The 56996-nt window shown below is 64.9% G+C and carries 51 protein-coding genes (1 of these 51 running past the window's edge); 24 read left to right on the top strand and 27 right to left on the bottom strand.

Annotated features, from left to right (window positions below; translation table 11 throughout):
* Positions 1-748 carry the final stretch of a bifunctional proline dehydrogenase/L-glutamate gamma-semialdehyde dehydrogenase PutA gene (gene putA / locus BMW89_RS25115; RefSeq protein WP_092029725.1) on the top strand. Its footprint begins 2252 nt before the window's first position, so only the last 748 of its 3000 coding nucleotides appear in the window; the start codon falls outside the window, past its left edge; the stop codon is at positions 746-748.
* 1 nt (position 749) lies between these two features.
* On the opposite strand, the gene BMW89_RS25110 is transcribed toward putA, so the two are convergent.
* Positions 750-2957 carry a tetratricopeptide repeat protein gene (locus BMW89_RS25110; RefSeq protein ID WP_177196294.1) on the bottom strand — a complete coding sequence of 736 codons (2208 nt, stop codon included), beginning with the start codon at positions 2955-2957 and terminating at the stop codon, positions 750-752.
* A 141-nt stretch (positions 2958-3098) separates the two neighbouring features.
* Between BMW89_RS25110 and BMW89_RS25105 the strand changes: the two genes are divergently transcribed.
* Positions 3099-4304, top strand: coding sequence for a CaiB/BaiF CoA transferase family protein (locus BMW89_RS25105; protein ID WP_092029719.1), 1206 nt, complete (start codon positions 3099-3101; stop codon positions 4302-4304).
* 152 nt (positions 4305-4456) lie between these two features.
* A complete protein-coding gene (locus BMW89_RS25100) occupies positions 4457-5104 on the top strand; it encodes a glutathione S-transferase family protein (protein WP_092029717.1) in 648 nt (215 codons plus the stop codon).
* A 164-nt stretch (positions 5105-5268) separates the two neighbouring features.
* Here BMW89_RS25100 and BMW89_RS38030 read toward each other — a convergent pair whose 3' ends face one another.
* The 3 genes from BMW89_RS38030 to BMW89_RS25090 all read right to left on the bottom strand — a co-directional run bounded on the left by BMW89_RS38030 (position 5269) and on the right by BMW89_RS25090 (position 8075).
* Positions 5269-5433, bottom strand: a complete 165-nt coding sequence (locus tag BMW89_RS38030) for a hypothetical protein (protein ID WP_177196293.1) — start codon at positions 5431-5433, stop codon at positions 5269-5271.
* A gap of 17 nt (positions 5434-5450) precedes the next feature.
* On the bottom strand, positions 5451-6986 hold the full coding sequence (locus tag BMW89_RS25095; protein ID WP_092029714.1) for a hypothetical protein: 1536 nt from the start codon (positions 6984-6986) through the stop codon (positions 5451-5453).
* A gap of 93 nt (positions 6987-7079) precedes the next feature.
* A complete protein-coding gene (locus tag BMW89_RS25090) occupies positions 7080-8075 on the bottom strand; it encodes a hypothetical protein (protein WP_177196292.1) in 996 nt (331 codons plus the stop codon).
* A 281-nt stretch (positions 8076-8356) separates the two neighbouring features.
* On the opposite strand from BMW89_RS25090, the gene BMW89_RS25085 reads away from it, so the two are divergent.
* Both BMW89_RS25085 and BMW89_RS25080 read left to right on the top strand, forming a co-directional pair.
* Positions 8357-8728, top strand: coding sequence for a Crp/Fnr family transcriptional regulator (locus BMW89_RS25085; protein WP_092029710.1), 372 nt, complete (start codon positions 8357-8359; stop codon positions 8726-8728).
* Positions 8725-9537: an MBL fold metallo-hydrolase gene (locus BMW89_RS25080; RefSeq protein ID WP_092029707.1), complete on the top strand. Its 813-nt coding sequence runs from the start codon at positions 8725-8727 to the stop codon at positions 9535-9537. The genes BMW89_RS25085 and BMW89_RS25080 overlap by 4 nt, the downstream gene beginning before the upstream one ends.
* A 111-nt stretch (positions 9538-9648) precedes the next feature.
* Here the strand turns inward: BMW89_RS25080 and BMW89_RS25075 are convergent, their stop codons facing one another.
* The 3 genes from BMW89_RS25075 to BMW89_RS25065 form a co-directional block, all read right to left on the bottom strand.
* Entirely contained in the window at positions 9649-10146 is a 498-nt protein-coding gene (locus BMW89_RS25075) for a TPM domain-containing protein (RefSeq protein WP_092029705.1), read from the bottom strand.
* A 2-nt stretch (positions 10147-10148) separates the two neighbouring features.
* Positions 10149-11018: a TPM domain-containing protein gene (locus BMW89_RS25070; RefSeq protein ID WP_177196291.1), complete on the bottom strand. Its 870-nt coding sequence runs from the start codon at positions 11016-11018 to the stop codon at positions 10149-10151.
* 132 nt (positions 11019-11150) lie between these two features.
* On the bottom strand, positions 11151-11759 hold the full coding sequence (locus tag BMW89_RS25065; protein WP_092029701.1) for a LemA family protein: 609 nt from the start codon (positions 11757-11759) through the stop codon (positions 11151-11153).
* 171 nt (positions 11760-11930) lie between these two features.
* On the opposite strand from BMW89_RS25065, the gene BMW89_RS25060 reads away from it, so the two are divergent.
* From BMW89_RS25060 to BMW89_RS25050, 3 genes are read left to right on the top strand one after another with little or no spacing between them, the layout of a single operon-like run.
* A complete protein-coding gene (locus BMW89_RS25060) occupies positions 11931-12785 on the top strand; it encodes an enoyl-CoA hydratase (RefSeq protein WP_092029698.1) in 855 nt (284 codons plus the stop codon).
* A gap of 3 nt (positions 12786-12788) precedes the next feature.
* The gene (locus BMW89_RS25055; protein ID WP_092029696.1) at positions 12789-13928 is read left to right on the top strand and encodes an acyl-CoA dehydrogenase family protein; all 1140 of its coding nucleotides are present in this window, start codon (positions 12789-12791) and stop codon (positions 13926-13928) included.
* 15 nt (positions 13929-13943) lie between these two features.
* Positions 13944-15140 carry an acyl-CoA dehydrogenase family protein gene (locus tag BMW89_RS25050; protein ID WP_092029693.1) on the top strand — a complete coding sequence of 399 codons (1197 nt, stop codon included), beginning with the start codon at positions 13944-13946 and terminating at the stop codon, positions 15138-15140.
* Positions 15141-15309: 169 nt separating this feature from the next.
* Here BMW89_RS25050 and BMW89_RS25045 read toward each other — a convergent pair whose 3' ends face one another.
* The 3 genes from BMW89_RS25045 to BMW89_RS25035 all read right to left on the bottom strand — a co-directional run bounded on the left by BMW89_RS25045 (position 15310) and on the right by BMW89_RS25035 (position 19660).
* Positions 15310-17634 carry a xanthine dehydrogenase family protein molybdopterin-binding subunit gene (locus tag BMW89_RS25045; RefSeq protein WP_092029691.1) on the bottom strand — a complete coding sequence of 775 codons (2325 nt, stop codon included), beginning with the start codon at positions 17632-17634 and terminating at the stop codon, positions 15310-15312.
* A 122-nt stretch (positions 17635-17756) separates the two neighbouring features.
* The gene (locus BMW89_RS25040; protein ID WP_092029791.1) at positions 17757-18632 is read right to left on the bottom strand and encodes a dihydrodipicolinate synthase family protein; all 876 of its coding nucleotides are present in this window, start codon (positions 18630-18632) and stop codon (positions 17757-17759) included.
* A gap of 62 nt (positions 18633-18694) precedes the next feature.
* On the bottom strand, positions 18695-19660 hold the full coding sequence (locus tag BMW89_RS25035; protein WP_092029689.1) for a VOC family protein: 966 nt from the start codon (positions 19658-19660) through the stop codon (positions 18695-18697).
* Positions 19661-19858: 198 nt separating this feature from the next.
* Between BMW89_RS25035 and BMW89_RS25030 the strand changes: the two genes are divergently transcribed.
* Together BMW89_RS25030 and BMW89_RS25025 are read left to right on the top strand one after the other, a co-directional pair.
* Positions 19859-20725, top strand: a complete 867-nt coding sequence (locus BMW89_RS25030; protein ID WP_092029687.1) for a S1C family serine protease — start codon at positions 19859-19861, stop codon at positions 20723-20725.
* On the top strand, positions 20722-21093 hold the full coding sequence (locus BMW89_RS25025; RefSeq protein WP_092029685.1) for a response regulator transcription factor: 372 nt from the start codon (positions 20722-20724) through the stop codon (positions 21091-21093). Before BMW89_RS25030 ends, BMW89_RS25025 begins: the two co-directional genes overlap by 4 nt.
* Positions 21094-21100: 7 nt before the next feature.
* Here BMW89_RS25025 and BMW89_RS25020 read toward each other — a convergent pair whose 3' ends face one another.
* The 4 genes from BMW89_RS25020 to BMW89_RS25005 form a co-directional block, all read right to left on the bottom strand.
* A complete protein-coding gene (locus BMW89_RS25020; RefSeq protein WP_092029683.1) occupies positions 21101-22177 on the bottom strand; it encodes a sensor histidine kinase in 1077 nt (358 codons plus the stop codon).
* The gene (locus tag BMW89_RS25015; RefSeq protein ID WP_092029680.1) at positions 22164-22856 is read right to left on the bottom strand and encodes a response regulator transcription factor; all 693 of its coding nucleotides are present in this window, start codon (positions 22854-22856) and stop codon (positions 22164-22166) included. The genes BMW89_RS25020 and BMW89_RS25015 overlap by 14 nt, the downstream gene beginning before the upstream one ends.
* A gap of 100 nt (positions 22857-22956) precedes the next feature.
* On the bottom strand, positions 22957-23412 hold the full coding sequence (locus BMW89_RS25010; RefSeq protein WP_092029679.1) for a hypothetical protein: 456 nt from the start codon (positions 23410-23412) through the stop codon (positions 22957-22959).
* 179 nt (positions 23413-23591) lie between these two features.
* On the bottom strand, positions 23592-25928 hold the full coding sequence (locus BMW89_RS25005) for a Tex family protein (protein WP_092029678.1): 2337 nt from the start codon (positions 25926-25928) through the stop codon (positions 23592-23594).
* Positions 25929-27102: 1174 nt separating this feature from the next.
* Here BMW89_RS25005 and atzD point away from each other — a divergent pair.
* Together atzD and BMW89_RS24990 are read left to right on the top strand one after the other, a co-directional pair.
* Positions 27103-28224, top strand: a complete 1122-nt coding sequence (gene atzD / locus BMW89_RS24995) for a cyanuric acid amidohydrolase (RefSeq protein ID WP_092029677.1) — start codon at positions 27103-27105, stop codon at positions 28222-28224.
* 109 nt (positions 28225-28333) lie between these two features.
* Positions 28334-29809, top strand: a complete 1476-nt coding sequence (locus tag BMW89_RS24990) for an amidase (RefSeq protein WP_177196290.1) — start codon at positions 28334-28336, stop codon at positions 29807-29809.
* 12 nt (positions 29810-29821) lie between these two features.
* Here BMW89_RS24990 and BMW89_RS24985 read toward each other — a convergent pair whose 3' ends face one another.
* Together BMW89_RS24985 and BMW89_RS38025 are read right to left on the bottom strand one after the other, a co-directional pair.
* Positions 29822-30364, bottom strand: a complete 543-nt coding sequence (locus BMW89_RS24985) for a peptidoglycan-binding domain-containing protein (protein ID WP_143062821.1) — start codon at positions 30362-30364, stop codon at positions 29822-29824.
* Positions 30365-30517: 153 nt separating this feature from the next.
* A complete protein-coding gene (locus BMW89_RS38025) occupies positions 30518-30835 on the bottom strand; it encodes a hypothetical protein (RefSeq protein ID WP_177196289.1) in 318 nt (105 codons plus the stop codon).
* Positions 30836-30984: 149 nt separating this feature from the next.
* Between BMW89_RS38025 and BMW89_RS24975 the strand changes: the two genes are divergently transcribed.
* Together BMW89_RS24975 and BMW89_RS24970 are read left to right on the top strand one after the other, a co-directional pair.
* Entirely contained in the window at positions 30985-31893 is a 909-nt protein-coding gene (locus tag BMW89_RS24975) for a PaaI family thioesterase (protein ID WP_092029674.1), read from the top strand.
* Positions 31894-31960: 67 nt separating this feature from the next.
* A complete protein-coding gene (locus BMW89_RS24970) occupies positions 31961-32326 on the top strand; it encodes a hypothetical protein (RefSeq protein ID WP_177196288.1) in 366 nt (121 codons plus the stop codon).
* Here BMW89_RS24970 and poxB read toward each other — a convergent pair.
* The 3 genes from poxB to BMW89_RS24955 form a co-directional block, all read right to left on the bottom strand.
* Positions 32323-34059, bottom strand: a complete 1737-nt coding sequence (gene poxB / locus BMW89_RS24965; RefSeq protein WP_092029673.1) for a ubiquinone-dependent pyruvate dehydrogenase — start codon at positions 34057-34059, stop codon at positions 32323-32325. The genes BMW89_RS24970 and poxB overlap by 4 nt on opposite strands.
* A gap of 80 nt (positions 34060-34139) precedes the next feature.
* Positions 34140-34772, bottom strand: coding sequence for a 2-dehydro-3-deoxy-6-phosphogalactonate aldolase (locus BMW89_RS24960; protein ID WP_092029672.1), 633 nt, complete (start codon positions 34770-34772; stop codon positions 34140-34142).
* A gap of 13 nt (positions 34773-34785) precedes the next feature.
* A complete protein-coding gene (locus tag BMW89_RS24955; protein WP_092029671.1) occupies positions 34786-35700 on the bottom strand; it encodes a 2-dehydro-3-deoxygalactonokinase in 915 nt (304 codons plus the stop codon).
* Positions 35701-35919: 219 nt separating this feature from the next.
* Here BMW89_RS24955 and BMW89_RS24950 point away from each other — a divergent pair, with 219 nt between their 5' ends.
* Positions 35920-37017, top strand: a complete 1098-nt coding sequence (locus tag BMW89_RS24950; RefSeq protein WP_092029670.1) for an LLM class flavin-dependent oxidoreductase — start codon at positions 35920-35922, stop codon at positions 37015-37017.
* Positions 37018-37076: 59 nt separating this feature from the next.
* Positions 37077-37631 carry a flavin reductase family protein gene (locus tag BMW89_RS24945; RefSeq protein ID WP_092029669.1) on the top strand — a complete coding sequence of 185 codons (555 nt, stop codon included), beginning with the start codon at positions 37077-37079 and terminating at the stop codon, positions 37629-37631.
* Between the two features lie 188 nt (positions 37632-37819).
* Here the strand turns inward: BMW89_RS24945 and BMW89_RS24940 are convergent, their stop codons facing one another.
* From BMW89_RS24940 to BMW89_RS24925, 4 genes are all read right to left on the bottom strand, one after another.
* A complete protein-coding gene (locus BMW89_RS24940) occupies positions 37820-39667 on the bottom strand; it encodes a sigma-54-dependent Fis family transcriptional regulator (protein WP_177196287.1) in 1848 nt (615 codons plus the stop codon).
* Positions 39668-39761: 94 nt separating this feature from the next.
* Positions 39762-43067, bottom strand: a complete 3306-nt coding sequence (locus tag BMW89_RS24935; protein WP_092029667.1) for an acetyl-CoA carboxylase family protein — start codon at positions 43065-43067, stop codon at positions 39762-39764.
* Between the two features lie 126 nt (positions 43068-43193).
* Positions 43194-43862 (bottom strand): aspartate/glutamate racemase family protein, encoded by a 669-nt coding sequence (locus BMW89_RS24930; protein WP_092029666.1) that lies wholly within the window; start codon positions 43860-43862, stop codon positions 43194-43196.
* 1 nt (position 43863) lies between these two features.
* Positions 43864-44634 (bottom strand): GntR family transcriptional regulator, encoded by a 771-nt coding sequence (locus BMW89_RS24925; protein ID WP_092029665.1) that lies wholly within the window; start codon positions 44632-44634, stop codon positions 43864-43866.
* 199 nt (positions 44635-44833) lie between these two features.
* Between BMW89_RS24925 and BMW89_RS24920 the strand changes: the two genes are divergently transcribed.
* From BMW89_RS24920 to BMW89_RS24900, 5 genes are read left to right on the top strand one after another with little or no spacing between them, the layout of a single operon-like run.
* Positions 44834-45955: an ABC transporter ATP-binding protein gene (locus tag BMW89_RS24920; protein ID WP_092029664.1), complete on the top strand. Its 1122-nt coding sequence runs from the start codon at positions 44834-44836 to the stop codon at positions 45953-45955.
* A 1-nt stretch (position 45956) separates the two neighbouring features.
* Positions 45957-47006, top strand: a complete 1050-nt coding sequence (locus BMW89_RS24915; protein WP_092029663.1) for an extracellular solute-binding protein — start codon at positions 45957-45959, stop codon at positions 47004-47006.
* Complete coding sequence (locus BMW89_RS24910) at positions 47007-47864, top strand: ABC transporter permease (protein ID WP_092029662.1); 858 nt, start codon at positions 47007-47009, stop codon at positions 47862-47864.
* The gene (locus BMW89_RS24905; RefSeq protein ID WP_092029661.1) at positions 47854-48663 is read left to right on the top strand and encodes an ABC transporter permease; all 810 of its coding nucleotides are present in this window, start codon (positions 47854-47856) and stop codon (positions 48661-48663) included. Before BMW89_RS24910 ends, BMW89_RS24905 begins: the two co-directional genes overlap by 11 nt.
* Positions 48664-48665: 2 nt before the next feature.
* On the top strand, positions 48666-49577 hold the full coding sequence (locus tag BMW89_RS24900) for a polysaccharide deacetylase family protein (protein ID WP_092029660.1): 912 nt from the start codon (positions 48666-48668) through the stop codon (positions 49575-49577).
* On the opposite strand, the gene BMW89_RS24895 is transcribed toward BMW89_RS24900, so the two are convergent.
* Positions 49574-51256: a methyl-accepting chemotaxis protein gene (locus tag BMW89_RS24895; RefSeq protein ID WP_092029659.1), complete on the bottom strand. Its 1683-nt coding sequence runs from the start codon at positions 51254-51256 to the stop codon at positions 49574-49576. The genes BMW89_RS24900 and BMW89_RS24895 overlap by 4 nt on opposite strands.
* Before the next feature lie 307 nt (positions 51257-51563).
* On the opposite strand from BMW89_RS24895, the gene BMW89_RS24890 reads away from it, so the two are divergent.
* The gene (locus tag BMW89_RS24890) at positions 51564-52064 is read left to right on the top strand and encodes a hypothetical protein (protein WP_092029658.1); all 501 of its coding nucleotides are present in this window, start codon (positions 51564-51566) and stop codon (positions 52062-52064) included.
* 11 nt (positions 52065-52075) lie between these two features.
* The gene (locus tag BMW89_RS24885) at positions 52076-52549 is read left to right on the top strand and encodes a hypothetical protein (protein ID WP_092029657.1); all 474 of its coding nucleotides are present in this window, start codon (positions 52076-52078) and stop codon (positions 52547-52549) included.
* Between the two features lie 300 nt (positions 52550-52849).
* On the opposite strand, the gene BMW89_RS24880 is transcribed toward BMW89_RS24885, so the two are convergent.
* Positions 52850-53170 (bottom strand): lipocalin/fatty acid-binding family protein, encoded by a 321-nt coding sequence (locus BMW89_RS24880; protein WP_092029656.1) that lies wholly within the window; start codon positions 53168-53170, stop codon positions 52850-52852.
* Between the two features lie 123 nt (positions 53171-53293).
* Here BMW89_RS24880 and BMW89_RS24875 point away from each other — a divergent pair, with 123 nt between their 5' ends.
* Complete coding sequence (locus tag BMW89_RS24875; protein ID WP_092029655.1) at positions 53294-53689, top strand: GFA family protein; 396 nt, start codon at positions 53294-53296, stop codon at positions 53687-53689.
* Positions 53690-53704: 15 nt separating this feature from the next.
* Here the strand turns inward: BMW89_RS24875 and BMW89_RS24870 are convergent, their stop codons facing one another.
* Both BMW89_RS24870 and BMW89_RS24865 read right to left on the bottom strand, forming a co-directional pair.
* Positions 53705-54634, bottom strand: coding sequence for a CobW family GTP-binding protein (locus BMW89_RS24870; protein WP_092029654.1), 930 nt, complete (start codon positions 54632-54634; stop codon positions 53705-53707).
* Between the two features lie 3 nt (positions 54635-54637).
* Positions 54638-56242, bottom strand: a complete 1605-nt coding sequence (locus tag BMW89_RS24865) for an amidohydrolase family protein (RefSeq protein ID WP_092029653.1) — start codon at positions 56240-56242, stop codon at positions 54638-54640.
* Positions 56243-56996 lie beyond the last annotated feature (754 nt).

The following is a 56996-nucleotide window of genomic DNA, read 5'->3' as shown; positions in this document are numbered from 1 at the left end:
GATCGTGCCGCTGATCGCGGAGACCGGCGGCATCAATGCCATGATTGCGGATGCGACCGCACTGCCCGAGCAGGTCGCCGACGATGTCGTGACGTCCGCGTTCCGTTCCGCCGGCCAGCGCTGCTCGGCGCTGCGGCTGCTGTTCGTGCAGGAGGATGTCGCCGACCGTATGATCGAGATGATCGCGGGCGCGGCGCGTGAGTTGAAGATCGGCGATCCCTCAGATGTCGCGACCCATGTCGGCCCGGTGATCGACGTCGAGGCCAAGCAGCGCCTCGATGCGCATATCGCGCGGATGAAGGGCGAGGCGCGGCTGCACTTTGCGGGTACCGCGCCGGAGGGCTGCTTCGTCGCGCCGCATATCTTCGAGCTCAGGGATGCCGGCCAGCTCACCGAGGAGGTGTTTGGCCCGATCCTGCATGTGGTGCGCTACCGTGCCGAGAATCTCGAACGCGTGCTGCAAGCGATCGAGCGCACCGGCTACGGCCTCACGCTCGGAATCCACTCCCGCATCGACGACACCGTCGAGGCGATCATCGACCGTGTCCAGATCGGCAACATCTACGTCAACCGCAACATGATCGGCGCCGTGGTCGGCGTGCAGCCGTTCGGCGGTCATGGCCTGTCCGGAACCGGCCCCAAAGCCGGCGGCCCGCATTACCTCGCGCGGTTTGCGACCGAGCAGACCGTGACCATCAACACGGCCGCTGCCGGCGGTAACGCCGCGCTGCTCGCGGGCGGGGAATAGCTCAAAGACAAGTGTCGTCCTTGTCACCGCGCCCGGAACTTCCGCAGGGCGTGCGCTTCGAGAGCTGCTGGATCTTCAGCTTGGACTGGGTCTGGGCCGCGATATCGAACACGTTCGCCGGCTTCATCTGGACCGCGCTGCGATAATCGTCCGCAGCCTTGTCCAGATCGCCCTTGGCCTCGTAGGCGCCCGCGCGCGCGACATAGCGCTCGATCATCGGCTTCTGCGCGATCGCCTTGCCGAGATCGTCCAGCGCCTTGTCGTATTGCTTCATCGAGCTGAAGGCCATCCCGCGCAGGCTGAGCGCATCCGGATCGTTCGGCCGCGCCCCCAGCACCAGATTGAGGTCGGTCATGGCGGCGGCCGCGTCCTTCTTGCCGAGATAGGCGCGCGCGCGTAGCGTCCGCACGAATCCGTCGGAGGCGGCCGTCTTGCCGACGAGCTGATCGAGCGCCACGATCGCGCGATCATATTGTCCTGATAGCAGCATCGCCAATCCCTGGCCGAGCTCGGCGACCTGGTTGTTGGGATTGCGATCGAGCGCGTTCTTGACGTCGACCAGGCCCTCCGCGCTGTTGCCCTTGAGCAGCAGCACCAGCCCGCGCGACGCGCGCGCCGTGTCGTTGACGGGATTGAGCACCAGCGAACGGTCGAAATCGACGACAGCCTTGTCGTTCTGGCTCAGTCCCATATAGGCCTGACCGCGCTCGGAATACGCCAGGTAATCCTTGTCGTTGAGCGAGATCGCGCGGTCGTAATCGGCGATGGCATCCTGGAATTTGCCGGCCAGTCGGCTCGCCATGCCCCGGCAGACATAGGCCCCCGCATTGTTCGGGTTGGCCTTGAGCGCCTGATTGGCGTCGATCATGCCCTGGTCGAGCTGCTTCATGCCGATCGAGGCGACGGAGCGCGAGGCCAGCAATTGCGAGTCGTTCGGCCGCATCCTCAGCAACGCATCGAGGTCGTTGCGCGCATCCGCGAACCTGGCCGTCGACAGCAGTGCGGCCGCGCGCAGCTTGAGGGCGCTCTCGTTACGCGGATTGCCCGACAGGATGGTGTTCAGCCGTGGGATCGCTTCGGCGTACTTCTTCTGCGCCACCAATTGCTGAGCTTCGGCGAGGCCCGGAGGCGGCGCCGGGAATGTTCCTTGCGGTATCGTCGCCATCGGCGCCGTGGCCGGCGGAATCGCAGGTGCCGGAGCTGCCGGTAGAGGCGCTGCGACGGCCTGCTTGGGCGCGACAGGCGCAGGCACAGGCGTCGCCGCGCCCTGCACTTTCGCAAGCTCGGTCTGCATCGCAACCGCAGCCTGCCGCTGCTGCTGGGCCATCTGGTCGTTCGGAGCGATCGACAGCACCTTGTCGAAATCCACGATCGCGCGCGCATAATCGCCCTTGGAGCTGAAGCTCTGCCCTCGTGCGAAATAGCTGCCGCGATCGGGTTGCGGGGCCTGCGCGATCGCGCGCGAAAAGTCCTCGATGGCGTGGTCGAGGTCGCCCTTGCGGCGATAGACCTGGCCGCGCCAGAAAAAGGCGCCGGGCAGGCTCGCATTCAGCGAGATCGCCGTGTTGACGTCGGTCATGGCCGGATCGAGCTGCGAGGTCTCGATGGCGGCCCGCGCGCGCCCGACATAGGCCATGGCATAATCCTGCTTCAGGCCGATCGCCTTGGTGAAATCCGCGGTCGCGTCGGTCCATTGCTTCCGGTCGAGCTTCAGTCCGCCCCGCGCCGCATAGGCGTTCGGACTGTTGGGATCGAGCTCGATCGCCTGGTTCATGTCAGCCAGCCCGCCGTCGAAATTTCCCTTGCGCTGCCGCGCATAGCCGCGCGCCACCAGGGCCGGCACTGATTTCTCATCGAGCTGCACCGCCGCATCCGCATCCGCCAGACCGGCGTCGAGATTGGACCGGCTCATGAACAGGCGCGACCTGCTCACATAGGCGCGCAGCCGTTCATCGGCGGCGCGCGACTGGTCGTTGATGATGGCGGTGCAGGCGGGCTCTATCTTCGCGGGCAGCGGGCCATTGCAGTCTTCGAGGTCACCCGCCCAGGCTGAACCTGGCACACCGCACAAGATTACGAACGCGGCTGCGGCCATCAGGCGGACGAACGGCATCGACATGGCCGGCAGATCCTTCGAAACGAAGATGCGCCGGCCCGGGACGATCCGGCAGGCGGAGAAGCTGTACAACCGGGGCGAGCGGATTGCCATAACCCTCTCACATGCCGGCCCCGGGAAAGCGCCGGCCGGAAGCCGTTGCATCCCGCCAAAACATCGGTCAAATGGTTGTGCCGACAGGGATTATGAAATTCCTGCCAACGGAAACAACAAGAGCGAGGGAGCAACGCCGCGATGGAAAAAGGCATTTTTGCAGGGCTGAAGGTTCTGGATTGCGCGAGCTTCATCGCCGCCCCTGCCGCTGCGACCGTGCTGTCGGATTTCGGCGCCGATGTCGTCAAGATCGAGCCGCCCGGCGCCGGCGATCCCTACCGCAATCTGCCCAACATTCCGGGCTATCCGAGCAGCGAGCACAATTTCGCCTGGCTGCTGGAGGCCCGCAACAAGAAGAGCATCGCGCTCGACCTCGCAAAGCCCGAGGCGCAGGCCGTGCTCTACAAGCTCGTGGCAGAGGCCGACGTCTTCATCACCAACATGCCACCGCCGGTGCGCGCCAAGCTCGGCATCACCTATGACCACCTCGCCCATCTCAACGACCGGCTGATCTACGCCTCCTTCACCGGCTACGGCGAAAAGGGCGAGGAAGCCAACAAGCCCGGCTTCGACAGCAACGCCTATTGGGCGCGCTCCGGCCTGATGGACCTCGTCCGCGCCGATGCCAACACCACGCCGGCCCGCTCGGTCGCCGGCATGGGCGATCATCCCTGCGCCATGGCGTTCTACGGCGCCATCGTCACCGCGCTGTATCAGCGCGAGAAGACCGGCAAGGGCTCGCATGTCGCCTCCAATTTGATGGCGAACGGGGTGTGGGCGGCGAGCGTGCTGGCCCAGGCAAAGCTCTGCGGCGCCAAATTCGCCGAGCGGCGGCCGCGCGAACGCGCGCTCAATGCGGTGGCCAATCACTACCAGTGCAAGGACGGCCGCTGGCTGATCCTGTCGCTGCTCAGCGAAGAGAAGCAGTTTCCGACGCTGGCCAAATGCCTCGGGCGCGAAGACCTCGTCACCGATTCTCGTTTCGCCACCAAGCCCGACCGCCACGCCCGCTCGGTCGAACTAATCAAGATCTTTGACGAGACCTTTGCGACCAAGGATCTCGCCGAATGGCGCAAGCTCCTCGATGGCAACGGCCTCGTGTTCGGCATCGTCGGCATTCTCGATGACATCCCGAACGACAAGCAGATGCTCGACAACGAGGTGCTGGTGCCGTTCGAGAACGACACCATGCTCACCATCTCCAGCCCGATCTGGATCGACGGCGCCAAGAAGGTGCAGCCGCGCAAGCCGCCGGGCGTTGGCGAACACAGTGACGAGATTTTGCGCGGGGCGGGATACGACGAGCAGGCGATCAAGCAGCTGCGGTCGTCGGGGGCGGTGGGCTAAGGCCTCGCTCGCCCCACAAACTCCGTCATTGCGAGCAATGCGAAGCAATCCAGAGTCCCACCGCGGATGCATTACTGGATTGCTTCGCTACGCTCGCAATGACGAGGTGGGACGATCTCGCTATAACCTCACTGCAACATCCGTGAGGTCCCATGCCCAGCTACCGCCTGCACTACTTCCCCGAATCCGGCAACAGCTACAAGCTGGCGCTGATGCTGACGCTTTGCGGCGAGAGGTTCGAGCCGGTCTGGACCGATTTCGGCGGCGGCGTCACCCGCACGGCGGAGTGGCGCAAGGCCGTGAACGAGATGGGCGAGATTCCCGTGCTCGAGGTCGACGGCGTGAAGATGACGCAGACCGCGCCTCTCCTCTTGAGGCTTGCCGAGCAGTACGGCCGTTTCGGCGCCGAGACGGCGGATGAAAAATTCGAGCTGCTGCGCTGGCTGTTCTGGGACAACCACAAGCTCACCGGCTACATGGCGACCTACCGTTTCATGCGTGCCTTCACCGAGAACAATGATCCGCAAGTGCTGAAACATTTCCGCCGGCGGCTGGAGGATTTTCTCGGCATTCTCGATCGCCATCTCCAGCACAATGAATTCGCGATCGGCACGAGGCCGACGGTCGCCGATATCTCGATGATGGCCTATCTGCATTATCCGAGCGACGAGCACGGTTTTGATTTCGCGCAGAGCCATCCCGCCATCCACGCCTGGCTCGGCCGCATGGCCGCGCTGCCCGGCTGGAAGCCGGCGTATGAGCTGCTGCCGGGGAAGAGGATGACGAATTACGCGAAGTGAGGGCGCTCTCTCTTCTCCCTCTCCCCGTTCTTACGGGGAGAGGGTTGGGGTGAGGGGCCTCTCTCCGCGTGCGAGATTCATCGATAGACCTGTACCCCCTCACCCGGATTGCATCTGACGATGCAATCCGACCTCTCCCCGCAAGCGGGGCGAGGTAAGCAAGATCACTTCAGCGCCAGCCAGCCGAGCGTGAACAGAATCCCACCGACGATCACGACCACCGCGACCGCCGAGATGCTGACGCGGATGCTGCCGGTGACCTGTTTGGCTTCCTCATTGCGCGCAATCTCGCGATTGCGCTCCTTGTTGGCGTCGCTGGAGTCCGTCATGGGTCATCCAAATCGGTTTAACGCGTCTTGATGAAGCACATGCCGATGCGGCTCGAGGCCGCGGCAGCCTGACAGGTCAGACCTTTAGCACAGGTCCATGACGTAAAACTCTTGTCCCGCGTTTCCGATCCCGCATTTTGCAGGGAACAATGCGCACCCCAGCCGTCTTCATATTCGGTGCCGGCGAGCTCGCCACTGCCGCGGGTCTGCGGCCGGCTGGCAAATCCGCGTGAGAAATCAGGGCGTTTGCCTGCGGCGAATGCGGTCAGGATGTCGCGGCGGCGGACCTGATCGCCGAAGAAATGCGGCGAGGCCGGCACGATGGTGGAATTCGACGGCTTGTCGGCCAGCCAATCCACGCCCGGGAAATGGAAGCCGCCGATGCCGCGGGTCTGGTGGCAGCCGGCACAGGTGACGTCGTTGAGGCGGCGCTGGAAGCCCGCAACCGAGCGGATGTTCGGCATATCGATGCCGCGCGTAGCCTGCTTCAGCGCGCCGACCACGTCATTATCGGCGAAGACGGGATCGCCCTTCCCTTCCCCCTGCATCATGCCGAACTCCGGCTGCAACGAGGAAGCATCGAGGCCGGCGGGCGTGGGCACCACCGCGGCCTTGGCCAGAAACTTCTCCGGGATCAGCACCGTGCCGCGATCGAACGCGCGAAGATTTTCCGGCGCAAGCAGCCACGCCTTGAAGTCACGCCTGAGATCATTGTCCGCAAGGATCCTGTTACTGTCGATCTGGTTCTCCAGCGTCGATTCCTCGAACGTCTTCGTGGCGGCGTTATACTTGAATACCTTGAGCAGATAGTCGGAACGGAAATCGTGCAGCGCCGATTTCGGCGCGATCGAGATTTGAATGTTGGTCTCGATGCGATCGAGCATCGCGTCGTGAGGGGAGAAGCCACCGCCGATCAGGCCCTGCCAGTCGCCATTGTCGAGCCAGCGCCGCGCGATATCGGCGCAGGTGACCGGTTTGCCGCTCGCATCCGTCTGGCGCGCATCACGCGCCTTCATCACCAGATTGAACGTCATCGGCAGGCGCGTCGCGCTCTTGCTGCCATCGGGCCTGGTCTCGAAACGCGCCAGCCGATAGATCAGCCGGATCTCGCCGCAGGACTCTTCGGACACATAGGCTCGGTCCATGCGATTGACGACGCCGGCGAGCACGAAGCGCGTGTCGCGGGATTTTAGATTGGCCTGATCGAACAGCTGCACGTCAAAGCCTTCGCCGACGCCGATGGTCTCGGTCGGATAGGCCGCCTTCTGCTGCGCAATGTAGCGGTCGAACTCCGCATCGATCGCCGGTGGAATTGGCGCAAGCTGCGGCAGCTGTGAGAACAGCATATCGGTCGTCAGCGGAAAATTCGCGTTCCGCTCCGGCCACAACAGACGCGAGATCGTGAGCGCGTCATTCTGATCGAGCTTGCGCAGGAGATCGGGATCGGTGATGGCGGTGCCGCGCGCCAGCTGTGCGTTCTCCGCGGCCAAAGGCGACACGACGCCGCCGAACAATACGACGACAGCAACGAGAATTCTCAACACGCGGCTCATGCCTTCAGTAACACCGCGCGGCGACACCTATTCAAGCAAAAAGGCGCTTCACATGGTGGTGAAGCGCCTCTTCGGAAGTCGGATATGAGCCGCTCAGCGCGAGTCGATCAAACCCTTGCTGGTGACAACGACCATGCGGCCGTCCTGGCGGCGGATCGCATCGACGCGGCCAATGCCGGGGATGGGGTCGCCGGGATAGACCTCGTAGAGGCCGTCGCGGCCCTCGATCAGCGCACCGCCATTGGCGGCGCTGCGCAGCCTCCAGCCTTCGATCTTCGGCAGGCGGCCGATTTCGGTCTTGGGCGCGGCGGGCGCGGGAGCCGGTGCGGCAGCAGCGGTCGCAACCTGGGTCGGTGCGATCGAGCCGGTGGTCTCCTTCGCGGGCGCGGGGGCTGCCGCGGCCTGCACGGGGGCGGCGGGCGGCGTGGCCCGGAGCTTGTCGACGCTCTCGGACAGCTTTGCGATTTTGGCCATCGGCTCGGCCTGCGCCTTCTCGAGCTTGTCGAGACGGTCGTTGGCGCGGTTGGACTGGCTGAGCCCGGTCTTGGAGGTGTGCTCGACGTTCGCCTTCAGCGCGACCAGATCGGCATCGATCCGGGCGACGGAGGCGTCCAGCGCGCTGGTATCGGCGACCTGTGCCGGCGCGGCAGCCGGGGCGGCAAAGTGCATCATGCCCGCGGTCGCAAGCGCACCGCTGATCGCACCGACGCTCACCGCGATCGCCACCACCGCGGCCATCGCCGACAAGCGGCGCTTGCCGCCGGTCTCGCGCGGCTCCTCCGCCTTCACATGCGGGGCAAACTCCTCGCGATCCCAGGAGCGCTCCGACGGCGCCATGACGATGAGCTTGCCGAGCTTCGGCTCGGGCTTGGTCTCGGCCTTGGTTTCGGCCTTGGTTTCGGCCTTGGTTTCGAGCTTGGGCACCGCAATCGGGGGCGGCTCGACCTTGGGGGCCTCTGCTTTCACCGGCTCAGGTTTGGGCATCGTCTCGTGGTCGGGGGCAATCGAGGGGGCCTCGATGCCGGCGGCCTCGACGGCCTGTGGCGCGGTCGCGGCGGCTTCAACGACGCCAGTATCCTGCTCAGTCATTGGTTCGCTCACGGCTCAAATACTCCAGTCTCGGTTGACTTTTTGGTAACTTTCATTGCTTGCGAAATCCTTACCTCGGGACCCGCTTACCGAAATTTTAGGAACTCGTCCGAGGCCGAATTGGGTCGGGAAAGTGGAACCGGCGTGGCGGCGTGCAACAAATTGTCAGCCGATGCTGCCCTGCGGTAGGCGCCTGCCCGGGCAAACGGGTTGTTTGCCCGTCATGGTTCCCCGGCTAACATGGCCTATCCCGTCAGCCAGAAGGCCTTATTGGGGGTGTCATGACGATCGAGAAATGCATCAACGCGTTTGGTGTCGATGACGTCATCTTCGAGGAGGGCTCGACCGGCCGCGAGCTGTTCGTCGTGCTCGACGGCGAGGTCGAGATCGCCAAGATGAACGGCGCCAGCAAGACCAGCATCATCAAGCTCGGCAAGGGCGAGTTCTTCGGCGAGATGGCCGTGATCGACGGCTCGGCGCGCTCGGCAACCGCGATCGCATCGGCGCCGAACACCAAGGTGATGCGGATCAACCACGCCCGTTTCGTCTATCTCGTCAGCCAGCAGCCGGCGTTCGCGCTGATGGTGATGGACGCGCTTTCCAAGCGGCTGCGCGTATCCAACGCCGTCACCTATGGGGCGGCACAGTCATGAGCGAGCGCAAGCCCACTTCGTTTCCGATCCTGATGAAGAACGACATTTGTTCGCTGATCCAGGCCGCGGACGACGTCTTCCAGCTCCGCTTCGCCAATCGCGCCGCCAACGCCTATCTCGTGCGCGGCTCGGCGCGCACCATCCTGATCGACGTCGGACTGTCGTCCAATTATCCGGCAATGGTCGAGTGCCTGACTTTCGCAGGCTGCCCGCCGGAGAAAATCGACATGGTGGTGCTGAGCCACGAGCATCTCGACCATATCGGCGCCGCCTGGCACTTCAACGAGCGCCGCACCTTCGTCGCCGCCCATCGCCTCGCCGCCAACAAGATCATGCTGCGCGACGATTTCTCGATGCTGCGAAAAATGTTCAACGAGCCGAACGTGCCCGTCAACATCGACATCTGGCTCGAGGAAGGCAATCTGATCGATCTCGGCAATTTCCGTCTCAACGTGATGTACACCCCGGGCCACACCTCGGCCTGCATCACGCTGTTCGAGCAGGACAAGGGCCTGCTGTTCGCCGCCGACACCCTGATGCCCGGCGGCGTGATGGGGGGCGTGTTCGGCTCGGGGAGTATTTCCGATTACATCCAGTCGCTGGAGCGGCTGAAGGGGCTGGACTCGAAAATCCTGCTGTCAGGCCACGGACGGTTGTCGGACACGCCGCAGGAAGACGTCCGCATTGCGATCGCAAGGTCGCATGGCCTGCTGGAGGACACCGCGCAATTGTTCGACGCACTCGATGCGCGCTCGAACTTCGAGCCGATCATGCAGTCCGTAAGGGATTTGAACAAGCTGGATGATTGATTCGTCATTGCGAGGAGCGAAGCGACGAAGCAATCCAGGAATCTTTCCGCGGGGGTAGTCTGGATTGCTTCGCTGCGCTCGCAATGACGGAATTTGTAGGCGCACCTGCGCTTACATCACCACCGGCGCATCCGGCAGCTCGTTCGGGTGCGGGCCGCCCGGCGGAAAATGCTTTGCCAGCTCGCGCGACACCGCCGCGATACCGCCGATCACGCCGCGTTCGAACTGGCCTGAGCCGAACTCCGCCTCCATCGCACGGCAAATGGTCTCCCAACCTGCGGCGCCCACCTTCGCATCGATGCCGCGGTCGGCGATGATCTCGACGTCGCGGTCGGCGAGCAGGAGATAGATCAGGACGCCGTTGTTGTGCGCGGTGTCCCACATCCGCAAATGCGCGAACATGTCGAGCGCGCGCTCGCGGGCTTGCTGATTGCTAAACAGCGGACGGCCGTCGAGCGCGCCTTCGACGACGAAGCGGACCTGGCCGGAATGCGTGGCCTCGCTTTGCCGGATCGCCTGCTCGATGCGGTCAAGCACGCCTTGCGGAAACACGCGCTTTGCGCGCCAATGATGTTGCAGCAGATGCCGACTGATGCGCCCGATGCTCATGACTACCAGCTCCCCGAGGCGCCGCCGCCACCAAAGCTGCCGCCACCGCCGCTAAAACTGCCGCTGTCGCTGGACGAGCCGCTGCTCCAGCCGCCGGACGAGGAGCCGCTCGACCACGAACCGCCGCCCGATCGTCCCGTCGACGCCGGAAACAGATCGGCGATGAAGGCGAGGACAAAGCCGATGGCTCCGGCGAACAAGGCGAGACCGGCCGACCCGATCAACAGCAAAGCCAGGACGGCGATCAGGCCGCCGGTCGCGACCGAGCCCAGCAATCTTCCCAGCAGTGCGCGCAGGAAGCCGCCGATGACGAGGGAGCCGAACAGCGTGACCGGAACGAGCGGGCCAATGTCGTCCAGATTGCCGAAATTCACGCTGCGCGAGGGCACCGGCAGCGGTTCGCCGTCGACGATGCGGATGATCCGGTCAACGCCGGCCGAAATGCCGCCGGCGAAATCGCCGTCCCTGAATTTCGGCGTGATGACCTCGTCGATGATCCGGCGCGAGGTGACGTCGGTGAGCGCGCCTTCGAGGCCGTAGCCGACCTCGATGCGCAAATGATGGTCGTTCTTGGCGACGACAAGGATCGCACCGTCGTCGACCTTCTTGCGCCCGATCTTCCAGGCCTCCGCAACGCGGATCGAGAACTGCTCGATCGTCTCCGGCTGCGTGGTCGGAACGATCAGCACGGCGATCTGGCTGCCCTTGCGCGTCTCGAAGTCACGCAGCTTTTGCGTGAGCGCGGCAATGTCGCCGCTGGCGAGCGTGCCGGTCTGGTCGACCACGCGGCCGGTGAGTTGCGGGACGGCGACGTCGGCAAACGCGGGGAAGGCGAAGAAGAGGGCTACTACGAGCCACACACTCAGTGTCATCGCCCGGCTTGACCGGGCGATCCAGTATTCCAGAGACGCCTGCGAGATGCGGAGAGGCCGCGGCGTACTGGATTCCCCGCTTTCGCGGGGAATGACAGTGGTGGGTGGGACGCGCATGGGGGCCAGACGCACTTACTTCGACGGCGCAGGGGCCGGATTGAAATCGACCTTCGGCGCGGTCGAGATTTCCTTCTCGTTCTCGACCGAGAAATTCGGCTTCTCCTTGTAGCCGAACATCATCGCGGTGAGGTTGCTCGGGAACGAGCGGATGGTGACGTTATACGCCTGCACCGCCTCGATGTAGCGCTTGCGCGCCACCGTGATGCGGTTCTCGGTGCCCTCGAGCTGCGACATCAAATCCTTGAACAGGGCATCCGACTTGAGCTGCGGATAATTCTCGGTGACGACCAGAAGGCGCGACAGCGCACCGGACAGCTCGCCCTGGGCGGCCTGGAACTTCTGGAAGGCCGCGGGATCGTTCAGCACCTCCGGCGTCGCCTGGATGCTGCCGACCTTGGCGCGCGCATTGGTGACCCCAAGCAGCACGTCCTTCTCCTGCTGCGCAAAGCCCTTCACCGAGTTGACGAGGTTGGGCACGAGATCGGCGCGGCGCTGATACTGGTTCACGACCTCGGACCAGTTGGCCTTGATCTGCTCGTCCTCGCCCTGGATCGCGTTGTAGCCGCAATTGGTCAGGCTGAGCGAGGCCAGCGCCGCCAGCACGGTCAGGATCTTGCGCATCAAATTTCTCCCGGTGGAATCGGGCGCAAACTACCAGATTGCACATGCGAGACGCCAGACGTCTCGCACTGGCGGCGCGAAAAGCAGCCGGCTGACGCAAGCCTCTTGCCTATCCCTGGCCGACATAGTCAACTCAAGCAAAATAAGAACGGAAACGCTGAGGGGAACGCGATGTCCTCGTTCGAGACCATCCTCGTGGAACGGCCGGAGCCGACGATTGCCCGGGTCGTGATGAACCGGCCCGAGGCGCGCAACGCACAGAACCTGCAAATGACCTACGATCTCAACGCCGCCTTCGATGAGGCGGTGCAGGACGATGCGGTCAAGGTCATCATCCTCGCCGGCAATGGGCCGCATTTCTCCTCGGGTCATGACCTGCGCCCCGGCGGCAAAAATACCGCGGGCACCGATTTTCCGCCGATTGGAAATTGGGGCGGTTTTGCCGAAGCCAATGCCCACGGCCGCTTCGCGCGCGAGCAGGAAATCTATCTCCAGATCACGCGGCGTTGGCGCAATCTGGCGAAGCCTGTCATCGCCGAGGTGCACGGCAAGTGCATCGCTGGCGGTCTGATGCTGGCCTGGGCCTGCGACCTCATCGTCGCCAGCGACGATGCGCAGTTCTGCGATCCCGTCGTCACCATGGGCGTCTGCGGCGTCGAATGGTTCGTGCATCCCTGGGAGCTCGGGCCGCGCAAGGCCAAGGAATTCTTGTTCACGGCCGACAGCTGGAGTGCGCAAGAGGCGCATCAACTCGGCATGGTCAATCGCGTCGTACCGCGCGCGGAGCTTTCAGCGCGCGTACTGGAGCTGGCGCGCAAAATCGCATCAAAGCCGTCGTTTGCGCTAAAACTGACCAAGGAGGCGGTGAACCGTTCGGTCGACGTGATGGGCCAGCCGGCCGCGATCGATCAGGCCTTTGCGCTGCATCAGCTCTGTCACGCCCACAATCTTCAGGAGTTCGGCATGGTGGTCGATCCATCCGGGCTGCATCCCTCCGTGCGCAAGCCGCCGGCGGCCGCGGAGTAGAACATGGATCTCAATCTCAGTGACGAGCAACGGCTGCTGCGCGAGAGCGCGGAACGCTTCGTGGCCGGAAGCTACGATGCCGACCACCGCCGCAAGATGGCGAAGGATCCGCTCGGTTTCAGTCCGGCGGTGTGGAAACAATTCGCCGAGCTCGGCTGGCTGGCGCTGCCGATCCCGGAGGAATTTGACGGGCTCGGCGGCGGTGCGGTCGAGATCGGCATTTTGATGGAAGCGTTTGGCCGCGGGCTGGTGTCGGAGCCGTATATCGCGACGGTCGTACTGGGTGCTGGGCTGATCGAGAAGTGCGGCAGCACGGCGCAGAAGCAGGCGCGGCTGCCGAAGATCGCGGACGGATCGCTGAAACTCGCACTTGCGCATTCCGAGCGCGCGGCGCGGTTCGATCTCGCCAAGGTCGCGACCACCGCGCATAAGACGGCGCAAGGATGGCGCCTTGCCGGCAGCAAGATCACGGTGCTTGACGGCCATGCCGCCGACGAGATCATCGTCTCCGCACATATTCATGATCATCAGGGGCCGTCGGGACGGATCGGCCTGTTTCTGGTGCCGGTGAAGACGCCGAGCGTTGCGATCAGCGACTATGAACGCCTGGGCGGCGGACGGGCCTGCAACATCGAACTATCAGGCGTGGAGCTGCCGGAGGACGCCATGCTCGGCGACGGCCACGACGCAGTGTCCACGATCGAATGGGCTGTCGACCGCGCTATGGCTGCACTCGGTGCAGAAGCCGTCGGCATCATGCAGACACTGCTCGACACCACGCTTGAGTACACCAAGATCCGAAAACAGTTCGGCCGCCCGCTCTCGGCCAACCAGGTGGTCCGCCACCGCCTCGCCGATATGGCGATGCAGGTCGACGAGTCGCGCTCGATGGCGCTGCGGGCCGCTCTGAAGGCCGACAGCGCGCCGGTCGAACGCGCGCGAGCAGCGTCGGGCGCGAAGGCAAAAATCGGAAAATGCGCGCGCTTCGTCGGCGAACAGTCGATCCAGCTGCATGGCGGCATGGGCGTCACCGAGGAGCTTGAGGTCGGCTCCTATTTCAAGCGGCTCGTCGCCTTCGACACGCTGTTCGGCGGCAGCGCGCATCATTATAGCCGCCACGCCCAGCTTGGCCGGACCACCTGACACCAGGAGCGCATCATGGACCTGTCGTTCAACACTGACGAGCGCGCCTTCCAGGACGAGGTGCGCGGCTTCATTGCCAAGAACCTCACCGAGGAGATGAAGCGCGCCACCGCGCTGACGCCGTCGGTGTTTTCCGATCCTGATATCGGCATGGCGTGGCAACGCACGCTGCACAAGCAGGGCTGGGGCGCTCCGGGCTGGCCCGTCGACCATGGCGGCCCTGACTGGACGCCGGCGCAGCGCTGGATTTTCGAGACCGAAAGCGCGCGGGCCGGCGTACCCAATGTCAACGTGATGGGCGTGAAGATGGTCGGGCCCGTCATCATCGGCTTCGGCTCGCCGGAGCAGCAAAACTTCTATCTGCCGCGAATTCTCTCCGGTGAGGATTATTGGTGCCAGGGCTATTCGGAGCCGGGCTCCGGCTCCGACCTGTCCTCGCTGAAGACGCGCGCGGTGCGCGATGGCGACGACTACATCGTCAACGGCACGAAAATCTGGACCACGCATGCGCACCACGCCAACCGCATGTTCGCATTGGTGCGCACCAGCGACGGGCCGCGGCAGCAGGACGGCATCAGTTTTATGCTGATCGACATGACAACGCCGGGCATCACCACGCGCCCCATCCTCACCATCGGCGGCGACCATGAGGTCAACCAGGTGTTCTTCGACGACGTCCGCGTGCCCGTCGCCAACCGTGTCGGCGAGGAAGGCAAGGGTTGGACCTACGGCAAATATCTGCTCGAGTTCGAGCGCGGCTCCGGCATTGCGTCAGCGAAGCTGCGCGAGGGATTGAAGGCGATCGCGGAGCTCGCCGAGTCGGACCTGACAGGGCGCGCCATCGACAGTCCCGATATCGCGACACGCATCTCGGAGGTCGAGGTCGATATCGACGCGCTTGAAATGACCGAGCTGCGCGTGCTCTCGGCATTGCAGACCGGGCAGAACCCCGGTGCGGTGTCGTCGATCCTGAAGCTGCGCAACAGCGAGATTCGGCAGGCCGTGACGCGGCTCGGCGTCGACGTGATCGGCCACGACGCCCTCGCGGTCGAGCCGATGCGCCCGCTGTACAAGCTCAACCACGAGCCGGCGACGCCTGAGGACATGCTGACAATGGTGCCGGAATATCTCAACGGGCGAGCGTACACGATCTTCGGCGGCACGTCGGAAATCCAGCGCGATATTATTGCGAAGATGATGCTGGGAATTTGAGCCCGAGCCGGTGCGGCACGCTCGGTGTCGTCCCCGCGAAGGCGGGGACCCATAACCACATGCGGACGTGGTCACGGGGACTCGGAGTTGCCAGCTCGCGCCACAACCACTCCCTGTGGCTATGGGTCCCGGGCTCGCGCTGCGCGCGCCCCGGGACGACAGCGGAGTATTACGCGCCCACCTTCGCGTCCTTGATCGCCTTCCAGATCTTCTGCGGCGTCAGCGGCGTATTCAACTGGGTGATGCCGAGCTCGGCGAGCGCATCCATCACGCCGTTGGTGACGCAGGGCGGGCCGCCGATGGCGCCGGATTCGCCGCAGCCCTTGGCGCCGAGCGGATTGGTGCGGCAGGGTGCGGAATCATCCAGCGTCACCACGATCGGCGGCACGTCGTCCGCGCGCGGGATGCAATAGTCCTGGTAGCTCGCGGTGAGGAGCTGACCGTCGGCATCATAGGAAACGCCTTCGTACAGCGCCTGACCGATGCCTTGAGCGACGCCGCCATGGATCTGGCCGGTCACCAGCATCGGGTTCACGGCGACGCCGACGTCGTCGACGGTGGTGTAGCGCACGACCTTGGAGACACCGGTCTCCGGATCGATCTCGACCTCGCAGATATGCGTGCCGTTCGGCCAGCTCGGACCGTCGACCTCGCCTTCCGAATCGACGCTGAGCTTGGCGCCGCCTTCCTTCTCGGCGATGTCGAACAGGCTAATGCGGCGGTCGGTGCCGACCACGGTCAGCATGCCGCCCTGATATTCGATGTCCTCGACCGAGGTCTCCAGCACGTTCGCCGCCTTCTCGCGCGCCTTCTGGATCAGGTCATTCGACGAGACCGCGACCGCCGTGCCGCCGACGAACAGCGACCGCGAGCCGACGCTGCCAAAGCCCATGGCGAGATCGGTGTCGCCTTGCACGACGTCGATCTTGTCCATGGCAATGCCGAGCGTGTCGGAGATCATCTGGGTATAGGTAGTCTGAAGTCCCTGCCCCATCGCCATGGTGCCGGAATGCAGCACGACGCGGCCCTGCGAGGTCGCGTGCAGGCTGACCTTCTCGGTGTGGGCGCGGCCGCCGGTCCATTCGATATAGGAGGTGAGCCCCCGTCCGTAGAGCAGACCCTTCTTCTTCGCAGCCTTCTTGCGCGCGGCAAAGCCGTCCCAATCGGCAAGCTTCACTGCGCGATCGAGTATGTGCGCGAACGCGCCGGAATCATAAACCTGCCCCGCGGCGTTGGTGTAGGGCAGCTGCGTCGGCTTGATATAGTTGGCTTTGCGGATCGCGCGTGGGTCCATACCGATTTTTCGCGCGGCGGCGTCGAACAGGCGCTCGACGATGAAGACGGCCTCGGGACGACCCGCGCCGCGATAGGCGCCGACCGGCGCGGTGTGGGTCATCACCGACTGCACCTCGAAATGCACCAGCGGCAGATCGTAGACGCCGGTCTGCACGAACGGCCCGAGCACGAGCGGGATGATGTTCGCAGCACCCGAGGAGTAGGCGCCGGTGCAGCCGATCGACTTGACGCGATAAGCGAGAACCTTGCCCTTCTCGTCCAGCGCGAACGAGGCTGTCGAGGTGAGGTCGCGGCCATGGGTGCCGCCGACGAATTCGTCGGTGCGGTCGCCGCGCCAGCGGATCTTCTTGTTCAGCTTGGTTGCCGCGTAAGCGACGATGCCGTCTTCCGGATAGAGATTGGTCTTCTGGCCAAAGCCGCCGCCGATATCGCCGACCAGCACGCGGACGCTGTCCTTGGGACGCTTGAGCACGGCTTCGGCCAGCACGTCGCGGGTCGAGGCCGGCGTCTGTGTCTGCACGTGCAGCAGGAGACGCCCGGTCTTCTTGTCGATCTCGGCAATGGTCGAGCGCGGCTCCATCGCGGACGGCACGAGGCGCTGGCTGATGATGTCGAGCTCGACCGTGTGTGCGGCTGTGGCAAAGGCTTCGTCCACCTTGGCCGCATCGCCGTAAGCCATCGCGCCGACGATGTTGTCGGGCGCCTCCGGCCACACCACGGGCGCGCCGGGTTTTACCGCCTCGACCGGATCGACCACCGCGGGCTGCACGTCGTATTCGACCACAATCGCCTCGGCCGCGCTCTGGGCCTCTGCACGCGAGGACGCCACCACCGCGGCCACCGCCTCGCCGGTGTAACGCACGATCTCATGGGCGAGCAGGCGGCGGGGCGGCACCGTCATCGGCTTGCCGTCGGGGCGCTTGAAGATGCTCAGTGTCGGGATGGTGCCGACATCGTCCTTGACGAGGTCGGCGCCGGTATAGATCGCAGTGACGCCGGGCATGCCGGCCGCTGCGTTGGTATCGATCGACACGATCTTCGCGTGGGCGTGCGGCGAGCGCAGCACATGCAACCACAGCGCGCCGTCCTCCGGCTTGTCGTCGATGAATTGCCCCTTCCCGGTGAGCAGCCGCTGGTCTTCCAAACGCTTGACGGGCTGGCCCGCTCCGAAACGCAAATTGCCGGGAAGAATGTTCATTCCGCTAGGTCCCTTAAGTCAAAACTGCGGGGTGCCTTTTAGCGGATCGACCGGAGGCATACCAGCCGCGGTTTTGGGCGGGATATCCGCGATTTCGGCATGCGGACGCCCCGGGATGGCAGCTACGCCAGCGCCTTTAGCGCCGCTTCCACGACCTTGCGCGCATCGGCCGTCAGCGGCGCCTGCGGCGGGACGGGGTCGCCGACATCGTAGCCCTGGAGGCTGAGCCCCGCCTTGATGCAGGCCGCGAGATTGAAGCGGGCGAAGGCTTCGTTGATCCGCCACAGCCTGCGCTGGAGCACCACGGCCTCGTCCCAGCGGCCGGCCTTGCAGAGGTCATAGAGCGCGACGCTCTGGCGCGGAATGATGCAGGCGGGCCCCGCCATCCAGCCTTGGCCGCCAATCAGCATGACCGCGGCCGGGATATGGGCGGAGGCCGAGAACACGCGCAAGGCATCGCCGCAGCGGTTCATGATCGAGAGCAGCCGGCCGGTGTTGGTCGAGGCGTCCTTGATGTAGCCGATGCGCGGGTGCTCGGCGAGGCGTGCGATCACGTCCAGCGTCAAATCGGAACGCTGGAATTGCGGATTGGTGTAGATGACGACGGGAATGTCCACGGCATCCGCAATGGCGCGGAAATAGGATTCAACCTGGGCATCCGCGAGCGGGAAATAGGCCTCCAGGATCGCCAGAATGCCGTTGGCGCCGAGCTTCTGATAGGCCTTCGCCTGTGCGACTGCGTCCGCCGTCGAGGTGGAGGCGACGCCGGCCACCACGGGCACGCGGCCCTTCGCAGCCTCAATCGTGGTCCGCACGATCGCGCTGCGCTGCGCGGCATTGAGATAGGCGAATTCGCCGGTCGAGCCCAGCGGCGTCAGCCCGTGGACGCCGGCGCCGATCAGATCGTCGCAGAGTTTTGCGAACACGTTGGTGCGGACCGCACCATCGGCATCGACGGGCGAGACGAGGTAGGGGAAGACGCCGTGGAAGTCGGTCATGTCGCGCGGGTCCCGGAAAATGAGCTGCACTCTCCGGTTATTACCAATGCGCGCGCCTTGGATCAAACCTTGAGCAGCCGCACCCGCGTTCCCCAGGGATCGATCGCCTCCACGCCATCCGCAAGCGCTGTGACTTGCGTGCCGCCCTTGCGCAGGCGCTCCTCCTGGGCGGCGAGAATGTCCTGCTTCTCCGTCACCAGCGAGAACCAGGCAAGGCCCGTGGTCGAATCGTCGCGCTGACCGGCGCCCTGACTCTGCCAGACATTCATGCCGAGATGATGATGGTAGCGGCCAGACGACAGGAACGCAGCGCCGTTGCGGCTGCGGGTTGGGTCGAGGCCGACCGTGCCGTGATAGAAGCGCTCGGCTTCCGTGAGATCACCGACGCGCAGATGCATGTGGCCGATGCGCATTCCGTCCGGCGCCCTGGCATAATCGGCGACGCGCGTATTGGTCAGCGACAGCAGATCGGGGATGTTGAGCTCGTCGCTCGCCATCTTCACGCTGCCCTCGCTCCACTGCCATTGCGAGGGAGCGCGGTCGGCATAGACCTCGATGCCGTTGCCTTCGGGGTCATCGAGGTAAACAGATTCGCTGACGAGGTGATCGGCAAAGCCCGACAGCTGCACGCGATGCGAAGCGGCATGCACCAGCCAGCGCGCGAGATCCTTGCGGGTCGGCATCAGGAAGGCGGTGTGGTAGAGGCCTGCGGCATTGCGCGGCTCGATCACGGCATCAAGGCGCGCCTCGAGCACGAGCAGCGTGATGCCGGCCGTGCCGAGCTTTGCAGCTGTCGCCGAACGCTCCATCACGGCGAGTCCGATCACGTCGCGGTAGTAGTCCGCCACCGTGTCGAGGTTCTTGACCCGGAGCGTTACCATGCCGACATGCATCGGTGTCCGGCTGGCATAGGTGGGCCCGCCGCCTTGCGGAATACCCTCGGCACGCGCGGCGGCTGCGGCCGCCATCGCAAGCGACGTCGCGCCGGCGAGTTGAAGCAGGGTGCGGCGGGTGAGGTCGATGGTCATCGGTCGGGTCTCGCTGAAATCCAGGCCATAGGGCGCAATTCCGCTGTTGCTACACGTTCCCGTGAGCGGCTCCCAATCACATGTTCGTCGGCCGTGGTCCCACGGGGTCGTGCCGTCCCATTGGCTGTCCTGGCCACCCGGCCAGTTTCGCAATCGCCTGCGACATCCCAGATTGAGGACAGCTTACAGGAGCCTGCCATGCCCGACCTTACGCCTTTGTCCTCACTGTCGTCCGCGCTGGCGGAGATCGTGGCGCGCACCGCGCCGTCCGTCGTCTCCGTGCACTCGCATCGCTCCCGCTCAACCGGCTTCGTCTGGAAGGCAGGCCTGATCGTGACCGCCGACGAGGCGCTGGCCGACGAGGGCGAGGTCGAGGTCGGCCTCCCCGACGGCAGCCGAGCGGTCGCAACGATCGTCGGCCGTGACCACACCACCGACATCGCGCTGCTGCGCACTGAGGCCAGCGGCCCGCCGGTCAAGCTCGCCGCGACCATCCCGCCCCTCGGCACGTTGTCGGTCGTGGTTGCCACCAACCGCGAGACGCCGAGCGCCGCGCTCGGGATGGTGTCGGCATCAGGCAAGGGCTGGCGCTCCTTGCGTGGCGGCGACATCGATGCGCGGATCGAGCTCGACATTCGCCTGCGTCCGAGCCAGGAGGGCGGGCTTGCGCTCGATGCGTCGGGCGAAGCCTTCGGCATGGCGGTGCTCGGACCGCGACGCGTGCTCGTCATTCCAACGGCGACGATCCAGCGCGTCGCGCCGCAGCTCGAGGCACGCGGCCGCATCGCGCGCGGATATCTCGGCCTCGGGCTCCAGCCGGTGCGGCTCGACGACGGCGTCGGCGCGATGGTGATGAATGTCGACAAGACAGGACCTTCGGCGGCGGCCGGCATCCGCCAGGGCGACGTGATCGTCGCGGTCAACGACCAGAAGCTCTCCGGCGTGCGCGCGCTGTCGCGGACGCTGGGGCCTGCGAGCGTCGGCGCAATCGTCGATGTCGCGGTGCGCCGCGGCGGCGAGCCGGTCAGCTTCAAGGTCACGGTCGGTGAGAGGCCGGAGGCGTGAGCGAGCCCAAGACGGCCGAGATCGTCCTGTCGCTGGAGATCGACGATCCCGCGCTGGCCGATCGCCTGGCGGCGCTGCTCGGGACTGTCGCCGGGCTTCGCCTCGCCGAACCCGGCGAGGCCGCCGCGGCAACAATCGTTGCCCGCGATCCGCGCAGCATGCCTGCGGACATCGCGCTGACGCAGCGCGAGCTCGACGTGCTGGCGCTGATGGCCGAAGGCGGCTCCAACAAGATGATCGCGCGCCAGCTCGGTATCTCCGTACACACGGTGAAATTTCATGTCGGCTCGCTGCTCGACAAGCTCGATGCCACCGGCCGCACCGATGCGGTGGCGCATGCGGCACGCCGCGGCGTGATCGAGCTCTAGACGGGCTCTATACTGCTGAGGTCTTGGGGAAGCTGAGCCGAACCGTGAGCCCCGGCGCATTGTCATGCAGCGCGACCTCCGCACCATGGAGGCCTGCCACCGCCGCGACCAGGCTCAAGCCCAGTCCGTTGCCCGGCGTGTAGCGGCTCTGCTCGAGCCGGTAGAAGCGCTTGAAGACGTGATCGCGCTCCTCGGCAGGAATGCCCGGACCGTCGTCGGCGATCGCGATCACCGCGCCGCCATCGGCGCTGCGGCAGCTCACCGTCACCTGCCCGCCCTGGCAGCCATGCTTGATCGCATTGTCGACGAGATTGGCGACGGCATCGAACAGGAGGTCGCGATCGCCTGTGATCGCAACCTCGCGGTCGCCACTGATGCTGAGGCGTGTCGCGACCTGCTCGGCGGCGGCGTCGTAGAGCTCGACGACCTCTCCAGCAATCTCCGCGAGGTCGAGCCTGCGAAACGCGCTGCGGCGGGCGCGGGTCTCGATCTCCGAGATCCGCGTGATCGAGGCGAACATGCCGAGCACGGCGTCGAGATCGGCGATGGTGTCGCCGATCAGCGCCGCATCGGCCTCGCTGTTGCGCGGCGTGTGATAGGCCTTCTCCAGCCGGCCGCGCATCCGCGTCAGCGGCGTGCGCAGATCGTGGGCGACGTTGTCGCTGACCTGCTTGACCTCGCCCATCAGCCTCTCGATACGGTCGAGCATCTGATTGAGGTTTTCGGCGACGCGATCCCACTCGTCGTGGCTGCCGCGCAGGGGAATGCGCCGGTCGAGGCCGGACAGCATGATGGCGCGGCTGGTGGCGTTGATCTCCTCGATCCGCCCGACCGTGCGCCGCGTCACCAGCACCGCCGCGAGCCCTGCCAGCACCGCAAGCAGCACGGCGGCAGCGATCATCGCAAGCTCGATCATCGCGGTAAAGCCGCTGTGATCGCCGGCGTCGCCGACCCTGCTTGCCACGTAGGCGATCGTACCAAAATAGACGTAGGCCATGATCGCCGCGACGATCAGCCCGAATACGGCGATCGCGAACAGCGCCAGCCGGAAGGTCGAGGAGCGAAGCGTCTTAGCCAGGAGCACGGAGACAATATCCGATGCCGCGAATGGTATGGATCAAGGGATAGGCCTGGGCATCGTCGACCTTGCGGCGGACGCGGCCGACATAGACGTCGATGATGTTGGTGGAGGGATCGAAATGCAGGTCCCAGACATGCTGGAGCAGCATCGCGCGGGAGACGACGCGGCCCGCGTTGCGGACGAGATATTCGAGCAGCTGGAATTCGCGCGGCAGCAATGGAATCTTGCGGCCGCGGCGACTGGCGCTGCGTTCTATCAGGTCGACGGCGAGGTCGCCGATCCGCAGCACCGTCTCCTTGGCCACGGTTTCGCTGCGGCGGCCCAATGCTTCAAGACGCGCAAGCAGCTCGACGAAGGAGAACGGCTTGACGAGATAATCGTCGCCGCCAGCGCGCAAGCCCCGGACGCGGTCATCGACCTCGCCGAGCGCGGAGATGATCAGGAACGGCGCGGCGACACCGTCGTCGCGCAATTGCCGCATCACGGTGATGCCGTCGATGTCGGGCAGCATGCGGTCGATGGTGATCACGGCATAGTCGCGCGCGGCGCCGTGGCTGAGGGCTTCGCGGCCCGTGGCGGCGAGATCGACGTCATAGCCAGAGGTCGTCAACTCCTCGACGAGCTGGCCTGCGGTTTCCGGATCGTCCTCGACGACCAGGATGCGGCGGTGACCTCCGGTCATGCAAAACTCCGCGCGACGATCGCCATCAGACTATCCCGTTCCGGGGCAAGGCGGAACAGCCCAATGGCGATCGCGACAATGGTGCGGTACGGCGATGCGACTACCAATAGTCTCCGCACACATTGACCCATTGCCATCCATAGGGCGTCAAGCTCCTGCGCCAGCAACCATCGTTGTAGCCGGCGTAGTAATAGGGCGAGCCGAAGACGGCGAAACGGCGGAAGTGATTGTGACGGAAGAAGCCGTGGTGGCCGTGCCAGCCCGCGCCGGCGAAGCGCGGCCCGATCGCCGCATGCGCGAAACGTGCGCCGCCGAAGGCGGGACCGCCGAAACGTGCACCACCCATGCCGCCGGCCCGCATACCGCCAAAGCCGCCAGCATGCATTCCGCCACCAAAATGCCCGCCGCCGCCGAAGCCGCCGTGACCACCGCCACCGAAGCCGCCGCCATGACCGCCACCGCCTCCACCGCCGCCACGGGCGAGCACCGGTGAAGCGACCGCCATCATCGCTGCGATCGCCGCCGCGGTGAGGCCTTTGAGAAGCCTGTTGTTCATCGAAGCATCCTCCTTGCAGTGCGGCGGTCTCCGCGCCGCACGAGGAAGATCAGATGAGGAGAACGGGCGTGTTCCTTCAACTTACAAATGCGCCAGATTCTGACGCCGGTGTTAGGGAGGCAACGCTCTCTCGCTCCCTCGCCCCGTTCTTACGGGGAGAGGTTAAGACCGCGCGCGCCTTAAGCGCGCTTGCCGCCGTTCTTTTCGGCGGCGCGGCGCAAGGCTTCGGCGAGGGCGCCGCCGCCGGAGGATTCCTGCTTGCGCGGCGCGGAAGAAGTCATGCGGGAGGGATTTCGCGAGCTGTTGTCGCGCTGCATGCCGGGGGCATCCTTCTTGTCACCGACCTCGTCGTCGAGGCGCAGGGTCAACGAGATGCGCTTGCGGGCGACCTCGAAGTCCAGCACCTTGACCTTGACGATGTCGCCGGGCTTCACCACCTCGCGCGGATCCTTGATGTAGGTCTTGGACATCGCGGAGATGTGAACGAGGCCGTCCTGGTGCACGCCGATGTCGACGAAGGCGCCGAAGGCGGCAACGTTGGTCACGGTGCCCTCGAGGATCATGCCCTTCTTGAGATGCTTGATCTCCTCGACGCCGTCCATGAACACCGCAGCCTTGAACGCCGGACGCGGGTCGCGGCCGGGCTTCTCGAGCTCACGCAGAATGTCGGTGACGGTCGGCAACCCAAACGTCTCGTCGACGAAATCCTTCGGCTTCAGCGTGCGCACGATCTCGCTGCTGCCGATCAGCGCCTTGATGTCGCTCTTGGTGGCCGCGAGAATCCGCCGCACCACCGGATAGGCTTCCGGATGCACGCCGGAGGCATCCAGCGGGTCCTCGCCGCCGAGGATGCGCAGGAAGCCGGCGCACTGCTCGAACGCTTTCGGCCCGAGCCGCGGCACCTCCTTGAGCGCCTTGCGCGACTTGAACGGGCCGTTGGCGTCGCGATGCGCGACGATGCTCTGCGCGAGGCCGGAGCCGACGCCCGACACGCGGGCAAGAAGCGGTGCCGACGCGGTGTTGACGTCGACACCCACCGCGTTCACGCAATCTTCGACCACGGCATCCAGCGACTTGGCGAGCTTGGCCTGACCGAGGTCGTGCTGATACTGGCCGACGCCGATCGCCTTGGGCTCGATCTTGACGAGCTCGGCAAGCGGATCCTGGAGACGGCGGCCGATCGACACCGCGCCGCGCAGGGTGACGTCGAGGCCGGGCAATTCCTCCGAGGCGAAGGCCGAGGCCGAATAGACCGACGCGCCGGCTTCCGACACCACGATCTTGGTCATCTTCAACTCTGCCAGCCCCTTGACGAGATCGCCGGCGAGCTTGTCGGTCTCGCGCGAGGCGGTGCCGTTGCCGATCGCGATCAGCTCGACGCGATGTTTCAGCGCAAGCTTGCCGAGGATCGCCAGCGCCTCGTTCCACTGCCGCTGCGGCTCGTGCGGATAGATCACGGCGGTATCGACCACCTTGCCGGTCGCGTCGGTGACGGCAACCTTGACGCCGGTGCGGAAGCCGGGATCGAGCCCCATGGTGACGCGGGTGCCGGCAGGCGCGGCCAGCAGCAGGTCACGCAAATTGGAGGCGAACACGCGCACGGCCTCGGTCTCGGCCGCATTCCAGAGACGCATGCGCAAATCGATGTTGAGATGCACCTGGATTTTTGTGCGCCAGGCCCAGCGCACGGTATCGATCAGCCAGCGGTCGCCGGCGCGCTTGAGGTCGGCAATGCCGAACCGCTTCATGATCTTCAGCTCATAGGCGCCCGGCACGCCCGGCGGCGGCGCCTCGGCTTCGGCCTGCATTTGCAGGTCGAGGATCTCCTCCTTCTCGCCGCGGAACATCGCGAGGATGCGGTGCGACGGCAGCTTGGTCAGCGGCTCGGAGAACTCAAAATAATCGGCGAACTTTTCGCCCTCGGTCTTCTTGCCCTCGCGCACCTTGGAGGCCATACGCGCGTTGGTCCACATCTCCTCGCGAAGCGCACCGATCAGGTCGGCATCCTCATCGAAACGTTCGACCAGGATGGCGCGGGCACCATCGAGCGCGGCCGCAGCGTCCGCAACGCCCTTCTCGGCGTTGACGAAGGCATCGGCCACGATTTTCGGATCGTTGCCGGACTCCGCCATCAGCTGATTGGCGAGCGGCTCGAGGCCGGCTTCCTTGGCGATCTCGGCCTTGGTGCGGCGCTTCGGCTTGAACGGGAGGTAGATGTCTTCGAGACGCGCCTTGCTGTCGGCGGCGAGAATGGAGGCTTCCAGCGCGGCATCGAGCTTGCCTTGCTCGCGGACCGATTCGAGGATGGCCTTGCGGCGGTCTTCGAGCTCGCGCAAATAGCCTAGGCGCTCCTCCAGGGTGCGCAATTGCGCGTCGTCGAGCGCACCGGTCGCTTCCTTGCGGTAGCGGGCGATGAAGGGCACCGTGGCGCCGCCGTCGAGCAGCGTCACCGTCGCCTCGACCTGCTCCGTCCGTACCCCAAGCTCCTGCGCAATTTTCTGGTTGATATTTGCCACGCGAGAATTCCCTCCAGATACGCGACGCGGGGGCGAACCACCGGCTGCGGGACGCCGCTTATGGACCAACCAAGGTTGATTCATCAAGGTGCGGCGCGCAACCGTCGACAGAGGATTTTTTGTTGAACCGATGCGTTCTCGCCACAATCGTCGATTTTGCCGCGGCGGTGGCCCTACTCTCGTGTCCCGGACGCGCTGCAGCGTGCAACGCTGCTGCGCAGAGCCGGGACCCATGCGGCATGGTAGGATGCCGCGACATGGGCCCCGGCTCTGCGGCGCACCACTTCGTGATGCGCCGCGTCCGGGGCACGAGAGCGGCGCGTATCGCGCGCGCTCTCCTCCTCGTCATTGCGAGCGCAGCGAAGCAATGACGGAGTATGAGGCGACATCGCATTTTTCTGACATGCACTTGTAGGATGCGCAGACACGCCTTCGCGTCCTCGCGGCTTGCTTTGCCCGAGCTTTGCCTGGTCACGTCACCCTCCTCTGTCAGAGGGCGCAGGGAAGACCGGGTGCCGGCCGGGCACCCACGGTCCACTGTGCGAAAATGGCAACAAGAAGCTGCACAGCGGCATACAGGTGAAGCCTAACATCCGGCCTTCCCTGCGCAGTGGTTTTACGGCTTATGCCGAGCTCTCCCCGGGGAGCGATGCACTATTGCCCCCGTCGCCTTGCCGATAACTGACGCGCGTGCCCGGTCGGGCCGCCACATCACCGCAAGACTTGACGCACAGACCCCGGGCGTCAGGACGACACGGTTTTACCGTACGCCGATCACACCGGTCGTATGCGCGAGGTCTTTCGCTCACGGTTGCCCGCCCTGCAAAACCCTTCGCGCCGGTGTCGCCAACGTCCACCACGGCTCACCCCGCGTTCGTGACGATCGCGATACGCCCCTCTGACCAGGGGGTGAGGTGCAGCACAAATACGCCAAAGCCGAATTTCGGTAAAGTGGAATATTTTTGTGCGAGCAGATTGACCTGTGGATCGGGTGTTTTGCCCGACGGGCAACGCAAGGTCTTGTAGCCCGGATGGAGCGTAGCGCAATCCGGGGTTCTTGCCACAAGCAATACCGGCCCCGGATTACGCTGCGCTCCATCCGGGCTACGGGCTTGACACCCACCCCGGTTCCACGGCTGGTTGACCCGCCGGACCACCGAACTGAGGACTACCAATGCGCACCACTTCGGTCGGCGTCTTCAAGGTCGCCACCAGGGGTCCCGGCGACGTTTCCGGCCTGATGGCCATGATCGGCTCCGGCGCCATCGATCCCCAATCAATCCTCGCCATTCTCGGCAAGACCGAGGGCAATGGCGGCGTCAACGATTTTACCCGGGAGTATGCCGTCGCGGCGCTGTGCACGGCGCTGGCGCCGCAGCTCGGCCTGACGGCGCATGAGGTCGAGCAGCGCATCGCCTTTGTGATGTCCGGTGGCACCGAGGGCGTGCTCAGCCCGCACATCACGGTGTTCACGCGCCAGGACGTAGAAGCACGGCCGGCAGGCCTGTCCGGCAAGCGGCTGAGCATCGGTATGGCACATACGCGCGATTTCCTGCCTGAAGAGATCGGCCGGTCCGCACAGATCACCGAGACGGCCAAGGCGGTGAAGGCCGCGATGGCGGATGCCGGCATCAATGATGCCACCGATGTCCATTTCGTCCAGATCAAGTGCCCGCTGCTCACCAGCGAGCGCGTCGAGGCGGCCGCTGCGCGCGGCAACAAGACGGTGACGACGAGCGCCTATAGCTCGATGGCCTATTCGCGCGGCGCTTCCGCGCTCGGCGTTGGCGTCGCGCTCGGCGAGATCGCGCCCGATGTCCGCGACGACGACGTGCTGCGGCGCTACGACCTGTTCTCGAACGTCGCCTCGACCTCGTCGGGGATCGAGCTGATGCATAACGTCGTCATCGTGCTCGGCAACTCGGTGTCGTCGGCGAGCGCGTTCGAGATCGGGCATGCCGTGATGCGCGATGCGATCGATGCCCCGGCGGTGGTGTCGGCGCTTAAGAGCGTCGGGCTTGATGCGGGTCTTGGCACCGCGCCGCAAGCCGCCACAGGCCGCGAGCTCGTCAACATCTTCGCCAAGGCCGAGGCCTCGCCTGACGGCACCGTGCGCGGCCTCCGCCACACCATGCTGGAAGATACCGACATCAGCTCGACCCGCCACGCCCGCGCAGCCGTCGGCGGCCTGATCGCGGGCCTTGCCGGCACCGGCGCGGTTTACGTGTCCGGCGGCGCCGAGCATCAGGGACCGGCCGGCGGCGGTCCGGTCGCGGTGATCGCGCGGCTGCCTTAATGACGCCGACCTCTCCGCCCGGCGCAACCCTGCCCCTCGCGCCGGCTCAGTTGATAAACGCGGGCCCTTGCGAAAAAGGTGGCGCCGCACCTGAGGGGATCTTGATTTCATGACTTTGCCGATGACCTGGAATGAATGGGCGCAGCACGATGGCGTTGGCCTCGCGGCACGCGTCCGCAAGGGCGAGCTGACGGCGAAGGAACTGGCCCGCCAGGCCGCAGCTGCGGTCGCCAAGGTCAATCCGGCGCTGTCGGGCGTGGTCGAGCTGTTCGAGGACGTGATCGCCGATCCCGCCAAGGACGGCGCCAACCTCGCCGGCCCGTTCGCGGGCCTGCCCTTCCTGATGAAGGATCTGGGGCCGACCATGAAGGGCCGGCTCCAGGAGATGGGCTCGCTGCTGATGCGCGGCAATCGCGCCAGCGCCGACACATTCCTGACCGGTAAATTCCGCCAGGCCGGCCTCAATTTGATCGGGCGCACCACGACGCCGGAATTCGGCGTGTGCAGCTCGGCCGACAATCCGGCCGTCTACGTCACGCGCAATCCCTGGAATACCGACTACACCACCTGCGGCTCGTCCGCGGGCAGCGCCGCGATGGTTGCCGCCGGCGTGGTGCCGATCGCGCATGCGACCGACGGCGGCGGCTCGATCCGCATTCCCGCCGGCGTCAACGGCAATATTGGCTTGAAAGTCTCGCGCGGCGTGTTCTCGCTCGCCCCGCACATGTCCGACCTCACCGGCCTCGTCTCGATCCAGGGCTGCCAGTCGCGCACGGTGCGCGACACCGCCGCCTTCGTCGATCATGCAAGGGGACCTGCGCCCGGCGAGTTCATGCCGTTCTGGACCACGGCGCAGCCCTATTCGGAGATGATCAAGCGCGATCCGGGCAAGCTCCGCATCGCGCTGTCGCACACCTGGGGCGATTACACTGCGACGCCCGAGATCGCAGCCGAGCTGGAAAAGACGGGCCGTTTCCTCGAAGGCCTCGGCCATCACGTCGACTACGCGCTGCCCGAGCTCGACTTCCGTGCCGCGTTCGAGGCGCAGACGATGTGCTACATCTCGAATTTCGCGGTGGTGATCTCCAACATGCTCGCCGCGCGCGGGCTGGAAAAGCCGCCGGAAGATCTGATCGAGCCCATGAACATCCGGATCTGGGAAGCCGGCCGCCATGCGACTTTCGCGGAGCGGGCCAAGATGCAGGGCGTCTTCAACACGACCTCGCGCGGCTTCGGCGCGTTCTTCGAGCAGTGGGACGTCATCCTGACGCCGATCACGGCGTTGCCGACGCCGAAGGTCGGCACCAGGGAATACCTCACCATCTCCGACAATCCTGATGTGCTCGACTGGTTCGGCCATCTCTGGCGCTTCTTCGCCTTCACCCCGCTTGCCAATCTCTGCGGCATGCCCGCGATCTCGATGCCGATGGCATCTCAGGATCACGGCTTGCCGCTCGGCATTCAGGCGATCGGGAAGCAGGCCAATGACGGACTCTTGCTGCAACTCGCCGCCCAGATCGAGCGCGCGCTCGACGGCAAGTGGAACGGCGGCAAGAAGCCGAAGGTGCATGTGACGAACGGGTGAGCGGAAGCCTGCTTATGGTTTTGGCTTGGGGGTCTCAGCCGGCGGCCAAGTGCCCGTTGCCTTCGTGTACTCACTTTTCATTCGTTCGAAGGTCATGGGCCCGATCAATCCATCGGGAATCATGTTCTGCGATGTTTGAAAGTCGATGATCGCTTTGCGATAGGCATCGTTCGACTCGTCGTCGATTGCACCTTGATAGGTGCCAATACGCGATAGGACCATCTTTCCTTGCCGCACTGGGATGATTCCGGACAGGCCGAGGAAGTCCGGGAGCGCTGTCGGATTGGCGGCCAGCTTAGCTATTTTTTCTGAGTTGAATTGGTTGATCAGCCCGGCGTCGACCAGGAATTTGAGATTTTGCGCGGCCTCGTTTTTATTGGGAACCGCCAACGCCTTTGCGATCAACGAGAATTCGAACTTCTCGCGCTCGAGTCTCGTATTCCAAAAGCCTTGCAAGACTGCGCCGGTGCCCGTTCCGATCAGACCGACCAAGGTCAACAGCAAAGGTGATGTGAGCCAGAACGGCGCGCTAGATCTGTGTTCCTCATCCGGCACGAGAGCCTCCAGTCCGCGGGTCTTCCATCGGAGACTAACGTAGCCTGGGAGCCCACGGTAGTGGCTTGACAACGTCACACGCTGCCGGTGTCCCGGCGCTTGCCCCAAGTCGATCGCGACTGGCCATTTTCCAGGTGTCGAGGTGCAGCCGCTTCAATTCTTCATCGCCGGAATCTCCTCCGCCGGCTGATGCTGGCCCTGTTTGAACATCGCGAGCGCCTTGTCGAGCGCTTCGCGCAACGCCAGCGCGGCGGCCACGCTGCAACGCAGATGCGCGGTCTGGACCACGTCGACCCTGACGGCGGCGCCGACCGGCATCAGGAGATTTGCGGCGAGCTCGATCTGGATCGCGCCGTTGTGGTGGCCGAAGCAGGATGCGCCGTCGAAATAGATGATCGGCGCCCGTTCCGAGCTCGAGCTGGAAATCGTGACGGGCCCCGGGGTGGTGGCGGGTGTTTCGGGGTCGGCCATGGGCGCTCCTGACGGCTGGTCGGCAAACGAAGCGCCCACCATCGTTGCTTCGGCCTGCCCTGTCGAGGCCAATCCGGCCGCGGCAGACCTGCCGCGCGAGGCCCATTCCGGGTTTTGCGCAACGCACGACACTGGTCTAGAACCTTGCCATGTCCAGCTCTCCGACCACGCTTCCCTTCGAGGAACTCGCCGAGGCCATCAAAGGCCGCCGCTCCGATTACGGCCATATCAGCGGGCTCCAGCTCGACCGATTCGCACCTGCCGAAGCCTGGTCCAGCCTGCCCTACCGTCCGGTCTTCGTCGGCGACACCGAGACCGGCGTTCTGCACGGCGGCGTCGTCACCGCGATGCTCGACGAGAGCTGCGGCATGGCGGTGCAACTTGCGCTCGACGGCACGCGCGCAATCGCAACCCTGGATTTGCGCATCGACTATCAGAAGCCGGCAACGCCGGGCTTGGACATCAAGGCGCATTCGGTCTGCTACCGCACCACGCGCTCGATCGCGTTCGTGCGCTCCACGGCCTATCAGGAATCCGAGGACGATCCGGTCGCAACCGCAACCGCCTGCTTCATGATCGGCGCCAACCGCACCAACATGCTCGCCGACCGCAGAATGGATTCGCCTGATATCCCGACCCTGGAGGCGCCGGAGGATCCGGATGGCCCGTTCGCGCACAGCCCGTTCGCGCGCTGCCTCGGCATCCGACTCAACCAGGACGGCACGCTGACGATGCCGTTCTCGCCAAAAATCATCGGCAATCCGATCCTGCCCGCGATCCATGGCGGCATGACCGGCGCGTTCCTCGAGACCACGGCCGTCATCGGGGTGGCGCGCGAGCTCGGCGCGGCCGCGCCGCCCAAGCCGATCGGACTCACGGTCAACTATCTGCGCTCCGGCCGGGCACTCGACACCTTCGCCAACGTGTCGATTGTGAAGCAGGGCCGGCGCATCGTCGCCTTCGAGGCGCGTGCCTGGCAGGATGATGCCGACAAGCCGATCGCCACCGCCTTCGGCCATTTCATGCTGCGTCCGACGCCTGGAAACGACGAGGAATAGGCGTATTTTACTTGACGGCCGGAGTTCCCGACACAACGATAGCGCGATTTTCGCGAGAGGTATTGGGTTGCGGCATCCGCTCGACATCATCGCCATGTTCGCCGCGCTCTGGCTGCTGGCGTCGTTGGTGCTCGACGCGCTGACGCCGAAAGAGCTGACGGCAATACTGATCGGCATTGCGATCGGGCCCGCCATCGTCATCACCGCCGTGTTCTACTATCTGCGTTGCCCGCGCACGGATTTCGCGGTGATGTTCGCGGCGCTCTGGTTGATCTCGGACATCGCGATCGCCTTCATCTCGCCGAAGGAGCTGCCGCACTGGCTGATCGTGCTCGGCTTCGTCCCGGCCGTGCTGATCGGCATCGTGCTGCACTGGCAGCGCTTCCAGCGCCGCCACGAGCGGTTGCCATTGCCGTCGGTGAAGCGGGGTTAGCGCGACAGCAGGTTCGTCTTCGCGAGATCGATGACCTCGTCGCCACGGCCACTCATCACCGCACGCAGCACCCACAGGCTAAAGCCCTTGACCTGTTCGGTCGTGATCGTCGGCGGCATCGACAGCTCTTGCTTGGCGGTGACGACGTCGAGCAGCGCCGGGCCGTTGTGGGCCAGCATCTCCTTCATCGCGCCGGGAAGCTCGCCGGGGTCCTCGACGCGTTTGGCGAAGATGCCCATCGCGCGCGCCATCGCCGCGAAATCCGGATTCTCCAGGTCGACATTGGTGTCGACGAAGCCGGCGGCCTTCATCTCCAGTGCGACGAAGCCGAGCACGCCGTTGTTGAAGATGACAATTTTCACCGGCAGCTTCATCTGCGTCAGCGTGATGAGATCGCCCATCAGCATGGTGAAGCCGCCATCGCCCGAAAGCGAGATGACCTGACGGCCGGGCTGCGAGGCCTGCGCGCCGATCGCCTGCGGCATCGCGTTGGCCATCGAACCGTGCACGAAGGAGCCGATCAGACGGCGGCGGCCGTTCATGTCGAGATAGCGCGCAGCCCACACCGTCGGCGTGCCGACATCGGCAGTGAACACCGCATCGTCAGAGGCATGGTCGCTGATGATTTTTGCCAGATATTGCGGATGAATCGGTTTGCTGCCCGGCGTGCCCTTGGCAAGCGAGTCGAGACCTTCACGCGCCTTCTTGTAATGCGCGATGGCATCGTCGAGATGCTTGCGCTGCGTCTTGGTCTTGAGCAACGGCAGTAGCGCCTCGATGGTCAGCTTAACGTCGCCGACGAGGCCGAGGTCGATCTTGGCGCGGCGGCCAAGATTTTCCGGACGAATGTCGATCTGCGCGATCTGGCAATCACTGGGGAAGAACTGCTTGTAGGGGAAATCAGTCCCGAGCATCACCAGCGCGTCACAGGCATGCATCGCGGCATAGCCGGAGGAGAAGCCGATGAAGCCGGTCATGCCGACATCGTAGGGATTGTCGTATTCGACGTGCTCCTTGCCGCCGAGCGCATGGACGATCGGGCTCTTCAAGGCTTCGGCCAATTGCATCAGCGGCGCATGCGCGCCGGCACAGCCGCGGCCACAGAACAACGTGATGCGCTCGGCGCCGTTGAGGAGGTCCGCGAGCGCCTTCAATTCATCGCTATCGGGCACGACCTTCGGCGCCGCCAACGCGAGACCGCGCGTCGTCGACAGCGCGCGCTTCGGGGGGCTGCGGAAGGCGACATCGCCGGGCATCGCGACGACCGCGACACCGCGCAATCCGACAGCCGCGCGGATCGCGTTTTCCAGCACGAAAGGCAGCTGGCTCGGATCCGAGATCATCTCGCAATAATGACTGCATTCGCGAAACAGGTTTTGCGGATGGGTCTCCTGGAAATAGCCGCCGCCGATCTCGGCCGACGGAATCTGCGCAGCGATTGCCAGCACGGGAACACGGCTGCGATGCGCGTCGAACAGGCCGTTGATGAGATGCAGATTGCCGGGACCGCAGGAACCCGCGCACACCGCAAGGCTGCCGGTCATTTCGGCTTCGCCGGCCGCCGCGAACGCCGCGACCTCCTCGTGCCGGACGTGGATCCATTCAATGGTGCCGCGACGGCGCAGCGCCTCGGTGATCGCGTTCAGGCTGTCGCCGACAATGCCGTAAATCCGCTTGACGCCGGCCTGTTCGAGCGTTGCCACGAACAAATCGGCCACATTGTTGATCGCCATGTCGGTCTCCTGATCTCGCTGGTGCAGCAAGATAGGATAACGCGCGACCGTGACCGCATCACGGCTTGTTTATTGCCGGATCAGTCTTTCGCAATCGCCCGATCGTAGGCCGCAATCGTCGCCTTCGCGCGCGCGGCGACATCGGCGGCACTCATGCCGGGCTTGTAGAGGCTGGAGCCGAGCCCGAACGCCGTCACGCCGCCCTTGATGTACTCGGCAAAATTCTGGTCGGAGACGCCGCCCACCGCGGCGATCATCACGCCCGCCGGCAGCACGGCTTTGATCGCGGCGATGCCGGACGCACCTAACACGCTTGCCGGAAAGAATTTCAGGCCCGATGCGCCGGAGCGCGCGGCAAGCAGCGCCTCGGTCGGCGAGAACACGCCCGGCAACGTCACCATGGCGTACTGATGTGCACGCGTGAGCACCTGCGTATCCACATTCGGCGAAACCATCAGCTTGCCGCCGACGTCGTTGAGACGATCGACATCCGCGGTGGCGAGCACCGTGCCGGCGCCGATCAGCACACCGGCCGGCGCGAGCTTCACGGCAGCCCCGATCGAACGGAACGGATCGGGCGAGTTCAGGGGAATCTCGATCGCGGTCATGCCGGCATCGATCAGCACGCTGACGATGGCTTCAATCTCCTCCGGCTTGACGCCGCGCAGGATCGCGACCAGCGGACGCTTCATCGGCGGAAAGGGAACGGTCATCTCAAGAATCCTTCTATTTCGTCCAAATCGCCGCAGCTGCCATCGACAGGCCGCGGCGGACGGCTTCATCGGCATCGATCGGGTTCACGGCCACCGACAGCCCGTCAAAAGCATGCTGATACAGGATCGCAAGCCGGCCCGAGGCAATCAGCGTGATGCCCGACTTCGGAACACTGTCGGAGAGACCGGCCGCCAGCTCGACGCCGATCAACGTGCCCGACAGCGTTTCGCGCGCGGCGGCCGGCGTGCCGCCGAACAGCAATTGCCGCGACCGCGCACCGAACAGCAAATTGGCTGCGAAGGCCGGCGCCTCAAACGCGGCTTTCACGGCCGTCTTGAAACTCGCGACATCTTCGGCCTCAGCCGCGCCGGCGACCGCAAGCGACAAGATCGTCTCGCGCGAGACCACGCTAAAGAGCTCGCCGGTCATGAAGGTCGAGAAATGCGCGACCGTGCCGTCGTTCACGTGCACCCATTTCGAATGGGTGCCGGGCATGCAGACCAGCGCTTCGCCGGCGGCCTCGAGGCCGAGCGCGCCGAGCAATTGCGTCTCCTCGCCGCGCATCACGTCCGGCGCGCTAACGTCGCGCTGCGCGATGCCGGGCAGGATGCGGATGTCACGCGCCTCGCCCGGCACGCGCGCGGCCTGCTTCAGCACGACTGAGAGCGGCGCCGGTGTGTCGACATAGCCGGCCTCGACCCAGCCGGTCTTGGCGCCGGCCATGCCGCAGACGAGAACGGGCAGATGAGCGGGCGCCTCGATCGCGGCAAGATGCGATTGCAGCACACCAGCGAAGCCGGCCTTGGCCGCCGCCAGCATGCCCTCATCGCTGCGACGCTCCGCCAGCACTTGGCCGGCGCGGTCGACCAGCCACAGCCGAAAACTGCTGGTGCCCCAGTCAACGGCGACATAGGCGGGTTCGGTCATTTCAACGCGTATCCTTTGGTCTCACCGGCAAGACACCGTCTCGCGACAATGAGACGGCGCTGCGCAAATCTGCCCCGGGATATCGGCTATTGCCACCCCAAACCAGCCTTTTCTCGCAGGTCTGGGGCGCTGTCTGCGCTGGCACACCGCTTGCTAAAACTGTCCTGTTCAAGTCCAGCAACGCGCTACAAGACGCGTCAACATCAGATGAGGAAACCCATGGAGATCGGCTATTTCACGATGCCTTCGCATCCGCCGGAGTGCGGTCTGAAGGAAGGAAACGACTGGGACCTGCAGGTCATGCGCTGGCTCGACGAGCTCGGCTATCAGGAGGCCTGGGTCGGCGAGCACCACACCGCGCCGTGGGAACCCAATCCGACGCCGGACCTTCTGATCGCGCAGGCGCTGATGCAGACCAAGAACATTCGCATCGGGCCGGGCGGCTTTTTGCTGCCCTATCACCATCCGGCCGAGCTCGCCAACCGCGTCGCGATGCTCGATCATCTCTCCGAGGGCCGGCTCAATTTCGGCGTCGCGGCCTCGGGCCTGCCGAGCGACTGGGCGATGTTCAACGTCGACGGCATGAGCGGACAAAACCGCGACATGACGCGCGAAGCGCTGGAGATCATCCTGAAGATGTGGAGCGATCCCGCGCCATGGACCTACAAGGGCAAGTTCTGGACGGTGACCAAGCCGGACACGATGTTCGACTTCCTGAAACCCCACATCAAACCGCTCCAGACGCCGCATCCGCCGATCGGCGTTGCCGGGCTCTCCAAGAACTCGGACACCTTGAAGCTCGCGGGCGAGCGCGGCTTCATCCCGATGAGCCTCAACCTCAATCCGGCCTATGTCGGCAGCCATTGGGACTCGGTCGAGATCGGCGCCGCGAAAACCGGCCGCAAGCCGAACCGCGCGGACTGGCGGCTGGTGCGCGAGGTGTTCGTCGCCGATACCGATGAAGAGGCCTGGAAGCTCTCGACCGGCGACATGATGGGCCGGATGATGGGCGAGTATTTCCTGCCGCTGCTCGGCCATTTCGGTTTCAAGGACTATCTGAAGCACGCGCCTGATGTGCCCGATAGCGATGTGACAGTCGAATATTGCGCCAAGCGGAACTGGATCGTCGGCTCGCCCGCGACGGTCGCCGAGAAGATCGAGAAGATCTACCACGAGGTCGGCGGCTTCGGCGTGCTGCTGGTGTTCGGCTTCGACTACAAGCACAAGGCCGAAGCCTGGCGCCACTCGCTATCGCTGCTCAGCAACGAGGTGATGCCGCGCCTGAAGCATCTCGGCTCCGCAAGGAAGGCGGCTTGACGGGAGTGCGGGTGCGGCGCGAACCTGCCGCCCCCGCATTCATTTCGGAGATTTTTGGCGTGAGTGTCGACACCAAGGATTTCAAGCAGGCGATGCGCCAATGCGCCGGCGCGGTCGCGCTGGTGACGGTCGGCGCCGAGCACGGCAAGCGTACCGGGCTGACGGTAACCTCGGCCTGCTCGCTGTCGGACAATCCGCCGTCGCTGATCGTCTGCGTCAACCGCAACGCCAGCGCACACGCCCGCATCCGCGAGGAAGGCGCCTTCGCGATCAATTTCCTGCACGAGGATCACGCGCTGCTGGCGCTGACCTTCAGCGGCCAGAAGGGCGTCAACGGCGACGACCGTTTTGCGTTCGGGCAGTGGACTCGCGGCGAGACGGGTGCACCGGTGCTGACGGATGCGGTAGCAGCGTTCGACTGCGTGCTGGCGCAGGAGTTCGAGACGAAGACGCATTCGATTTTCGTCGGCGAGGTGCGTGGCATATCGCATTCCGATGGAGCCGCGCCGCTCGTGTATCTGCGCAGCAGCTTCCACGTGCCCCACGAGATCCGCGAGACCGTTTCAGTCGGCGACCTCGATTCGCGGCATCTGAGCTGGACGGATTTTTCGTAAGTCCGCGCTCCAAGCTCGCTGCTTTCCCTTCTCCCCTTGTGGGAGAAGGTGGCGCAAAGCGCCGGATGAGGGGTCTCCGTCCGCACGCACAGATGTGGAGACGAGTTCGCGGATAGAACCCCTCACCCGTCTCGCCGCTATCGCGGCGAGCCACCCTTTCCCACAAGGGGAGAGGGGAAGAGACCGAGCTACTGTGCCGTCTCGACCTTCAACTGCTTGATCTTCCGATACAGCGTCGCGCGGCTCAGCTTCAGCGCACGTGCTGCTTCCGTGACGTTGCCGCCATGCTTGCGCAACGCCTCGACGATCGTCGCACGCTCGGCCGCTTCGAGATCCGGCTCCGCCCTTCCGCCGAACGGCGGCAAATCGAGATCGGCATCCGTAATGACGCCATCCTCCGCCGTGCAGCCGGCGAGCCGCAGCACGTGGCGGAGCTGGCGCATGTTGCCGGGGTAGGGATAAGCCGAGAGCAGCGACCACGCCTCCTCCGACAAGCGGCAATTCGGCGCCTCTTCGCTCGCGATCTGGCGGATGACGTCATCCCGGTCCGCGCGATCGCGCAACGCTGGCAAACGCACTTCCATGCCGCGCAGGCGGAAATAGAGATCAGTGCGGAAGGTGCCCTCTTCCGCCATGCGGCCGAGGTCGCGATGAGTGGCGCTGATCAGGCGAATGTCGACCGGCACGGGTTTCAACGCGCCGAGCGGCCAGACTTCGCGGTTCTCCAGCACGCGCAAGAGGCGCGTCTGGAGCGCGATCGGCATGTCGCCGATCTCGTCGAGAAACAGCGTGCCGCCATCGGCCTGCGCGATCAGGCCCTTGGAGCCGTCGCGCCGGGCGCCGGTGAAGGCGCCGGCCTCGTAGCCGAACAGCTCGGCGTCGATCAGGCTCTCCGGCATCGCAGCGCAGTTCAGCGCGACATAATTTTTGAGCGCGCGGTTGCTGGCGGCATGAATGGCGCGCGCGAACACGTCCTTGCCGACGCCGGTCTCGCCATGCAGCAGCACCGGCAGATTGTGATCGCCGATGCTCCTCAGCCGCTTCACGCTTTTGACTAGCCCGGGATCTTGGCCCGCGAGCTTGCACAGCGCATCGAAGCGATCGACGGGTGCGTCACGGCGGAGCGCGAAGGATTTTGCGCGCAGCGGCGGAGCGACATGGCCCCGGCCCAACGAACGGCCATCGGTGCGGCGCAGCTCGACTATCTCGTCGGCATGACGTGAATGGTCGATCTCGATATAGCGCGACAGGTCGATGCCGGACGCAATCAGCCCGTCGGTGAGGCCGAGCAGCGCGCGCGCCGAGCGGCAGGCGCCGACGATGCGGCGGTCGTCGTCATAGGCGAGCAAACCGCTGCCGCCATCGCCCGGCACGGTCGCGATCCAGGCGTCGCGGAAGTGGCCGCGGAAGATCGCACCCTCCATCCGCCGCGTCGCTTCCATCGTCACGGCGAGCGCGAGCTGATGCGCTCCGCGCTCCAGATCCCCGCGGCAGGAGGTGATGTTGACCGCACCGGCGAGCCGCCCGGCATGGTCGAACAGCGGCGCCACGGCGCAGGAGAACATGTGCCATTGCGCGCGAAAATGTTCGTCACGATGCACCAGGATCGGTTTTTGCTCGGCCAGCGCAGTGCCGAGCCCGTTGGTGCCCTCAAACGTCTCGGCGAAGTTCGAGCCGGTGTAGATCTTCCAGTCCATGAACATTTTTGCGTCGGCTTCGGCCGGCAGGCGGCTGAACAGCATGGTCGCGTTCGTGTCTGCAAGGTTGACGCAATAGCCGGCGTCACGCAGCACGCGGGCGAGACCGTCGAGCTCGGGCATTGCGAGCCGGATCGTCTCCTCCATCGGCTCGGCAACATGCCGCACTTCGGCTTCGGTCAGCGTCTGCGGCGGGCCCTGACGGGCGGGATCGAGCTTGTGGCCGATCAGGCAGCGCCGCCAGGAATTGGCGATGCGCGAAGAGGCGTCGACGTCGGCCAATTGATTGGCGACGGACAAGACACGGGCGACATGGTTCGAGGCCGAAAGGCTGGCCATCGCGGACGTCTCCACCCTGTATTATTGTGCAAAGTCTGGCACCACAGGCGAGGATGTCAATCGGGAACCGGGACGCAGGCTTGCTGCACTGCGCTCACCACGTATCGATGCACGGCCGCTTCTTCTCCGTCCGCGCCGGCGGCTTCGGCACCGAGCGCAGACCCGCCATGATCCAGCGCCGCGTCTCGGCGGGGTCGATGACGTTGTCGATCTCGAATACCGAGGCGATCGAGACCGCCTTGCCGTTGGCGTAGAGCTCGGCGACCTTGTTGCGGTAATAGGTCTCGCGCTCCTCGGGGTCGGCGATCGCCTCCATCTCCTTGCGGAAGCCGAGGCGGACATAGCCTTCGAGCCCCATGCCGCCGAACTCGCCGGTCGGCCAGGCCGCGGTGAAGAACGAGGCGTGAAAGCCGCCGCCGATCATTGACTGCGCGCCCAGCCCATAACCCTTGCGCAGCACGATGCCGAACAAGGGTACGGTGATGCTCGCGCCTGTCACGAACATGCGCGAGACGTGGCGCACGATCGCGGTCTTCTCGGCTTCGGGGCCGACCATGAAGCCCGGTGTGTCGCAGAGCGAGACGATCGGTAGATCGAAGGCGTCGCAGAGCTGGAGGAACCGCGCGGCCTTGTCGCCGGCGTCCGCGTCGATCGCGCCGCCAAGATGGCGCGGATTGTTGGCGATCAGCCCGAGCGGCTTGCCTTCGATGCGGATCAGAGCAGTGATCATGCCGACGCCGTAGTCGCGGCGCAGCTCCAGTACAGAATCCTTGTCCGCGACGAGATCAATCACGGAGCGGATGTCGTAGACACGCAGGCGGTTCTCGGGGATGGCACGGCGAAGCAGGCGCTGGTCGGCGGCTTCCCAATCCTTCACCGCGCCCTGGAAATAGGACAGATATTTTTGCGCGGCGGATGTGGCTTCCTCCTCGTCCTCGACCAGGATGTCGATGACGCCATTTGGCGACTGGAACGTAACGGGGCCGACCTCGGCCGGGTGATAGACGCCAAGCCCGCCGCCTTCGATCATGGCGGGGCCACCCATGCCGATCGAGGCGTTCTTGGTCGCGATGATGACGTCGCAGCAGCCGAGCATTGCGGCATTGCCGGCAAAGCAATAGCCGGAGACGACACCGATCACAGGCACGAGGCCGGAGAGCCTTGCGAACTGCACGAAGGACGGGCCGTCGAGGCCGGTCATGCCGAGCCGGTCGGTGTCGCCGGGCCGGCCGCCGCCGCCCTCGGCATAAAACACCAGCGGCACGCGCCAGTCTTCCGCAAGCGTCAGCATGCGATCGATCTTCTTGTGGTTCATATGGCCCTGCGTGCCCGCGAGCACGGTGTAGTCATAGGCCACGACGATGCAGCGGCCGCTCTCGGGCCCGAACTTCTCCGCGTTGACGGTGGCAACGCCCATGACGAGGCCGTCGGCCGGCGTGTTCTTGATGAGATCGTCGACCTTGCGCCGGCGGCGCTGCGCGGCGATCGCGAGGCTGCCATATTCCATGAACGAGCCTTCGTCGACCAATTGCGCGACGTTCTCGCGCGCGGTGCGCTGATTGGTGTTGCGGCGGCGTTCGACCGAGGCCGGCCGGTTCCGGTCCAGAGTATTGGCCTGGCGCGCGATCAGCTCGGCGAGATCGGGGCGGATGTGGTCGAGATCGATGTCGGCTTCCGCGGCCGACGCGTCGGCCGCAACGTCGAGCGGCTCAAGATACATGATGGGATCGCCATGCATCAGCGTGACGCCATCGCTGGCGACGGGTTTCATCACGCGGCCGCCCTGCTCGGCCATGACAAGATGCTCCATCTTCATGGACTCGATCACGGCGAGCTGCTGGCCCGGGCGCACGATCTCGCCTTCTTTGACCTGAATGGTGACGATGGTGCCCTGCAGGGGCGCCGCGACCATCACCGCGCCTTCGGGCACGATCTGCGCGACGTGCGCCTCGGTGCTGTGACCGCCGCTTCGCTCGGTCGCCGCAAAATAGAGCGGCTTGGCCGCGCCATCTGCCGCCTCGACCAGCTTGCCGATGTTGCGATCGATGAAGTCGGTCGCGATGCGGTTGGTCCTGAAATCGGGATGGGCGAGCACCGCCTGGAGGAAGGCGATGTTGGTGACGACGCCATCGATCCGGAATTCGCGCAACGCGCGCGAGGCTTTTGCAACCACGTCATGCCAGGCATCACCGGGCGTATGCACGATGACCTTTGCGAGAAGCGAGTCGAAAGCGGCGCTGGTCTTGTAGCCGGCATAGCCAAAACTATCGACACGCACGCCCGGCCCCGACGGCGGCTCGAACAATGCGAGCACGCCGCCGGTCGGATGCGTCGCGCCGGTTTCGTCCAGTGTCTCCATGTTGACGCGCAACTGCATGGCATAGCCGCGCGGCTTCGGGATCGATCCTTGCGTCAAGCCGAGCGAGGCCAGCGAGTGCCCCGCGGCGACCGCGAGCTGGGCGCGGACGAGGTCGAGGCCAAGGACTTCCTCGGTGACGGTGTGTTCGACCTGGAGCCGCGGATTGGCCTCGATGAAAGCAAAACTGTCGTCGGCGCTGCCGTCGACCAGGAACTCGAAGGTGCCGAGATTGTCGTAAGCAGCGGCCGTGGCGAGTTGCTTCGCCGCCTCGATGATGCGGCCGCGCAGGGCCTCGCTGAGCGACGGGCTCGGCGCCACCTCGACCAGCTTCTGATGCCGGCGCTGGATGGTGCATTCGCGCTCCCAGAGATGAGAGATGGCGCCGTGCTTGTCGCCGATGATCTGCACCTCGATGTGGCGCGCCTGCCGGATCAGCCGCTCGGCATAGACGCCGTCGAAGCCGAACGCCGCCTTGGCCTCGGACTGGCAGCGCGCATAGGCTTCCGCGAGATCGGCAGCCTTCTCGACGACCCGCATGCCGCGACCGCCGCCGCCGGCCATCGCCTTGATCACGACCGCCGCATTGTTGCCGAGCGAGATAAAGAACGCCGTGATCTCCTCGAGGCTCGACGGCCCGCTGGTGCCGGCGATGATCGGCACGCCGCAGCGCTTTGCCAGTTGCCGTGCCGCGACCTTGTCGCCGAACAGTTCGAGCGCCGTCACCTTCGGCCCGACGAAAATGATGCCTGCGTCGGCGCAGGCTTTTGCGAACGCCGCATTCTCGCTGAGAAAGCCGTAGCCGGGATGCACGGCATCGCAGTCGGCCGCCTTCGCCGCCTTCACCACGGCCTCGATATCGAGATAGGCCCGCGCGCCGCGGCCGGGAATTTCGACCGCATCATCGGCGACGCGCACATGCAGCGACAGCGCGTCGTCCGCCGGATGGATCGCAACCGTTGCGATGCCGGCATCGGCCGCCGCGCGTGCGATGCGGATGGCGATCTCGCCCCGGTTGGCGATCAGGAGCTTCTTGAACGACATGCGGCGTCTCCATGCCGCGCAACAACGCGCGGGTCGGCAGGTTCGATCATCCTGCTTCTTCACTTTAGCCGTAGTCGTCAAGGGCGGGAAAGCCGGTCGCCATGACCGGTCCCGCAGGCCGGAATATCAATTGCCAGCGCGCGCCGCGATGAGGCGAATAATCCGCGCCACGGCAGACGGGATCGGCGCGATAATCGGAACGGTGAACATCGGCTGCAGTTCACGCGCAGCCTCGCCCAGTGGCCCGCCGCCGATGATCACGGCCTCGGCTCCGTCATGCGCGATGCAGGCCTCGACCGCCCCCGCGAGCGCTGAGCGCAGCCGTGCCGGATCGCGCATCAGCGCCGTGGGATCACCATCGGCGAAGCGCGTACCGGTGTAATGCGATCGCAATCCCAATGCTTCCGGCAGTGCGTCAATCTTCGCTTCCAACAGCGGGGTCGTGGTTGCCACGCCGAAGCGGCGGCCGTTCTCTGCAGCCTCACGCATCGCGGATTCGCCGATGCCGACCGCCGGCAAATTCAGCGTTGTCTTGATCCCGGCGAGGCCGGGATCGCCGAACGCCGAGACGATGATGCCGTCGCATTCGCCGCAGCGCGCGAGCGCAATCTCCTCGACCTCGCGCGCAGCCGCATCGAGCGCCTCCGCCGACACGATCATCTGGGGCGCCCGCGTTGCCGTTGCGCCCACGACGTCGAGGCCAGCGCCGGCCGCAGACTTCGCGATAGCGACCATCATCGCGGTCGTCGCCTCATTACTATTCGGATTGATCAGGAGGATACGGCGGCCGGCCATATTATCCGCCCGCCCGCGCACGCGCACCGATCTCCTGGAAGATCGCGGTGAGCTCGTCGACCTCGTCCTCGCCTTCAGTCGGCCTGATCCGCTGCTCCATCTCCTCGATGTGATGACGCATGGCATGGACTGCGCCGGCCTTGTCGCGCGCCAGGATCAACGCCCCGATGTCGGGGTGCGCGTCCGGCGAGCAGTCCGGTTCGCCCGGCTGCTCGAACGTCGCGATCGCCAGCGAGGTCCGCAGCATCAACTCGCGCGACATGTCGAGCAGCACCTGGTTGCCGGCGAGCTTGGCGACCAGGATGTGGAAGTCCGCCGTGAGCGACAGCGAGGCCCAGCGGTCGTTGCGATCGTGGCGTGCCTCGAGCTCCATATGCGCTTTCAGCTCGGCCCTGCCTGCCTTGTCGAGCCGGTCGATCGCCGCGGCGACGGTGGCCGTCTCTATGAGGCGGCGCGCGGCAAAGATGTCCAGGGCTTCCTCCCAGCTCGGCCGGTACACGAAGGCGCCGCGGTTGGGGATCTGCATCACCACCTTGCGCGCGGCGAGATGCGCGAGCGCCTGGCGGATATGAATCCGTGTGGTGCCGAACGCCGCGGCGAGCTTGTCCTCACCGAGCTTGGCGCCGGGCTTGAGGCGCTTCTGGCTGATCGCGGTCAAAATGCCCTGAACCACCGGATCATCGTCGATGCTGCGCGGATCGACGGCATCCGGCTCGGGACGTTTCGGCTCGGAACGCTTTAGCTTGCGCTTGAGGGGGCGGCTTCGCTTCATGCATCGTTTTTACAGGATTCTGCAACGTTGCCGCAGCCCATTTTTTATACAAACCAGAACACCAACTGTTTACAATATAGACAATAAATTGGCGCCAATTTTTGGCGCCTAAAAACTAGTTAAGTATTAGCAAGGGCTTAGCGCGATGACCTTGCTGGCACGACGATTGCTAACTCCCTCGCGCAGGACAACGCGAACGATGGAGCTGGCGTTGAGTGACGTGCGCGGACATTCGCTGGATCTCAACGGCATCGGCCACGCCTTCGGCGCGACGGTCGCGCTGGACGAGATCAATCTCACTGTTGCAGCCGGCGAGCTGATCGCGCTGCTCGGTCCGTCCGGCTGCGGCAAGACCACGATGCTCCAGATCATTGCCGGCTTCCTGCGCCCGTCCAAAGGCGAAGTCCGCTTCGACGGCGCGCGGGTCGAGCACATCCCGGCCAATCGCCGCCGCATCGGCATGGTGTTTCAGAACTACGCTCTGTTTCCGCATCTCACCGTGTTCGAGAACGTCGCCTACGGACTACGGGCACGCAAGACTGCGAAGCCCGAGGTCACCGCGAAGGTCGAGCAGATGCTCGGCCTCGCCCAGATGGCGGCGTTCGCGCGACGGCTTCCGGGAGAGCTGTCCGGCGGACAGCAGCAGCGCGTGGCGCTGGCGCGTGCGCTCGCGATCGATCCGGGCCTCGTGCTGCTCGACGAACCGTTCTCAGCGCTCGACAAGAATCTGCGCCTCGACATGCAGATCGAGATCAAGAGCCTGCTGAAGACCTTCGGCGTCACCTCCATCATCGTCACGCACGACCAGGAGGAGGCATTGTCGATGGCCGACCGCATCGTCGTGCTCAACAAGGGACGCATCGAGCAGATCGACAGCCCGGATGCGCTCTACGACCGCCCGGCGAGCCTGTTCATCTCGAGCTTCATCGGCCACACCAATCTGCTGCGCGGCACCGTCACCGAGGCGGACCGCGTGCTGCTGGATGCAGGTCCCGAGATCGACCTAGGCCGCTCCGCACAGCGCCGGCGCGGCACGCCGGTCACGATCTCGGTGCGGCCGGAGAACATCGCGTTCGGTGCCGAACGCCCTGGTGCAATTCCCGTCACGATCCGCGCCACCGTGCCGCTCGGCGCCGTCAGCGTCACCGAGGGCGTCACCACGAGCGGCGAGGCCGTGAAGATCAGTCAGGCCCGCGCCGCCGGCATCGCGAAGGCGCAGGTGGGAGAAATCGCATGGCTCGCGATCTCCGACACCTCGCGCGTCAGCATTTTCAGCACGCCGGTCGACGACTTTTCAAAACATCAGCAAAGGAGTGTTTGACATGAGCCTATCCCGGAGATCGCTGCTCACCTCAGGTTCGGCCGCGCTTGCGGCGGCTAGCCTCGGATGGCCGACATCATCGCGCGCCGCTAGTTCGATCGTGGCGACGACCTATCCCGGCAGCTTTGACGAAGCCTTCCGCTCCGTGGTCGGACCGGCCTTCAAGAAGACGAGCGACGGCGGGGTCACCTTCACGCCGCTGCTCGGCGTCGACCAGATCGGCAAGATCCAGGCCTCGCGCAACGCCCCGCCCTTCGACGTGGTGCTGTTCGACGAGGGCCCGCTGATCCCGGCGATCGCAAGCGGCGTCCTGGAAAAATTCCCCGTCGAGCAGTCGAAGTCCTACGCCGACATTCCGAGCGCATTCCGTCATCCCGACGGTTACGCGCCTGTCATCACCTGTCAGTTGATCGGCATCGCCTACAATCCGAAGAAGATCACGACGCCGCCGACCTCGTGGGAGGATCTGTGGAAGCCGGAATATAAGGGGCGCGTCGGCATCACCGGGCTCGGTTCGAGCCTCGGCACCGCCTTCATGGTCGAGATCGCAAAGCTCAACGGCGGCTCCGAGACCAATATCGAGCCGGCATTCGAAGCCATCAAGAAGCTGCTGCCGAACGTCGGCGCGATCGCGGCCTCGCCCGGCGCGCTGGCCGCGCTGTTCCAGCAGGGTGAGATCGATATCGCCTTCAACTTCTGGAACAACGTGGCACTGCTCGCCGCCAAGGGCGTCGACATCGCCTTCGCCAAGCCGAAATCCGGCGCCGTCGTGATCCGCACAAGCGCGCAGATCGTGAAAAACAACCAGGACCCGAAGGCGGTACTGGACTATCTCGATACGGTGATGTCGGTCGACACGCAGAAAGGGCTCGAGGCCGCGCCCTGGGTGATGATGCCGACCAACGGCAAGGTGGCGCTATCAGGCGCCAACCTCACCGTCGCCAAGAGCGTCGACGATCTCGTCGCCAACAACGTGCTGCTCGATTGGACAAAATTCCAGGCGATGCGCGGCGAATGGATCACCCGCTTCAGCAAGGAAGTGAAGATCTAGATGACACCGGCCGGCACGAGTGCATCAAGACAGTTGCTGCCGGTGGTTCCGCTGGCAGCGCTGTTCCTGGCCGCCTTCGTGCTGCCACTGGCCGCGCTCGTGCTGGTCAGCCTGTTCCGCGATCCAGAATTTTCGGGCCTGTCGCTGGTCCAGTATCTGCGATTCCTGTCCGATCCATTCAGCCTCAAAGTGCTGTCGGACACGCTATGGCTGGGCGCGGAGGTCGCGCTGGCGACGCTGATCCTCGCCTATCCGCTCGCGCTGGTCTATGTCGCGAGCGGCCAGTTCGTGCGCACCCTGATCACCTTCCTGATCATGCTGCCGCTCTTGACCAGCACGGTGGTGCGTACCTTTGCCTGGATCGTCATCCTCGGCCGCGACGGCATCATCAACTCGGCGATGCTGTCGCTCGGGTTCTGGCAGGCGCCGGCCCGGCTGCTCTACTCCTGGGAGGGCATGGTCCTGGCTTTGACCCAGATCCAGCTTCCGCTGATGGCGCTGCCTGTCATCAACAGCCTGCTGCGGCTCGATAGCAACCTGACACGGGCCGCGGAAGGACTTGGTGCAAGCCGTGCCCGCATTTTCTTCACAGTGGTGTTGCCGCTGACGTTGCCGGGCGCTATCGCCGGCTGGCTGCTCGTCTTCGCCGCAGCCGCGACCGCCTTCATCACGCAGACCCTTGTCGGCGGCGGACGCATCATCCTGATGCCGTCCTATATCTATCAGCAGGCGGTCGGCGTGCAGGATTGGCCGTTCTCGGCCGCGCTGTCGCTGATCTTCACGCTGGCGGTGACCGGCGTCGTCTTTGCCATCGGCGCGCTGTCTCGCCGCTATTTGCGAGGCGTCGATGCAGCGTAGCTTCATCGACCGCCTCTATTCCGGCATCGTCGGCGCGCTCACCGGCTTCGGCATGCTGTTGCTGCTGGCACCGACGTTGGTCGTCGTCATCATTTCCTTCACTGGCGGCATCACGCTGAAGTTTCCGCCGCCGAGCTGGTCGCTGCACTGGTATGTCGAGCTGCTTCAATCGCAGGAGATCATCGCGCCTGCGCTGACCAGCCTCAAGGTCGCGGCTGCTGCGACGATTCTCTCCGCGGTGCTGGGCGGCGCAGCTGCGCTCGGGCTTGCGCGAAGCCGGCTGAGGATCGCGCGCGCCCTCGACGCGCTGTTCATGTCACCGATGGTACTGCCCGCGATGGCGTTCGGCCTGTCGCTGCTGCTGGTGTTCAACCTGCTCGGTATCCGCCTGTCGGCGGGGACGCTGGTGCTTGGCCACACCATCATCTGCGTGCCCTTCGTGATCCGGATGGTCGGCGCGTCGGTACAGCAGCTCAATCCGGTGTTGATCACCTGCTCACTCAGCCTTGGCGCCAGCCATTGGTACACCTTTCGCCGGATCACGCTGCCGCTGATCCGGCGCGGCATCGTTGCGAGCTGCTTTGTGGCGTTCCTGACGTCGTTCGACAATGTGCCGGTGTCGCTGTTCCTGGCCGACGCACGCACCGAGGTCCTGCCGATCAAGCTCTGGGCCATCCTCGAAGGCAGCCTCGATGTGCGCGTCGCGGCCGTCTCCGGCGTGATCGTGCTGGTGACGCTGGCCGGCCTCGTCTGCGCCGAAATCTTCGGTGGTGTCAGCCGTCAGATCGGGAGCCGCTGACCATGCCGATCGAGCGCGATCTCTACGGATATGGAAGGGCACGCCCGGATATCATTTGGCCCAACGGCGCCCGCGTTGCGGTGTCTCTGGTGGTGAATTTCGAGGAAGGCGCCGAGCTCGCCGTCGAGCAGGGCGATGCCGAGACGGAGCGCTACGGCGAGGTCGCATCTACATCGCCGCCGGGTGTTCGCGATCTCGTGCAGGAGCAGGTGTTCGACTACGGTATGCGCGTCGGCCTGTGGCGCTTCCTCGACGCTTTTGCGAGCACCAATGTCCGCTCGACCTTCATGATGTGCGGCCGCGCGGTCGAACGCGTGCCTGAGCTTGCCCGCGCCGTGACCGGAGCGGGGCATGAGCCGGCCGTGCACGGCTGGCGCTGGCTGCCCCATGCGCTCTACAATGATCGCGAGACCGAGCGCCGCGACATCGAGCGGACGCGTGAAATCATTGCGCGCGCGACCGGCATCACCCCGGTCGGCTTCATGACGCGTGGCAGCCAGAGCGCCTGGACACGTGACCTCCTGATCGAGCTCGGTTTCGCCTACGACAGCAACGCACTCGACGACGACCTGCCCTATTGGAGCCGTTCGCCTCAGGGGTCGATGCTGATCCTGCCTTACGGCTTCGACACCAACGACATGAAGTTCTTCCATCCGAACGGTTTTGTGCAGCCGGAGGATTTTTCGAAGTACGTCAGCGCGGCGCTCGCGACGCTGATTGAGGAGGCCGAACCCGGCCGTTCCTCGATGCTGTCGATCGGCTTTCACTTACGCATCTGCGGCCGGCCCGCACGCTTCCGCGCAGTGAAAGCCATTCTCGCCGAGCTGGCGCGGTTGGAGGGCCGCGTCTGGGTCGCAACGCGCACCGACATCGCGGCGCATTTTCGCGCGGTCGCGAATATTTCTTTGCGCTAGGCCGCGCGTACGCCAGCAACGAAGGTACTGACCTCGTCCTCAAGCGATTGCAGCTTCTGCGTCAGCCGGCCGCTCGATTGCAGCACGACGCCCGCGGCCTGGCCGGTCTCGACCGTCGCATCGGTCACGCCGGAGATGTTTTGCGAGACCTGGTCGGTGCCGGACGCCGCCTCCTGCACGCTGTGGGCGATCGCGGCGGTCGCAGCTCCCTGCTCCTCGACCGCGGCAGCGATCGACGAGGAGATCTCGTTGACCTCCATGATGGTGGCGCGGATGCTCTCGATATTGCCGACGACCTGGTTGGTCTCGGCCTGGATCGCGGTGATCTGCGCGCCGATCTCGTCGGTCGCCTTCGCGGTCTGGCTCGCCAGCGATTTCACTTCGCTCGCGACCACCGCAAATCCCCTGCCGGATTCGCCCGCACGCGCCGCTTCGATGGTGGCGTTGAGCGCGAGCAGGTTGGTCTGCGAGGCGATCTGGTTGATGAGGTCGATGACCTCGCCGATCTTGTGCGCGGCGGCGGCAAGCCCCTGCACGGTGTCGTTCGTGCGCTGACCATCGGCAGCGGCCTTGTCGGCCACGCTTGCGGCCTGCGCGACGCGCTGGCTGATCTCGGTGATCGAGGACGACAGTTGGCCCGCGGCGGAGGCCACCGTCTGCACGTTGCTGGAGGCCTGCTGGCAGGCGGTCGCGACGAGGCTTGCGCGATCGGTCGCCTTGTTCGCGGTCTCCGACATGCCTTGGGCGGCCTGCTGCATCGCGCGCGCCTCGTTGAAGACGTCGCGCACGACGGCCTGGACGTTCGCCTCGAACTTGCCGGCAAGGTCGGTCATCGTCCTGCGCTTCTCGTCGTCGGCCCGCTGCTTCGACTCCTGCTGTTCGGCATGCATCCGGCCTACCGCCGACGCATTGTCCTTGAATACCGCGAGTGCCTTGGCGAGGCCGCCGACCTCGTTGTTACGATCGGTATAGGGCACCTCAAACGCGCTGTCGCCGGCGGCGAGCCGCTCGGTCAGCGCGGTGATCTTCGCGAGCGGCCGGGTCACGCTGCGGCCGATCACGAAGGACGCTGCCAGCACGAGCACCAGCACCACGAGGCACACCAGCGCGAAGGTCATCGCGTCCTGGCGGAACACGGCGTCAACGTCGTCGAGATAGATGCCGGTGCCGACGATCCAGCCCCAGGGTGCAAAGCCCTTCACATAGGAGATTTTCCCGACCGGCTGGTCGAAGCCGGGCTTCGGCCAGAGATAGCTGTAGAAGCCCGCCCCCTGTTTCTTGACAACGTCAACGAAGCCGACGAACAGCGCGTTGCCGGAGGGATCCTTCATCCCGGAGAGATCCTTGCCATCGAGCTCGGGCTTGATCGGGTGCATGACCATCTTGGGGGCCATGTCGTTGATCCAGAAATACTCGACCTTGTCGTAGCGGAGGCTCTTGATCTCGGCGATTGCGCCGGCCTGCGCCTGCTCACGCGAGAGTTTTCCATCGCTTTCGAGCTTCTCGTAATGCGCCAGGATGCCGTAGCCGACATCGACCATGTGCTGCGTCTTGGCCTGGCGGTCGGAGATCATCTGGCTGCGCAGGGTCGAGAGCGCGATCGGTGCCAGCGCGATCATGCCGAGAAGGCTGATGCCGACAATCAGGACCAGCTTGAAACTGATACGGGAGAAGATCATCGGTGCTCGCAGGAATTGGCGGGGGCTGATATGCCATTTTATCCCGATCGCCTTAGCAAACCTTTAAGCATTCGGGTTCCCGAAAGTTCGCGAAAGTGCCGGAAGCGGGCGCAGCGATCGCCTGGGTCATCCAGCGTTCGTGCGGGCACATCCTGTTAGAATTCGTCGACATTCAGAGCTCCGCGAAATCTAGAAGACCTCGATATCGGCCTGCCCAGCGTTGACTTGCACGAGCCTCTGGCGGAACGATCGGCGGAGATATTTTGCGCCAGACGCGGCGTGAGCGCAGCCAAAGGCCGGAAGCTCAATGCACCAATCGACATCCGCCAAATCACTCGACCTCCCCGCGCTGTGTGCGGCGGAACGGCTCTTCGTCTGGGGATTTCGCGCCAAGGCGCGCAGCGGAACGGCCGTTCCGACCGCAGCCGATATCCAACAAGTCTACGACCATTTTCGCGTGGGCGACGCCGTGCCTTCGCTCGAATCCATCATCGAGATCTTTGCCTGCACGGCGCATACGGCCATCGAGGTTCATTGTCCCACCTGTCCGCGCATGTCGGAGAGCGAGCACCGAATGTTGCACGCGATCGCTGCGGCACAGCAGGAGCGCCTCGATGTCGCGCGCGAGCAGTTCGAAAGCTGGCTGCCGCCCGTCGGTGCGGATTGGGCGCTGGCGCCGGTTCGGGGTCTTGCAACGATCTTCCGCATCGCTGGCCTCATCCTGCCCGACCGGCGCGTTCAATCGTTCGACCTTGGGCGGACGATGGCGATGAAGAGCTGGTTTGTGGGAAGCCCCACGTTACACTGACGAGATCGTTCATGACGCCGAATGCGTGTGGTTCCGTGCCAGCCGCGGAAGCCGGCCAGCCGCGGCTTTGTCCGCTCAAGGCTGCGCTCGCGACGCGACCGTGCGTCGAAAGCTACGATGAGTTCTGCCGCGTCGCGCTGTCACTGTTCCGGTTCATTGGCGCCGCCTATGCGACCGGCGCATCGGATTGCTGGGAGGCGGCCTATCGCTTCGCCGACGAGGCGCCTGATATCGCTGACAGTCCGCTGCTGGTCGCGCGCGTTGCCGCGCTCGTCAGGATCCTGCGCAGCGGTCGGCCGTGCGAGCTTTGCTTCATGCCGCCGTCCTGCCGGCGCCTGTCGAAGGACGAGGTAGAACTGATGCGACTGCTGGCGGTCGCGCGCCGCAGAGAGCCGGGGGAGCTCGAATCGATCGTCTGCCAGTTCGTCGGCAACGAAAACGAGATTGCAACAACGCGGGCGGTCAATGCGCTCGCCTTCTGCTGATGCTTTGATGGGTTCTACTCGCGTAGAGAGCCGTCTTGCGCTATCGACATCGGCATGGAGACGCAGTGCTCGATGCCCTCCATGAAACCTCCAGACGACCTCAGCGGTCACCACCGCTGGGGTCGTCGTTCGCGTGTCATCGCCTAGCTACTTTTCTTGCCGAGCACGAGATCGATCGTGTGAGCGGCAATCTTGCGCAGCTGCGCCTCGTCGCCGAAGGCACGTTCGAGCACGGCGAGGCCGCGCGTGGTCGGACATCCCCGTGGCGGCGAGCCAGAGCACGATCTCCGCTTCGAGGCGCTACGTCGCCCTCCGGAACGAGCAAGTGATGGGGCCGATTTCGAGGGTCATCGTGCCGCCCGGCCCCACCCGCGCGAGGATCTTCGCCGGATCCTTGGTATCGAAGATGTAGGCGTCGCCGTCCTTGACGAGCGTATACAGCTGCGTCGCAAAGCCTGTGCGGATCGATTTCTCGGTGATCTCGAGATTGCTGAAGCCGAGAGCACAGAGGAAATTGTCCTTGTCGGACTGCCATTTTCCGATGAATGGATTGCTGTCACCACACCCGGCAACCAACGTCGATAAGGCCACGCACAAGAGCAGGCCGAGCGAACGCTTCATAATCCTATCCTGACAATTTTTGATTGAAAAAAGCACAACAACACAACCGACATCATTGCGAGAATTGGAAAATCCTTTATCGATGCCCGGCGGGATTGAGAAGGACGACCGAGGGAGACAAACATGGCCGCGTTCCGGGGAAGCTGCCTGTGCGGCGAGGTCGTGTTCGAGGTCGAGGGTCCGTTCGACCGTTTCCTCAACTGCCATTGCTCGCGATGCCGCAAGGCCACCGGGACCGCGCATGCCTGCGAGGTGATCGTGACGGCGGGCGCGCTGCGATGGCTGCGCGGCGAAGCGTCCGTCATGCGCTTCGATCTGCCGAATGCGCGAAGCTTTGCAACCGCATTCTGCAAGATTTGCGGCAGTCCGATGCCGCATTTCACACGCAGCGGCCGCGAGGCGATCATCCATGCCGGCGCGTTCGACGAGCCGCTGGGCGCGACGCCCGACCGGCATGTGCAGTGGGCATCGCGCGCGGAATGGTATGTGCACGGCGACGGACTGCCGATGGAGGATTGAGGCCTCGCGCGGGCGTCACGCCACCGCAATGCACGCCTCCATGATCCCGTCGAGTTCGGCTTTCGAGAGCATGCCGAGCTCGGCAATAAAGACGATCCGCGATCGCGGCACGCCGGGTGTTGGTGCATCACCCGGCGCCAGTGTCGCGCGGCCGGCGGCGAACTGAAACACCATCTGGCGGCCGGGCTGCTCGATGGTCTCGAACAAGCCTTTTGCGCGCGCAAGCTTTGGTGCCAGACGGCCGATGGCCTGTTGCAGGCGCGGCAGCGAGAGTGGGCGTTCCGAAGTCCAGCTCAGTGTCTCAAAGCGTTGCTCGGTCGGACGTTTCGGCCCCGGCTCGCGCGGCGCGGGCGCGCGATCAACGTGCGCGGGGAACAGCAGCGCGGATGGAATCTCGCCGTGTTGTGCATCGACCACCACCGCCGGGACGCGCTGCGCGCGGATGGCCTCGCGTATGCGGAGACCGGCGCCTTCGTCCGCCAGATCCAGCTTGCTCAAGGCGACAATGTCGGCGACACGCAATTGCGAGCGCTGGAGCGCGTCGTCGAGGGCAGACGGCGGTGTCGCCGCGTCCATCACGCAGAGCACCGTCTCCAACGGCGCCTCGCGCAGGATCACGGGGTCCATCAAATTGCGGACGATGTCGGAGGGATCGGCGACGCCGCTGGTTTCGATCACGATATACTCCGGCTTCGGATCGCGCCGCAGCAGCGTCGAGAGCGTGCGCAACAGATCGCCTTCGAGCGAGCAGCAGATGCAGCCATTGGCAAGGCTCACCACGCCGTCGCTCGCGCCGGCGATCAGCTCCGCGTCGATGTTGATCGCGCCAAAGTCGTTGACCACGGCGGCGATGCGCCGTCCGTCCGCATGCGCGAGCAGATGGTTCACGACCGTGGTCTTGCCCGCCCCCAGAAAGCCCGTCACCAGGAGAATGGGGACCGGCATGTGTCAGCTCTCGGCGACGGGACGGCGCACGGGCCGTCCGGGCCGCGCCGCCACATCCAGCACGCCGTCGCTGATCAGCGGCTGGCCGCTGACCACGAGGTGCCGCACGCCTTCGGACGGACGATTCATCGCCGTGAAGGTCGCGCGGTCCGAGAGCTTCTCGTAATCGAACACGACGATATCGGCATCGGCGCCCTGCGTGAGCCTGCCCTTTGCGCGCATCGCAGGCGTGCTCTGCGACAGGATTTCGGCGGGGATCAGCGCGCATTTGCGCACGCCTTCCAGCAGCGACACGGTCTTGCGCTCGCGCACCCATTCGCGGATGAACTTTGTGAAGCAGCCCGCGGAACGCGGATGCGACGTCGCGTCATCCGGCAGCGGCCAGGCATCGCCGGTGTAGGTCTTGCCGTCAGACGTCGTCCACGGCATCGCGTCGGACGCAATCGCGCCGCCGGGATAGAGCACCGACATGTCGAGCAGATCGCGGTGATGCGCATTGTTGTCGGTGTCGAGGATGTGCCAGAGCACCAGCGAGGACGGCTCTTCGGCCTGCGCCTTCAAGAGCTCCTCGCGGTCGTGGAAGCGGTAGCCGTCCGTCACGCGCTGAACCGAGTCGTAGCCGGTGCCGTTGCGCTCGACGAATTCGGGATCGCTGAAGAAGGCCGCGGCCAGCACGGTCGAGCCGGTGCCGTAAGGATAGGCCTCGACGGTGATGGGCAGGCCGTACGCCTGCGCCTTGGCGATCAGCACGCGGCAGCGCTCGATGTCGGTCTTGCTCGACGAGTTGAAATGGCAGATGTGCATATGCGCGCCGGTGGCGCCGGCATAGCCGATCAGGCGGATATAGGCTTCCACCGCGCTTTCGGGATCGATGCGCGACATGAAGGCGACATGGGTAAAAGTCGGCACGTCCTTGGCGGCGGCCAACTGGCAGACCGCCGTCAGTTCCTGCACGCCGGCGCCCGGTGCATAGGCGTTCAAAATGCCGATGCCGATGCCGCCTTCGTTGAGGCCGCGTGTGAGGCGCTCGAGAACGCCTGATACCTCCGCATCGGTTGCCACGTTGTCCATCCAGCGGCGATCCCGCATGGCGTTGCCGAACGCCTCCAGCGAACTCTCCGCATTGGAGCCCGTCATCGCGCCGATGCGCGCAAAGGCCCAATTGGTGGCCGCGCCGTAGTTCAGCACGCGGCCTTTCCGTGCCTGGCGCTCGTACCAGGACCCGACCGGCAGCACGCCGGCCTCGAGATCGAGCGTCGTCGTCACGCCGTCGAACGCCTGCATGCGGTCGGCCGGGATCGACTGGCCATGTGCGTGCAGATCGATGAAGCCGGGCGCGACCACGAGGCCGGTGGCGTCGATCACCCGCTCAGCACCGCCGAGGCCCGTGCCGACAGCGGCGATCTTGCCGTCCACCACCGCCACATCGCCAAGGGCGTCCATCCCGCTCGCGGGATCCACCACCCGGCCGCCAGAGATCACCAAACCGCTCATATCGTCACTCCAAAAAGCAGAAAGCCATTCCTGCAGAAAACCATGGCCTCCAAAGGCCCGGCGGCAGCTTCGGAGGATGAGAGCGGCCGTATCGCGCACCGTCCCGGCGCGCATAGTGCAGATTTTTGCGGAGACGACCACCGCCGCGGATGCCGATGCAGCATGCTTGCACGGGAGATCAGCGCTCGCGGAAGTGTTCGATCTGGAAAGCGACAACGCCGCCGGCTGATCGACATACGCTCGTATCCTCGCGGCATGATTTGCCCGAGCTGTGCTTCTCGTCACACCCTCTCGGAAAGAAAGGGCGCAGGGAAGACCGGGCGCCGGCTGGCACCCATAAGACCCCCATGCTGAATGGATTGCACACGCAATGCACAGGGGAGACACAGGGCAGCCGAAACCAGGCCTTCCCTGCGCGATGGTTTGACGGCCTATGCCGCGCTCTCCCCGGAGACGAGTTCCTGCTTGCCTCCGTCACCTCCGCGAAATACACGGCACCGCGCCGGTTGACGCAATGACGCCTTCGCAAAGGCTTGACCGTAGCAACGACGGCCAGGACCACACGGTTTCGCCGTACGCGGACGACCCTGCTTCGCCAAGAGGCTTCGCAGGGCTTGGGCGCCGTCCGTCGATCGCGGTCCGTCACATGCTCACGAGGTTCATCTCGCCCTGCACACAACAAGCCCGCCTTTAACGCCGCCCGCGTCCATCGCAATCCCAGCCCGCGCTCGTGACGACGTACGACCGCCCCTTTGGTGGGCTGGGATGGCCGGCACATACGACAAATCCGAATTTCGGTAAAGTGGAATATTTTTGTGGAGAGGGGTTGACGGCGATTTCGGACTGTTTTGCCCGACGGGATGTGGTG

The sequence above is a fragment of the Bradyrhizobium sp. OK095 genome, assembly GCF_900109945.1.
Lineage (GTDB): Bacteria > Pseudomonadota > Alphaproteobacteria > Rhizobiales > Xanthobacteraceae > Bradyrhizobium.
This window is presented reverse-complemented; position numbering and strand designations above follow the sequence as displayed.

Coding starts and splice junctions, on each gene's coding strand:
- BMW89_RS25050 (WP_092029693.1), top strand. CDS start 13,944: ATGGACCTGTCGTTCAACACTGACGAGCGCGCCTTCCAGGACGAGGTG.
- BMW89_RS25105 (WP_092029719.1), top strand. CDS start 3,099: ATGGAAAAAGGCATTTTTGCAGGGCTGAAGGTTCTGGATTGCGCGAGC.
- BMW89_RS24900 (WP_092029660.1), top strand. CDS start 48,666: ATGCCGATCGAGCGCGATCTCTACGGATATGGAAGGGCACGCCCGGAT.
- BMW89_RS24930 (WP_092029666.1), bottom strand. CDS start 43,862: ATGGCCGGCCGCCGTATCCTCCTGATCAATCCGAATAGTAATGAGGCG.
- poxB (WP_092029673.1), bottom strand. CDS start 34,059: ATGGCGATCAACAATGTGGCCGATTTGTTCGTGGCAACGCTCGAACAG.
- BMW89_RS25070 (WP_177196291.1), bottom strand. CDS start 11,018: ATGACACTGAGTGTGTGGCTCGTAGTAGCCCTCTTCTTCGCCTTCCCC.
- BMW89_RS24895 (WP_092029659.1), bottom strand. CDS start 51,256: ATGATCTTCTCCCGTATCAGTTTCAAGCTGGTCCTGATTGTCGGCATC.
- BMW89_RS25090 (WP_177196292.1), bottom strand. CDS start 8,075: ATGACTGAGCAGGATACTGGCGTCGTTGAAGCCGCCGCGACCGCGCCA.
- BMW89_RS25015 (WP_092029680.1), bottom strand. CDS start 22,856: ATGACCGGAGGTCACCGCCGCATCCTGGTCGTCGAGGACGATCCGGAA.
- BMW89_RS25030 (WP_092029687.1), top strand. CDS start 19,859: ATGCCCGACCTTACGCCTTTGTCCTCACTGTCGTCCGCGCTGGCGGAG.
- atzD (WP_092029677.1), top strand. CDS start 27,103: ATGCGCACCACTTCGGTCGGCGTCTTCAAGGTCGCCACCAGGGGTCCC.
- BMW89_RS25085 (WP_092029710.1), top strand. CDS start 8,357: ATGACGATCGAGAAATGCATCAACGCGTTTGGTGTCGATGACGTCATC.
- BMW89_RS38030 (WP_177196293.1), bottom strand. CDS start 5,433: ATGACGGACTCCAGCGACGCCAACAAGGAGCGCAATCGCGAGATTGCG.
- BMW89_RS25040 (WP_092029791.1), bottom strand. CDS start 18,632: ATGACCGACTTCCACGGCGTCTTCCCCTACCTCGTCTCGCCCGTCGAT.
- BMW89_RS25035 (WP_092029689.1), bottom strand. CDS start 19,660: ATGACCATCGACCTCACCCGCCGCACCCTGCTTCAACTCGCCGGCGCG.
- BMW89_RS24910 (WP_092029662.1), top strand. CDS start 47,007: ATGACACCGGCCGGCACGAGTGCATCAAGACAGTTGCTGCCGGTGGTT.
- BMW89_RS24990 (WP_177196290.1), top strand. CDS start 28,334: ATGACTTTGCCGATGACCTGGAATGAATGGGCGCAGCACGATGGCGTT.
- BMW89_RS25100 (WP_092029717.1), top strand. CDS start 4,457: ATGCCCAGCTACCGCCTGCACTACTTCCCCGAATCCGGCAACAGCTAC.
- BMW89_RS25110 (WP_177196294.1), bottom strand. CDS start 2,957: ATGGCAATCCGCTCGCCCCGGTTGTACAGCTTCTCCGCCTGCCGGATC.
- BMW89_RS24950 (WP_092029670.1), top strand. CDS start 35,920: ATGGAGATCGGCTATTTCACGATGCCTTCGCATCCGCCGGAGTGCGGT.
- BMW89_RS24920 (WP_092029664.1), top strand. CDS start 44,834: ATGGAGCTGGCGTTGAGTGACGTGCGCGGACATTCGCTGGATCTCAAC.
- BMW89_RS24940 (WP_177196287.1), bottom strand. CDS start 39,667: ATGGCCAGCCTTTCGGCCTCGAACCATGTCGCCCGTGTCTTGTCCGTC.
- BMW89_RS25065 (WP_092029701.1), bottom strand. CDS start 11,759: ATGCGCAAGATCCTGACCGTGCTGGCGGCGCTGGCCTCGCTCAGCCTG.
- BMW89_RS25075 (WP_092029705.1), bottom strand. CDS start 10,146: ATGAGCATCGGGCGCATCAGTCGGCATCTGCTGCAACATCATTGGCGC.
- BMW89_RS24870 (WP_092029654.1), bottom strand. CDS start 54,634: ATGCCGGTCCCCATTCTCCTGGTGACGGGCTTTCTGGGGGCGGGCAAG.
- BMW89_RS25080 (WP_092029707.1), top strand. CDS start 8,725: ATGAGCGAGCGCAAGCCCACTTCGTTTCCGATCCTGATGAAGAACGAC.
- BMW89_RS24975 (WP_092029674.1), top strand. CDS start 30,985: ATGTCCAGCTCTCCGACCACGCTTCCCTTCGAGGAACTCGCCGAGGCC.
- BMW89_RS24925 (WP_092029665.1), bottom strand. CDS start 44,634: ATGAAGCGAAGCCGCCCCCTCAAGCGCAAGCTAAAGCGTTCCGAGCCG.
- BMW89_RS25095 (WP_092029714.1), bottom strand. CDS start 6,986: ATGAGCCGCGTGTTGAGAATTCTCGTTGCTGTCGTCGTATTGTTCGGC.
- BMW89_RS25060 (WP_092029698.1), top strand. CDS start 11,931: ATGTCCTCGTTCGAGACCATCCTCGTGGAACGGCCGGAGCCGACGATT.
- BMW89_RS38025 (WP_177196289.1), bottom strand. CDS start 30,835: ATGGCCGACCCCGAAACACCCGCCACCACCCCGGGGCCCGTCACGATT.
- BMW89_RS24905 (WP_092029661.1), top strand. CDS start 47,854: ATGCAGCGTAGCTTCATCGACCGCCTCTATTCCGGCATCGTCGGCGCG.
- BMW89_RS24880 (WP_092029656.1), bottom strand. CDS start 53,170: ATGAAGCGTTCGCTCGGCCTGCTCTTGTGCGTGGCCTTATCGACGTTG.
- BMW89_RS24890 (WP_092029658.1), top strand. CDS start 51,564: ATGCACCAATCGACATCCGCCAAATCACTCGACCTCCCCGCGCTGTGT.
- BMW89_RS24955 (WP_092029671.1), bottom strand. CDS start 35,700: ATGACCGAACCCGCCTATGTCGCCGTTGACTGGGGCACCAGCAGTTTT.
- BMW89_RS24935 (WP_092029667.1), bottom strand. CDS start 43,067: ATGTCGTTCAAGAAGCTCCTGATCGCCAACCGGGGCGAGATCGCCATC.
- BMW89_RS25010 (WP_092029679.1), bottom strand. CDS start 23,412: ATGAACAACAGGCTTCTCAAAGGCCTCACCGCGGCGGCGATCGCAGCG.
- BMW89_RS24885 (WP_092029657.1), top strand. CDS start 52,076: ATGACGCCGAATGCGTGTGGTTCCGTGCCAGCCGCGGAAGCCGGCCAG.
- BMW89_RS25055 (WP_092029696.1), top strand. CDS start 12,789: ATGGATCTCAATCTCAGTGACGAGCAACGGCTGCTGCGCGAGAGCGCG.
- BMW89_RS24865 (WP_092029653.1), bottom strand. CDS start 56,242: ATGCGCGCCGGGACGGTGCGCGATACGGCCGCTCTCATCCTCCGAAGC.
- BMW89_RS25045 (WP_092029691.1), bottom strand. CDS start 17,634: ATGAACATTCTTCCCGGCAATTTGCGTTTCGGAGCGGGCCAGCCCGTC.
- BMW89_RS24960 (WP_092029672.1), bottom strand. CDS start 34,772: ATGACCGTTCCCTTTCCGCCGATGAAGCGTCCGCTGGTCGCGATCCTG.
- BMW89_RS24915 (WP_092029663.1), top strand. CDS start 45,957: ATGAGCCTATCCCGGAGATCGCTGCTCACCTCAGGTTCGGCCGCGCTT.
- BMW89_RS24875 (WP_092029655.1), top strand. CDS start 53,294: ATGGCCGCGTTCCGGGGAAGCTGCCTGTGCGGCGAGGTCGTGTTCGAG.